General features: G+C 40.7%; 41 protein-coding genes and 4 pseudogenes (1 of these 45 running past the window's edge). 20 read left to right on the plus strand and 25 right to left on the minus strand.

Translation table 11 applies throughout. The features are described from left to right. Positions 1-292: 292 nt before the first annotated feature. From A9479_RS10000 to nagP, 5 genes are all read left to right on the plus strand, one after another. A complete protein-coding gene (locus A9479_RS10000) occupies positions 293-2,983 on the plus strand; it encodes a family 20 glycosylhydrolase (protein WP_064663336.1) in 2,691 nt (896 codons plus the stop codon). Positions 2,984-3,146: 163 nt separating this feature from the next. After that, the gene (nagK, locus tag A9479_RS10005; protein WP_064663337.1) at positions 3,147-4,058 is read left to right on the plus strand and encodes an N-acetylglucosamine kinase; all 912 of its coding nucleotides are present in this window, start codon (positions 3,147-3,149) and stop codon (positions 4,056-4,058) included. After that, on the plus strand, positions 4,058-5,056 hold the full coding sequence (gene nagB-II, locus A9479_RS10010) for a glucosamine-6-phosphate deaminase NagB-II (protein ID WP_064663338.1): 999 nt from the start codon (positions 4,058-4,060) through the stop codon (positions 5,054-5,056). The genes nagK and nagB-II overlap by 1 nt, the downstream gene beginning before the upstream one ends. Continuing rightward, positions 5,057-6,184 carry an N-acetylglucosamine-6-phosphate deacetylase gene (gene nagA, locus A9479_RS10015; RefSeq protein WP_028834293.1) on the plus strand — a complete coding sequence of 376 codons (1,128 nt, stop codon included), beginning with the start codon at positions 5,057-5,059 and terminating at the stop codon, positions 6,182-6,184. 32 nt (positions 6,185-6,216) lie between these two features. Then, the gene (gene nagP / locus A9479_RS10020; protein ID WP_016899128.1) at positions 6,217-7,512 is read left to right on the plus strand and encodes an N-acetylglucosamine MFS transporter NagP; all 1,296 of its coding nucleotides are present in this window, start codon (positions 6,217-6,219) and stop codon (positions 7,510-7,512) included. A 55-nt stretch (positions 7,513-7,567) separates the two neighbouring features. On the opposite strand, the gene A9479_RS10025 is transcribed toward nagP, so the two are convergent. After that, positions 7,568-9,067, minus strand: a complete 1,500-nt coding sequence (locus tag A9479_RS10025) for a DUF2235 domain-containing protein (RefSeq protein ID WP_064663339.1) — start codon at positions 9,065-9,067, stop codon at positions 7,568-7,570. Between the two features lie 94 nt (positions 9,068-9,161). Next, positions 9,162-10,466: an NAD(P)/FAD-dependent oxidoreductase gene (locus A9479_RS10030; protein WP_016899130.1), complete on the minus strand. Its 1,305-nt coding sequence runs from the start codon at positions 10,464-10,466 to the stop codon at positions 9,162-9,164. 234 nt (positions 10,467-10,700) lie between these two features. Here A9479_RS10030 and A9479_RS10035 point away from each other — a divergent pair, with 234 nt between their 5' ends. From A9479_RS10035 to A9479_RS10050, 4 genes are all read left to right on the plus strand, one after another. After that, on the plus strand, positions 10,701-12,641 hold the full coding sequence (locus tag A9479_RS10035) for an ATP-dependent DNA helicase RecQ (RefSeq protein ID WP_064663340.1): 1,941 nt from the start codon (positions 10,701-10,703) through the stop codon (positions 12,639-12,641). Positions 12,642-12,748: 107 nt separating this feature from the next. Continuing rightward, positions 12,749-13,822, plus strand: coding sequence for a porin (locus tag A9479_RS10040; RefSeq protein ID WP_013462897.1), 1,074 nt, complete (start codon positions 12,749-12,751; stop codon positions 13,820-13,822). A gap of 11 nt (positions 13,823-13,833) precedes the next feature. After that, on the plus strand, positions 13,834-14,241 hold the full coding sequence (locus A9479_RS10045; protein ID WP_013462898.1) for a substrate-binding domain-containing protein: 408 nt from the start codon (positions 13,834-13,836) through the stop codon (positions 14,239-14,241). A gap of 149 nt (positions 14,242-14,390) precedes the next feature. After that, positions 14,391-14,693, plus strand: coding sequence for a YkgJ family cysteine cluster protein (locus A9479_RS10050; RefSeq protein WP_013462899.1), 303 nt, complete (start codon positions 14,391-14,393; stop codon positions 14,691-14,693). A gap of 32 nt (positions 14,694-14,725) precedes the next feature. Here A9479_RS10050 and A9479_RS10055 read toward each other — a convergent pair whose 3' ends face one another. The 3 genes from A9479_RS10055 to A9479_RS10065 are packed head-to-tail and all read right to left on the minus strand — an operon-like array spanning position 14,726 to position 18,212. Beyond that, positions 14,726-16,090 (minus strand): TrkH family potassium uptake protein, encoded by a 1,365-nt coding sequence (locus A9479_RS10055; RefSeq protein ID WP_016899131.1) that lies wholly within the window; start codon positions 16,088-16,090, stop codon positions 14,726-14,728. 2 nt (positions 16,091-16,092) lie between these two features. Continuing rightward, complete coding sequence (locus A9479_RS10060; RefSeq protein ID WP_016899132.1) at positions 16,093-16,746, minus strand: TrkA family potassium uptake protein; 654 nt, start codon at positions 16,744-16,746, stop codon at positions 16,093-16,095. 11 nt (positions 16,747-16,757) lie between these two features. Next, positions 16,758-18,212: a TrkH family potassium uptake protein gene (locus A9479_RS10065; RefSeq protein ID WP_064663341.1), complete on the minus strand. Its 1,455-nt coding sequence runs from the start codon at positions 18,210-18,212 to the stop codon at positions 16,758-16,760. Positions 18,213-18,417: 205 nt separating this feature from the next. Here A9479_RS10065 and A9479_RS10070 point away from each other — a divergent pair, with 205 nt between their 5' ends. From A9479_RS10070 to A9479_RS10085, 4 genes are all read left to right on the plus strand, one after another. Beyond that, positions 18,418-19,743, plus strand: coding sequence for a DUF4118 domain-containing protein (locus A9479_RS10070; protein ID WP_064663342.1), 1,326 nt, complete (start codon positions 18,418-18,420; stop codon positions 19,741-19,743). Then, positions 19,736-20,404 carry a response regulator gene (locus tag A9479_RS10075; protein ID WP_024602614.1) on the plus strand — a complete coding sequence of 223 codons (669 nt, stop codon included), beginning with the start codon at positions 19,736-19,738 and terminating at the stop codon, positions 20,402-20,404. The genes A9479_RS10070 and A9479_RS10075 overlap by 8 nt, the downstream gene beginning before the upstream one ends. 244 nt (positions 20,405-20,648) lie before the next feature. Continuing rightward, complete coding sequence (locus tag A9479_RS10080; protein ID WP_231893559.1) at positions 20,649-22,763, plus strand: ATP-binding protein; 2,115 nt, start codon at positions 20,649-20,651, stop codon at positions 22,761-22,763. Positions 22,764-22,782: 19 nt separating this feature from the next. After that, on the plus strand, positions 22,783-24,318 hold the full coding sequence (locus A9479_RS10085) for an HD domain-containing phosphohydrolase (protein WP_033103016.1): 1,536 nt from the start codon (positions 22,783-22,785) through the stop codon (positions 24,316-24,318). Positions 24,319-24,369: 51 nt separating this feature from the next. On the opposite strand, the gene A9479_RS10090 is transcribed toward A9479_RS10085, so the two are convergent. The 4 genes and pseudogenes from A9479_RS10090 to A9479_RS10105 all read right to left on the minus strand — a co-directional run. Then, positions 24,370-24,987 (minus strand): glutathione S-transferase family protein, encoded by a 618-nt coding sequence (locus tag A9479_RS10090; RefSeq protein WP_033103015.1) that lies wholly within the window; start codon positions 24,985-24,987, stop codon positions 24,370-24,372. A 48-nt stretch (positions 24,988-25,035) separates the two neighbouring features. Beyond that, the gene (locus tag A9479_RS10095; RefSeq protein WP_013462909.1) at positions 25,036-26,064 is read right to left on the minus strand and encodes an NADP-dependent oxidoreductase; all 1,029 of its coding nucleotides are present in this window, start codon (positions 26,062-26,064) and stop codon (positions 25,036-25,038) included. A gap of 172 nt (positions 26,065-26,236) precedes the next feature. Continuing rightward, positions 26,237-26,410, minus strand: a pseudogene (locus A9479_RS10100) (GNAT family N-acetyltransferase); the annotation flags it as partial. A gap of 278 nt (positions 26,411-26,688) precedes the next feature. After that, positions 26,689-26,997 (minus strand): annotated as a pseudogene (locus A9479_RS10105) (GNAT family N-acetyltransferase); the annotation flags it as partial. 153 nt (positions 26,998-27,150) lie between these two features. Here A9479_RS10105 and A9479_RS10110 point away from each other — a divergent pair. Then, positions 27,151-28,356, plus strand: coding sequence for an anhydro-N-acetylmuramic acid kinase (locus A9479_RS10110; RefSeq protein WP_064663343.1), 1,206 nt, complete (start codon positions 27,151-27,153; stop codon positions 28,354-28,356). Positions 28,357-28,391: 35 nt separating this feature from the next. Here A9479_RS10110 and A9479_RS10115 read toward each other — a convergent pair whose 3' ends face one another. Continuing rightward, positions 28,392-28,877, minus strand: coding sequence for a hypothetical protein (locus tag A9479_RS10115; protein ID WP_064663344.1), 486 nt, complete (start codon positions 28,875-28,877; stop codon positions 28,392-28,394). 429 nt (positions 28,878-29,306) lie between these two features. Here A9479_RS10115 and A9479_RS10120 point away from each other — a divergent pair, with 429 nt between their 5' ends. Further along, positions 29,307-31,562 carry an EAL domain-containing protein gene (locus A9479_RS10120; RefSeq protein ID WP_064663345.1) on the plus strand — a complete coding sequence of 752 codons (2,256 nt, stop codon included), beginning with the start codon at positions 29,307-29,309 and terminating at the stop codon, positions 31,560-31,562. Between the two features lies 1 nt (position 31,563). Here A9479_RS10120 and A9479_RS10125 read toward each other — a convergent pair whose 3' ends face one another. The 4 genes from A9479_RS10125 to A9479_RS10140 are packed head-to-tail and all read right to left on the minus strand — an operon-like array spanning position 31,564 to position 37,372. Then, positions 31,564-32,571: an L-threonylcarbamoyladenylate synthase gene (locus tag A9479_RS10125; RefSeq protein ID WP_033103010.1), complete on the minus strand. Its 1,008-nt coding sequence runs from the start codon at positions 32,569-32,571 to the stop codon at positions 31,564-31,566. A gap of 8 nt (positions 32,572-32,579) precedes the next feature. After that, positions 32,580-33,377, minus strand: a complete 798-nt coding sequence (locus tag A9479_RS10130; RefSeq protein WP_064663346.1) for a DUF6671 family protein — start codon at positions 33,375-33,377, stop codon at positions 32,580-32,582. A gap of 3 nt (positions 33,378-33,380) precedes the next feature. Further along, complete coding sequence (locus A9479_RS10135; protein WP_064663347.1) at positions 33,381-35,807, minus strand: DUF2309 domain-containing protein; 2,427 nt, start codon at positions 35,805-35,807, stop codon at positions 33,381-33,383. Further along, entirely contained in the window at positions 35,804-37,372 is a 1,569-nt protein-coding gene (locus A9479_RS10140; RefSeq protein WP_013462918.1) for an NADH-quinone oxidoreductase subunit L, read from the minus strand. The genes A9479_RS10135 and A9479_RS10140 overlap by 4 nt, the downstream gene beginning before the upstream one ends. Before the next feature lie 96 nt (positions 37,373-37,468). On the opposite strand from A9479_RS10140, the gene A9479_RS10145 reads away from it, so the two are divergent. The 3 genes from A9479_RS10145 to A9479_RS10155 all read left to right on the plus strand — a co-directional run bounded on the left by A9479_RS10145 (position 37,469) and on the right by A9479_RS10155 (position 40,941). Beyond that, positions 37,469-38,347 (plus strand): LysR family transcriptional regulator, encoded by an 879-nt coding sequence (locus tag A9479_RS10145; protein WP_013462919.1) that lies wholly within the window; start codon positions 37,469-37,471, stop codon positions 38,345-38,347. A 119-nt stretch (positions 38,348-38,466) separates the two neighbouring features. Beyond that, a complete protein-coding gene (locus tag A9479_RS10150) occupies positions 38,467-40,422 on the plus strand; it encodes a hypothetical protein (RefSeq protein WP_064663348.1) in 1,956 nt (651 codons plus the stop codon). Between the two features lie 60 nt (positions 40,423-40,482). Next, positions 40,483-40,941, plus strand: a complete 459-nt coding sequence (locus tag A9479_RS10155; RefSeq protein ID WP_064663349.1) for a thioredoxin family protein — start codon at positions 40,483-40,485, stop codon at positions 40,939-40,941. A gap of 40 nt (positions 40,942-40,981) precedes the next feature. Here the strand turns inward: A9479_RS10155 and A9479_RS10160 are convergent, their stop codons facing one another. After that, positions 40,982-42,292 carry a DASH family cryptochrome gene (locus tag A9479_RS10160; RefSeq protein WP_064663350.1) on the minus strand — a complete coding sequence of 437 codons (1,311 nt, stop codon included), beginning with the start codon at positions 42,290-42,292 and terminating at the stop codon, positions 40,982-40,984. A 131-nt stretch (positions 42,293-42,423) separates the two neighbouring features. Beyond that, positions 42,424-44,151, minus strand: a complete 1,728-nt coding sequence (locus tag A9479_RS10165) for a DUF885 family protein (protein WP_064663351.1) — start codon at positions 44,149-44,151, stop codon at positions 42,424-42,426. 519 nt (positions 44,152-44,670) lie between these two features. On the opposite strand from A9479_RS10165, the gene A9479_RS10170 reads away from it, so the two are divergent. Continuing rightward, positions 44,671-46,311 carry a hypothetical protein gene (locus A9479_RS10170; RefSeq protein ID WP_051686688.1) on the plus strand — a complete coding sequence of 547 codons (1,641 nt, stop codon included), beginning with the start codon at positions 44,671-44,673 and terminating at the stop codon, positions 46,309-46,311. Positions 46,312-46,435: 124 nt separating this feature from the next. Here A9479_RS10170 and der read toward each other — a convergent pair whose 3' ends face one another. The 9 genes and pseudogenes from der to ndk all read right to left on the minus strand — a co-directional run bounded on the left by der (position 46,436) and on the right by ndk (position 56,462). Next, complete coding sequence (der, locus tag A9479_RS10175) at positions 46,436-47,905, minus strand: ribosome biogenesis GTPase Der (protein WP_010389444.1); 1,470 nt, start codon at positions 47,903-47,905, stop codon at positions 46,436-46,438. A gap of 93 nt (positions 47,906-47,998) precedes the next feature. Continuing rightward, positions 47,999-49,177: an outer membrane protein assembly factor BamB gene (bamB, locus tag A9479_RS10180; RefSeq protein WP_064663352.1), complete on the minus strand. Its 1,179-nt coding sequence runs from the start codon at positions 49,175-49,177 to the stop codon at positions 47,999-48,001. 10 nt (positions 49,178-49,187) lie between these two features. After that, positions 49,188-49,808 carry a tetratricopeptide repeat protein gene (locus A9479_RS10185; RefSeq protein ID WP_064663353.1) on the minus strand — a complete coding sequence of 207 codons (621 nt, stop codon included), beginning with the start codon at positions 49,806-49,808 and terminating at the stop codon, positions 49,188-49,190. Positions 49,809-49,853: 45 nt separating this feature from the next. Further along, positions 49,854-51,134, minus strand: coding sequence for a histidine--tRNA ligase (gene hisS / locus A9479_RS10190; RefSeq protein ID WP_064663354.1), 1,281 nt, complete (start codon positions 51,132-51,134; stop codon positions 49,854-49,856). A 186-nt stretch (positions 51,135-51,320) separates the two neighbouring features. Beyond that, positions 51,321-52,439, minus strand: a complete 1,119-nt coding sequence (gene ispG / locus A9479_RS10195; RefSeq protein ID WP_013462930.1) for a flavodoxin-dependent (E)-4-hydroxy-3-methylbut-2-enyl-diphosphate synthase — start codon at positions 52,437-52,439, stop codon at positions 51,321-51,323. 5 nt (positions 52,440-52,444) lie between these two features. Beyond that, positions 52,445-53,314, minus strand: coding sequence for a RodZ domain-containing protein (locus A9479_RS10200; RefSeq protein WP_013462931.1), 870 nt, complete (start codon positions 53,312-53,314; stop codon positions 52,445-52,447). A gap of 392 nt (positions 53,315-53,706) precedes the next feature. Next, positions 53,707-54,606 (minus strand): annotated as a pseudogene (gene pilW / locus A9479_RS10205) (type IV pilus biogenesis/stability protein PilW); the annotation flags it as partial. A gap of 110 nt (positions 54,607-54,716) precedes the next feature. Further along, on the minus strand, positions 54,717-55,847 hold the full coding sequence (locus A9479_RS10210) for a bifunctional tRNA (adenosine(37)-C2)-methyltransferase TrmG/ribosomal RNA large subunit methyltransferase RlmN (RefSeq protein WP_010389431.1): 1,131 nt from the start codon (positions 55,845-55,847) through the stop codon (positions 54,717-54,719). Positions 55,848-56,030: 183 nt separating this feature from the next. Continuing rightward, positions 56,031-56,462: a nucleoside-diphosphate kinase gene (gene ndk / locus A9479_RS10215; protein ID WP_008111339.1), complete on the minus strand. Its 432-nt coding sequence runs from the start codon at positions 56,460-56,462 to the stop codon at positions 56,031-56,033. 270 nt (positions 56,463-56,732) lie between these two features. Between ndk and A9479_RS10220 the strand changes: the two are divergent. After that, positions 56,733-57,671, plus strand: a pseudogene (locus A9479_RS10220) (methyl-accepting chemotaxis protein) (it continues 386 nt past the right edge of the window).

Raw genomic sequence — 57,671 nt, forward strand, 5'->3', positions numbered from 1 at the left:
TACAATAGTTTAAAAGAATGTTAAGCACATATATGTAAATTTTTTGTATCTTTTTTGCACTTCTGTGTAGCTATAAAAGAAAAAAAAGGATACATTAACAATTTGATGACAGCGTTGTCATAAGTTGGTGCGCGCTGTTAATTATTATTTAAACCCTAAGGTAGCGGATTGTGCGCGCTAAGGTAGCAATTGCTAGATGTGAATAGTGATTGATTTAAAAGTGGGATTAATTTAAGTATCTGAAAGAGATACTTGAGTGACTAAGTTAATAACAATAGAGGGAAAGTAGCGAATGAAGATTAAATCATTACTGACAGCATGCTGCTTAGCACTGGGTTTGAGTGCGTGTCAGGGCAATGTTGATGAACAAAATACGGTATCGGTTCAGCTAAGCCCTGCAAACGATAGCGCCGTAGAGTTACTTGCTAAAACCTTACAAATAAAATATCAGCAGGTTGATAACCGTCCATCAGCACAGTGCGATCCAGATATTGAAAACGGTCACTGTTTTAAAGCGTATTTACATTTAACCGCCAACTCGGCGATTAACGTTGACCAATGGAAAATTTACTTTAGTCAAATTACACCTATTCAAACGGCGATTAGCGATGAATTTACTATTAAACGCGTTAATGGCGACATTCATGTCATTGAGCTTAAAGACGGGTTTACTGGCTTTAAAGCGGGTGAGACTAAAACGATTACTTTTTATGCGCATTTTTGGTCATTATCGCAAAGCGACGCAATTCCTAATTATATAGTTGTTAATAATAATGACACCGCTAAAGTGATTGAAAGCACAAAACCTAAAATTGACCCAGAGACAGGGTTAGAGGTGTTGCCACATGTTATGCCTTACACCGATTATGAACGTCAGTTTAAGCGTACCGCGAATGATAAAACGCAGTGGCTTAGCGCTGAGCGCTTGTTTGAGCGCAATGAAAAATATGACTTTTCTGCTTATTTAACGTCGCAAAATCAAGTGAGCAATGTGATTGCTCAACAAATTATTCCGACCCCACGTTTTAGCGAATTTAGCCAAACTCAAACGCTAGATATAAGCCAAGGGCTTAATATTAACTACTCAGGAATAGATAAAACACACTTATCTGCCGCAACACAAAGGTTAGCACTACTAGGTATTAATATAAGCGATGATGCAGCGGCCATTAAGGTCACACTTAATACAGTAACTAAAAATGATGAATTTGAAGGCAGCTATAAGTTAGCGATTAAAGCTGATGAAATTGTGATTAATGCCGCTGATGAAACGGGCATTTTTTATGCTTTGCAAAGCTTAGCGAGTTTGTATCAGGTTAACAGTAATATGTTACCTGTGGGAGAGGTAATTGATGCACCGCATTATCAGTTTAGAGGGGTGTTGGTGGATGTTGCGCGTAACTTTCGCGACAAAGACTTTATTTTAAAGCTGCTTGATCAAATGGCGGCTTATAAACTTAATAAGCTGCATTTACATTTAGGTGATGATGAAGGTTGGCGTATAGAAATCCCATCACTTCCTGAACTTACGGATATAGGGGCGAAGCGTTGTTTTGATCAAAGCGAGCAACAATGTTTAATGCCACAGTTGGGCGCAGGGCTTGATACTTCAAGTGCAGCAAATGGCTATTATTCGGTGGCTGATTATCAAGAAATACTCAAAGCGGCGAGTGCGCGTCATATTCAAGTGATCCCATCACTTGATATGCCAGGGCATTCTCGCGCTGCAATTAAAGCCATGCAAGCGCGTTATAATAAATACATAAAACAAGGCGATAAACAAAAAGCCGAGCAGTTTTTACTTTATGATCCGCTTGATACAACCGTGTATTCGTCGGTACAGCACTATAACGACAATACAATTAATGTGTGTTTAGACTCATCGTATGCGTTTATTCGTGAAGTAATGGAACAGGTAAAAGGCATACACAGTGATGCACAGCATCCGTTAACCCGTTATCACATAGGCGCCGATGAAACCGCCGGAGCGTGGGTTGACTCACCAGCTTGTGCTGATTTTATTAAACAAAATAAGTTAGAAATTACTGAAGCGAGTCAGCTGGGCAGCTATTTTATTGAACGTATTGCGAATATGTTGGCTGATATGAATATTGAAACCGCTGCATGGAGCGATGGTTTATCGCATACTAATCCAGAGAATATGCCAGAGGTTGTACAAGGTAATAGCTGGGATTTATTAATGTGGAACGGCCATCAACGTGCCCATGAATTTGCTAATAGAAATTGGCAAGTGGTGCTCTCGTCGCCAGATGTGCTGTATTTTGACTTTCCGTATGAAGCAGACCCACAAGAGCACGGCTATTACTGGGCTTCAAGGCATATAAATACCGAAAAAATATTTCAGTTTATGCCAGATAATTTACCTATTCATGCTGAATTTTGGCTCGATAGAGAAGATAATCCTTATGTAGCTGATGACACGTTAAAGCATGATGAGCAAGGCAAGGTAGTATCAGCGCCTTTGGCAAAAGATAAACGCTTTATTGGTATTCAAGGGCAGTTATGGAGTGAAAATACGCGCACCAATAATATGGCCGAATATAAGCTCTTCCCACGGTTATTATCGTTGGCACAAAGAGCATGGCATAAGGCAGATTGGGCGGTTCCGTATGATCACAATGGCTTTGTTTATAGCCAACAAACAAATCGCTTTAGCTCAGCATTAAAACAGCAGCGCGATCAGCAATGGCAGACTTTTGCAGCCACAATGGGATTAAAAGAATTTCCTAAGCTAGAAATGGCTGATGTGCATTATCGTCTTGCAAATGCGGGCGCAAAAATTGAGAACGGCATGTTGTACGCCAATATTGCCTACCCTGGTTTGGTAATTGAATACAAACAAGGAAGCGGCCAATGGCAAACCTATAAACAACCCGTCAAAGTAACACAAGATGTATGGATTCGCTCTAAGACTCCATCAGCAAGTCGTGTAAGCAGAAAGCTCAAAGTAACGCACCGCTAAGGTGCGTTTTCCTTTAAATTATTGAAGATGAAAGAAGTTATTTATTTGTAAATAAAAGTAATGACAACGCTGTCATTTGTGCTAGTATAAGATTCATACAGTATGACAGTCCGGTTTTATTTTCAGTGTTTTGCAAAACGGTCGAACAAATTAAGAGGCAATAATGATCACCAACAATATTAATAACAATGAACTCTTTGTGGGGATCGATGGCGGTGGCACTAAATGTAAAGCAATTATCGTCAATAGCTGTAATGAAATAGTAGGCACCGGTGTGGCAGGCCCTGGTAACCCGTTACATGGATTTAGCCAAGCAACGCATTCCATTGAGCAATCAGCGCGTTTAGCCTTGCAAGATGCAGGACTCAAAGAGACGTCTTTATCTGCATTAATCGCAGGGGTTGGCCTGGCGGGAGTTAACTTACCAAGTTTGCATAATCAAATGACCCAGTGGCAACACCCATTTAAAACTATGCATTTAACGACTGATTTACTCATTGCTTGTATGGGCGCTCATCAAGGTAGTGATGGCGCAGTGATGATTGCAGGTACTGGCTCGTGTGGATTTTCATACGTTAATGGTCAATCGTTTATGATTGGTGGTCATGGTTTCCCACACGGTGATAAAGGCAGCGGTGCATGGATAGGCTTTACTGCTTGTCAGCAGGTGTTGTTAAGCCTAGACAAGTTAATCCCAAGTGGTGCGCTTACTAATTTGATTATGAAGTATTTAGAAGTGCGTGATGCAATGCAACTAGTTGAAGTGATTGCGAATAAACCAGCCGCCTTTTTTGCGCAACTTGCAGGTTGTGTTTTTCAATCAGCACAAGCAAACGATGCCATTGCGATTGCCATTTTAAAAGAAGGTGGCGCGTACTTAAGCGATATTGCACGTCAACTATTAGATAAAAACCCACCAAGGCTTTCGTTTATTGGTGGCTTATCAGCCGTGATGACAACATGGTTAGATCCAGACATTCAAGCTATTTTATCAGCCCCATTATCGTCACCAGAAATGGGGTCTGTACTTTACGCTAAACAACAGCACGTTAATTACAGCAGCCAGGAGTTATGATGTTTAACACCCTAATGGAAAAAGAAGCGGCGCAAACGCCAAATGTTATTGAAAAGCAAATTATTGCCAACCAACCTTTAGTGGAAAAAATTGGTCATAAGCTTCGCGATATGGCCCCTAAGGTGGTGATGATGATTGGTCGCGGTTCATCAGATCATGCTGGCGTTTTTGGTAAGTACTTAATTGAAATTGAAGCAGGTGTACCGGTCAGTTCAGCAGCGCCATCAGTGGCGAGTGTATATAGTAAAACATTAAAGCTTGAAGGCGCTGTGGTGATTGTAATTTCTCAATCAGGACGCAGCCCAGATATTCTCGCTCAAGCAAAAATGGCGAAAGAGGCGGGCGCTTATTGTATTGCACTGGTTAACGATGAAGCGTCACCATTGCAAGACATAGTAGATGATTTTGTACCCCTTAAAGCCGGTGATGAAATTTCGGTGGCGGCAACAAAAAGTTACCTAGCAACGTTATCAGCCCTGGTGCATATTGTTGCTAATTGGACGCAAAATGAGTCATTATTACAAGGGCTTAAAGAGCTGCCTAGCGCGCTTGATGCAATGATAGACTCGCCAACTCAGTTACAACCTACTGAGTTTGCAAACATTAAGAATATGGTGGTATTAGCCCGTGGTTTAGGGTTTTCTATCTCAAAAGAAATGGCACTTAAGCTTAAAGAAGTGTGTGCTATTCATGCTGAGTCATTCAGTAGTGCAGAATTTTTACATGGTCCGGTAACCTTAGTTGAGCAAGGGTTAGTGATTTTAGATTGCTCGGTTGATGATGAAACTAAAGAGTCACATCAGCAGCAAATTGCTGAGGTTAAAAAACGCGGTGCACACGTGATTAGCCTTAATCAAAACGGTATTAACGTACACCCTCGATTAGCGCCATTTTTAGTATTGCAGCGTTTTTATCTTGATGTGGCAAAAGTAGCGTTAAGCCGTGGTTTTAATCCTGATGAGCCTAAGGGGCTTAAAAAAGTAACAAGGACATTATAAATGTCAGTAAAACGTATTCATGTAGCAGAACTATTTGATGGCGAGCAATTTGTTAACGACAAAGTGTTGAGCATTGATGCGGGTATTATTACGGCAATAGATGATAACGTGCAACAGGCAGATGAGCACCTAACGGGGTTAGTTGCGCCAGGCTTTATTGACGTGCAAGTAAATGGTGGCGGTGGTGTATTGTTTAATCGTACTAGCAGTGTTGCTGGGGTTAAACAAATGCTGCTGGCACATGCCAAGTATGGCACAACTGCCATGTTGCCGACTTTAATTACTGACACGGTTGAAGTGATGCACCAAGCAGCCGATGTCATTGCTGATGCTATTGCTTTGCAGACTCCCGGTATTATTGGTATTCACTTTGAAGGCCCGCACTTATCTGTTGCAAAAAAAGGCGCTCATAGCGCTGATTATATTCGCCCTATTTCTGAACAAGAATGGCAGGTATTATCTCGCCAAGATTTAGGTAAAGTGGTGGTAACAGTTGCACCTGAAAATGTTCTGCCAAGTGATATCGCTAAAATGCGTGAGGTAGGCATACACGTTTGTTTAGGTCATACCAATGCAAGCTTTGCTCAAGCTCAGCGCGCGGTTGATGCTGGCGCAACCGGATTTACGCATTTATATAATGCTATGTCGCCATTACAGGGGCGTGAGCCAGGTGTTGTAGGCTGTGCATTATTAAACGATGACACCTATTGCGGCCTAATTGTTGATGGGCATCATGTTGATTACGCTGCATGTCAGCTTGCGTTAAAAGCAAAGCCAATGGGTCGTGTTTTTTTAGTCACTGATGCGATGCCACCAGTGGGTACGAATGACACCGAATTTGCTTTTTTTGACCGTACCGTCACCTTAGATAATGGTAAGCTCACCTCTACTACGGGTGAACTGGCAGGATCTGCGCTTGATATGGCAACCGCAGTAAGAAATACAGTAACCCATTTAAAGCAGCCATTAGCGCAAGCGCTTAATATGGCAAGTTTATATCCTGCTCAGTATTTACAGTTGCCCGCCACACACGGGCGATTAATACCGGGCAGTCCAGCAGATTTTGTACAATTAAACACACAACAACAAGTCATTAGCACGTGGATTGGCGGCGCTCAGGTTTGTTAACAACATAATAAATATAAATAAAGGAAAATAACATGACAACCAATGTTATGGATACGTCCAAAAATAGTAGCGTGGTCCCTATGGCCATTGTTGCGGTATTATTTTTTATACTGGGCTTTGCTACTTGGCTAAATGGCTCATTAATGCCGTATTTAAGTCAAATTTTACAGTTAACTCCGTTTCAAGGGTCGTTAATTTTATTTTCCTTTTATATTGCCGTCACCTTTACTGCGCTTCCCTCGGCCGTGTTAATTAAAAAAGTTGGCTATAAGAACGGGATGGCGCTTGGCATGGGGTGTATGATGTTAGCGGGTTTACTGTTCATTCCTGCTGCTATGTCACAGTTTTTTCCTCTGTTTTTATTAGCCCAGTTGGTGATGGGGGCAGGTCAAACTCTATTACAAACTGCGGTTAACCCGTACGTAGTGCGTTTAGGGCCAGAAGAGTCGGCTGCTGTGCGTATTAGTATTATGGGTATTTTAAATAAAGGCGCAGGGGTTATTTCTCCGATGGTATTTACGGCCTTAATTTTAAGCAACTTTACCGGTACGGTAGGCACAGAGCTTAGCCAAGAGCAAGTTGATGATATGGCCAACGGCCTTATTTTACCTTACTTAGGCATGGCCATATTTATTGGTTTATTAGCTTTTGCGGTTAAAAAGTCGCCGCTACCTGAACTTATTAATGATGAAGTTGACGCAATAAACGATAAGGGTGAAATTCGTGAAACACTATCTCATCCAAACTTAGTGTTAGGCGCTATTGCGATATTCTTGTACGTGGCGGTTGAGGTTATTGCAGGCGATACCATAGGTACTTTTGCACTATCGCTGGGAGTCGAAAAATATGGGGTAATGACTTCATACACTATGATGTTTATGGTGTTTGGTTATATTTTAGGTATTTTACTTATCCCTAAATTTATTTCTCAGCAGAGCGCTTTAACCGCATCGGCTGTATTAGGGATTGTTATTACATTATGTATTTTACTGCTTGATGCACAGTCGTTTGTTATTGCCAATGCGCTATTGGTGCCTTTAGGCGGCGCTAATTTGCCTGATGTTTTACTGCTGATTGCCTTTTTAGGCTTAGCAAACGCGATTGTTTGGCCTGCGGTGTTCCCACTAGCATTATCAGGATTGGGTAAACTTACTAGTACTGGTTCTGCGCTTTTAATCATGGGGATTGCCGGAGGTGCATTTGGTCCCGTTTTATGGGGGCTACTGAGTGGCTTTACCTCGTTACAAACAGGCTACTCGGTGTTGTTACCTTGTTATCTATTCATATTATTTTATGCCGTGAAAGGCCATAAAATGAAAAAGCAATAACCTCCACCAGCTATCCCTAGCTCAGTGCACTTTGCAGTATAAAGTGCACTGATTATCAGCTTAATCGCGTTACTTTAAGTTTTATCCTACCGGCATTCGCACCATAAAAACGACTTAAATCATTAGCGAATGGGCAAAATTCTCCTGATTTTTTAATGGTTATTTCAACGCCTTCGGCAATTTCAAAGGCATGTTCATCGCTTTGACCAATCGTGCCGATTAAACTAAACCACTGCGCTGTAGCTAAACGTCTAAATGGCTCAAGTAATGCCATGGGGATTTCTTTAACGCCGAGTTGCACGTTATCGCGATGCCACCCAGAAGGAGAGCACTTTATACCATCGTCATACCAATATTGATTAGGATAAGGTGTAAAACGGTAGGTCGCACCTTGGGCAAGCATTAAGCCGGTGGCGTTGTAGGCTTCACTGGCATATACCATCACATCTTGGCTTTGGTTTATGCTAAGTAAACTCATATTTTGGTTGGCTAGCATTATATGGGCACTGAGTCCCATAAAGTTTAACGTGCTGTCGTCGCTGTAAATCATTTTATAATGTAAGTTTTTTAACGATTCGGGGCGATAGCTGGTTAGTTTATTAATTCGCTGTGCAACACTGTGATGTATTAATGGGGCGACGTGGCTGATTTCATCGTCAATTAATACACAGCACTGCCTATCAACAAGTTTAAAAAATGGGTTTAGCCAAAAGTAATTTTGCTGATGACTTAACGCCAGTGGATCGGGAATAACAGTCACATCGTCTTGGGCAACTAAGTTACTCTCAGGTAAAAGGTTTTCGTAATCGATGTCATGACTGGTTAGCAATGAAACTGACAGTGGCTGAGCAATAAGCCACTCAAGTGCATAACGCAAGCAAATATCGGCAAGTCCATCGCGATAGTAGCCGCCTCCCACATCGGAATGGGCTCCTGCAAACCACAGCTCGGTAATGTTAGCTTGCTGGTTCATTAACGTCGGTTCAAAGGCGCGACGTTTTTCATCAAGCGCTACACAGTGCAGCGCCTCAGAGACATTACTGGCAATGGTGTGATTTTCAAAAATAACATGCTCTGCACCCCAAGTGGCTTTACTCACCTTTGACATGCCAATCGAGGCCACTGTATCAAACACACATAAATACACCTTTTCATGTATGAGTGGCTCTAAGTACTTTGCAAATCGCCGCGCTAATGCAGCGCCTCTGCTAAAGCCGGTAAGTAGGAGGGTATCGCCGCTTTGGTAATGCTGTTTAAAATCATTAATAGCTTGATTTAAAATGCTGGCTACATCGTCTGAACGTGGGGCGAGTGCTTGATTTAAAATTCGTTTTAAACGACTACCTTTAGTGCCTATGCCTTGGTAATAAAAACTTAACTGTTTGGAAAATGGGGTGGTGGGAGAATCATCAAGTTTACCACCGAGCAATAAGTGTAGTTTTAAAATATTAGAAATACTGGCGTCTTCTTTAAAATGCTCTGTACTAAACTGATCTGCGTCTCGGGGTTCACTGCCGGTACCATCAAAATTAAAAATAAGCGTTTTATCCGACATAGCCTGTTTCCTTAAAATTTTTGTGTACTTTATATAGCTAATATTAAAAATTAAAGACAGTGGTAACTTAAATTACCACTGTCTTTAATTTTGGCTAGTGCAGCTTCATTTTAGGACGCACAACACGCAGCACTTTTTCGCTGATCCACAAAGCAAAGGTTTTGGCACTGCCATGAATAGCGCGCTGATGCATTCTATATAATGAAATATACATAAAGCGGGCAATTTTACCTTCAATAAAAAAGCTATTACTGGTTAGGTTACCCATTAAGCTGCCTACTGTGCTGTAGCGCGATAAATTAACCAGTGAGCCATGGTCATTATACTCGAATTTTTTAAGGGGCTGCTCACGTAATGTGGCGATTAAGTTTTTTTCAACGCATTGTGCCATTTGATGTGCCGATTGTGCGCGTGGCGGCACTTGCGTACCATCATCTTGCGTAAACGCGCAGCAATCACCGAGCACATATATTTGTGGGTCAAGGTTGCTTTGTAAGTACTCGTTTACTTTTATTTGGTTATTACGAGTCAGCTCAAAAATACCCAGCTCTTTAATAAAGTCAGGTGCTTTTACGCCCGCCGCCCACACCATAATATCCGCATTTATTTGCTCATCATCATTGGTGATAAAGCCATGTTCGGTTGCTTGTTTAACTTGGGTATTTTCCCGAACGGTGACGCCTAATCTTAATAACTCACGCTTGGCCGAACTGGCAATTCGCTCAGACAGCGCCGGAAGAATCCTGGGGCCCGCTTCAATCAGATGAATATGTAAACGCTTAGCCGACATATTGGTTAAACCGTATATTTTTAGTAAATCAGAAACATGATACAGCTCAGCCGAGAGCTCAACCCCAGTTGCTCCACCGCCAACAATGGCGATGTTTAATGAGTGTAATGGGTCATCGTCTTGATGAAGGCGAGTAAAGTTATCCAGCAGCGCGTGTTGAAAGCGCTCTGCTTGTTGATTTGAATCTAGGTAAAAACAATGCTCTTTAATGCCTGGCGTATTAAAGTCGTTACTCACACTGCCAATAGCAATAACTAAATGATCATAGTGAACGGTGCGTTTAGGTAAAATTTGATGCCCTAACTCGTCATATAGAGGGCTTAAGGTGATGGTTTTATTGTTGTTATCGAGGTTGCAAAAGGTACCAAGTTGAAAGTTATAGTGGTGTTTGGCAGCATGCGCGGAGTAAACAACCCCATCTAAATCGGCATCAATAGAGCCAGTTGCAACCTCGTGCAATAACGGTTTCCATATATGAGTGCGATTTTTATCGATGAGTAATATATTTGCGTGTTTTTTCTTTCCTAATTTGTGCCCTAATTGAGTTGCTAGCTCCAGCCCACCAGCGCCACCGCCGATGATGACGATTTTTGGTATGGTTATATCCATGACTATGCCCTTAAAAATAATATACCGAAGCAATTTCTGTACGTTGATTTTTAAAATGACTTGGGTATCAAAAAATTATTTTGGCAAAGCACGTTTTTATGGGGCTATAGTGTGCGCCTAATTAAAGGATATGTCAGCAATAAATCACGTCATTTGATGTATACTGATATGCAAATATTTCATCTACTGCGCATTTACAGCATTTATGGGCACCGACATAAAAAGGACGCTTTTATGAGTACCTCGCTAGTTCAGTCTCTTGAGCAACATTTTGGTTTTAATCAGTTTAGAGCAGGGCAACAACAAACCATAGAGCAGCTGCTAAATGGCCAATCATCACTGGCAATATTTCCTACAGGATCGGGTAAGTCGTTGTGCTATCAACTCACTGCGTTACATTTACCGCATTTAACGCTGGTGGTATCGCCGTTATTGGCCTTGATGAAAGATCAAATTAGCTTTTTAAATAGCAAAGGAATCTATGCCGCCAGCCTCGACTCAAACCAAGACCAAATGCAAAGTAGCACTGTAATGAACGACGTACGAAGTGGTAAAGTTAAAGTGTTAATGGTGTCGGTTGAGCGCTTTAAAAACGAACGCTTTAGGGAGTTTATAAGCCAAGTGGCGCTTTCTATGTTGGTTGTTGACGAAGCGCATTGTATATCTGAATGGGGGCATAACTTTAGACCCGATTACTTAAAATTACCTCGTTACCGTGAAGAGCTAAATATTCCGTTAGTGCTACTATTAACCGCTACCGCCACTAAAAAAGTAAAACGCGATATGGCCGAGCGCTTTGCTATTGAGCCACAATGTATTGTGCAAACGGGGTTTTATCGCGCTAATTTAGATTTAAATGTGCTGAGTGTTAAAACGGCGGATAAAAACAATGAGCTTACTAAAATTGTCCGTGCGCAAACCGGCCCCGGTATTGTGTATGTCACGCTGCAGCAAAGTGCTGAGCAAGTGGCCAATATGTTAAGCGCGCAGGGCCTGCAAGCAGTGGCGTATCATGCAGGGCTTGAAGATACCCTACGCGGGCAAATTCAAGACGATTTTATGGCAGGCAAAATAAATGTAGTGGTTGCTACCATTGCCTTTGGTATGGGGGTTGATAAATCAGACATACGCTTTGTAATTCACTACGATTTACCTAAATCAATAGAAAACTACAGCCAAGAAATTGGCCGCGCAGGGCGTGACGGCAACCCATCAAATTGTTATACCCTGGCTAATTTAGATGGCTTAAATACAGTAGAAAACTTTATTTACGGCGATACTCCAGAGCTCAGCGGTATTGAATATGTTATTAACGATATTCGGCAAGCTCAACAGCAATGGGAAATGCAAGAATATAGCCTTTCAAGCGAGAGTAATATTCGCCAACTTGCCCTTAAAACCTTGCTGGTACAGCTTGAAATGCAAGGCGCAATAACCCCGCAGTATGCTTATTATGCCGATTTTAAGTATAAATTTTTGGTTGATAAAAATGAGTTACTTAGCCAGTTTGATGAGCAGCGCCAAGCTTTTTTAACACAAATATTTAGTCATACCGACTTTAAAAAAATATGGGGCACACTTAATTTTGACTCCCTAACGCAAGCCGCGCAGGTTGACCGTAAACGTGTGGTAGCCGCGCTTGACTATTTGGCTGAAAAAAACCTTATCACCCTTGAAACCAAACGTATTACTCACGTGTACAAAGTGCATAGCGAGGTGATTAATAATCCTGCACTTGCCCAGCAGTTACACGATTATTTTACTGATAAAGAGCAAGCGGAAATAAAACGGATTGCTGCTTTAGTACGCTTTTTTGAGCTGCAATCTTGCTTAAGCTATAACTTAGCCCGTTACTTTGATGATGCGAATGCGCCACAGCAGTGTGGACATTGCTCGGTGTGTCGTGGGCATTCAGTTAAGCTTGAATATTCAATTCCCCCTGCAACGATTGATACAGCGCTTATTTATCAAAAGGTCGATGAGTTTTTAGCGCACATGGCAACTAAAGGTGTACACAATGTAGGTATTGAAACCCAATGCCGGTTTTTAGCGGGAATGAGCGTGCCACTGTTTGCGCGTAATAAAGTACGTCAACTAAGTGGTTTTGCACTGTGCGAGCAACAGCGCTACAGCGAAATTAAAGGGACATTGCTATCAAGGTCGATTGCTAAATAATATTAGAAATCAGTATAAAAATAAAAGAGTGTTAATTTTTTGTTTCTTTTTCTTGCTTTACTATACTCAATTTGGCTATGACAGCCATTATAATAATGAGGTGATCAATGAAACTGCAAAAAATTATACTATTGGGAGCATTTATATCAGCAAGTAGTTATGCTGAAATTAATATTTCGGGTTTTGCAAGTATTAATGCAGGTAAGGTACTGAGCGGTACAGGTGTCCCGCAATATGGCGTTGAACCAACATTTCTTGCGGACTATCCAAATGTTAGTGCATACACTGAAGATTTATCCTTTTCGCCAGAGTCTTTGATTGGATTACAGGTATCAGGCGATTTGGGTGAAGGTCTTTCTGTAACAGGTCAGCTAGTTGCCAGAGGAGTCAACGACTTTGAGGCAAACTTTGAATGGGCTTATATTTCTTACGATATTAATGATAATTGGACTATTCAAGCAGGTAAGAAGCGTTTACCACTATTTTACTACTCAGACTTTTTCGATGTAGGTTATGCATATGTATGGATGCGAGCCCCTGCAGATAACTATACATGGCAAGTATTTAACTACGAGGGAGTTAATTTACTCTACTCAGGTTCTATAGGTGACTGGGGAGTGTCTGCGAATATTTATACCGGTAAAGAGGACGATGACGATAACAAGCTATTATCAGACTTCTTCTTTCAAGAGCCAACAAGAGAAATTTGGGAAGATATGTTAGGCGGCGTACTGTTACTAAATCGTGACTGGCTCGAACTAAGAGTGACCCACATGCAATACACCAACAAGCGTTTTCGTGCGGGTGAACCGGTTTTGTGGGACGGCAAAGATAGCAGAGATGGTAAATTTTATGGTTTAGCTGCAAATCTTGATTTTGGTGATTTTTTCGTTTTAAGTGAGCTTAACCGCTTAGACTTAGATGGTAATCTCGACACTTATATGATCAGTGCGGGCTATCGTTTTGACTCTATTACACCTTATGTCATGTTTTCAGACTTCGAACAAGAAGGTGAAGGTGATACAGAGCAGCATAATACATTTGCTGTTGGTGTGAGGTGGGACTTTCATCCGTCAGCTGCATTTAAAGTGCAATACGATAGAGTCAAAGATGACTCGTTTGATTTAGCTGTGGCCGGTGATAGTAAAGCTATCACGCTTGGTGTCGATGTTGTATTTTAAGGAGAAGTAAAATGAAAAAATTAATATTAAGTGTAATATTCCTGTTTACGAACTTCGCCTATGCAGATTTTGCTATTATCGTGCATCCTTCAAATGAAAGTAGCTTTGATGAGTCTGTTATCAGCCGAATTTATACAGGAAAAGAAAAGTCATTTAGCAATGGCAATAAGATCATTCCAATATCTCAAGAACCAAGTAGTGCTGCAACCGAGCAATTTAATAGTAAATTACTTAATAAAACGTCTTCTCAGTTAAAAGCATATTGGTCAAAACTAATTTTCACAGGAAAGGGCACACCACCTAAAGAGTTAGAAAATGACAGTGAAGTAATCAAAATGGTCGCAGCTAACCCTGACACCATTGGCTTTGTCTCTTCATCAGCTGTATCGGATAACGTTAAAGTGGTTTTCAATTTTTAATCTTAAATAAGCGTGCTGGTTAATCAGCACGCTTTTTTAGTGATTAGTTAATTACAATATAACGATGTTTAATATCTGACGTTATTTTACTGTCACCCTTGCCTCGCTCGTGTATCCTATAGCTTGTATATCATTTATCAAAAGTCTGTATGCCAAACTCAATCATTGCTGTTGAAAATATCAATACCCAACCAGTCACTTGCGCTAACTGCCAAGCGTGTTGCTGCCAATTAGAAGTGCGTATTGTCACTGATACCGGTGTTCCTTTTCGATATATTGATTACGACAAATGGGGCAGTGAGGTCATGAAGCGCGGCGATGATGGCTGGTGCGAAGCACTTGATAGAAATACCCTCATGTGTACTATTTACGAAAATCGCCCATTAACGTGTCGAGAATTTGAAATGGCATCGGGTGAGTGTATTACTGAGCGGGAGCTAGCGGGTATTTAAAACGCGGGCTGATTAACCCGCGTGAATGTTTGTTAGCCAATAGAGAGTTGCGCGCTTGGGTATCTGAGCTTTTTAGTGCGTGGACTTGCTAAAAAATAGGCGATAGTGAGCGGACCTATTCTGCCCATGAACATTAAAAACATAATAATAAACTCTCCCAGTGGTGATAGCGAGGATGTTAAACCACGTGAAAGCCCTACCGTCCCCAGTGCAGATACCGCTTCAAAAGCAACATCTAAAAAAGGCGCATCTTCGACGACCAGTAAGGTAAAAATAGCTAACCAAGTGACTCCTGCTGAAATAATGGTTAAAGCTAATGCTTTATACACAGATTCTTTGTCTATTTCTCGGCGTAACACAGTGACGCCTTTGTCACGTCTTAGGTAGCTATAGGTTGCTAAAATTAAAACGATAAACGTAACGACTTTAATGCCACTTGCGGTACTTAAAGAGCCGCCACCAATAAACATAAGCATCATAGTTAAAGCGGTGCTGGCATTTTTTAATTCTTCAATAGCAATGGTATTGAATCCCGCAGTACGGGGAGTGACAGCTTGAAACCAAGCAGCTAACCATTTACCTACTTCAGACAGTGGTTGCAGTGTTTTTGGATTATCGTATTCAATCGCGTAAATAAGCAATAATGCAATAACGTTAATAATAACTGTGCTGATCAACATTAATTTACTGTAGGGACTGAGCTTTGCCCAACGCTTTGATTTATATAAATCCATTAATACGGTAAAGCCAAGCCCACCAATAATAAACAAACCGGTAATAGTTAAATTCACAACGGGGTCTTCAACATACTGCATTAAGCTGTTAGGACTCAATGCAAACCCTGCATTGTTGAAAGCGCTAATGGTATAAAAAAGAGCATGAAAAAAGCTTTTCTGTAAACCCATTTCAGGTAGCCAATACAGCGTTAAAATAACAACGCCTATAGATTCTACGATTAGTGCAAACAGCAAAACAGACTTAGCGGTATTGACCAACGTAGATGTATCTGTTTGATTAAAAGCAGCTTTGGTGACTGTTTTTTGAATAAAGCCAACTTTATTACCTAGTGCCATTAAAGTTACAATCGCAAAGGTCATTAACCCCAGACCACCCAGTTGAATTAATAACGCAATAACGCCTTGTCCAAAAGGGGTAAACACTGAACCGGTATCCACTACAACCAGTCCAGTTACAGTCACCGCAGAGGTTGCCGTAAACGCACTTTGTATCCATGAAATAGGCTCATAGGTTGCAAAAGGCAGTTTTAATGCCAATGCCCCTAGCGTTATTAATATTAAAAAACTGCAACATAAAATAAGAGGCGGAGCCGCATTGATTTTTTTATGCCCACTGACTTTGCGCTCAATAGGCGTTTTGAGAGGGTGCCATAAAACCATGATTATAAGAGCCTTGGAGCTAGATAGTTTAATTCGACTCGGCTACCTGATAGCAGTAAGGTGTCGTGGGTATGTAACTCAAAGTCGTCATCAAGTTTGACAAACGTTTGCTTGGCGCGCTTTACCAATAGAGGGTCTACAGTGCCTTTTATTTCTCTGAGTAGATGCCCTAGTTTTGTTTTATGTAGGTGAGCTTTTATACTTACTTCAACAACGTATAAGCCATTGCCTAATGAAATATAGTCGTTCACTATCGGGTAATTAAGCGCTTGTGCAACGCGCACCCCCATTTCTTCCTCAGGGTGAATAATGCGTGTTACACCTAATTTAGAGATAATAGTGTGATGGGCTTTAGTACTCGCTTTTACCCATATTTGCTCAACAGCTAAGTTTTTTAATGCAAGCGTGCACAGAATGCTCGATTGCATATCTTCCCCTATCGCCACTAAAACAGCCTGACTACTCGCTAAATCAAGCTCTTTAAGTGCGGCTTCATCGGTGGAGTCGCAAACGACGGTTTCAGATAAATGCTCAACATACTTTTCGGCGAGTTTTGGGTTACTATCTACGCCAGTCACTGTGTGTCCTAAATGAATTAACTCAAGACTTGCTGCAATGCCGAAGCGACCTAAACCAATCACTGTAAAATGTGCCATATTATTCCTCGTTATTTTTTCCAAAAGCTATGAGTAAAAAGTGCAAAAACAGTAAAATATTCTAACCGGCCCACGATCATAGCGACCGAGAGTATCCAAATACCGGTATCTGAAACGGGTTGAAAGTTAGCGCCAACTTCACCAAACCCAGGGCCAAGTACATTGACGCAAGCAGCTACCGCAGTAAATGCACTCCAAAAATCAAGACCCGTTGCCATAAGTAACATTGTAAACAGTAAGCTTGTACCAACAGCAAAGGTCATAAATGCCATAATTGCATGGCGTACATCTTCTTTAACGGGCGAACCTTGATATTTAAGTGTAAATATCGCTCTTGGATGAAGTAGCTGTTTAATATTGTTATTAATCATTCTGCCAATAATAATGTTACGAATTATTTTATTTCCGCCAGCGGTTGAACCTGCGCAACCACCAAGATAGCCAGTAATAACCAGCAAAAACCCAGCCTCAGCTGGCCAGTCAGTAAAGCCTGCTGCGCCATAACCGGTGCTGGTAATAAAAGAAATAATATGAAATGTGGAGAAACTAAATGCTTCAAGTACATTTGAGTAGCTGTCTTTAAGCAGCAACATGGTGGTTAAAAGAACTGATAAAAACACGACGATATAAATAAAATAACGTGTTTCTTCATCGTGATAATAACTAGTAATGGCTCTTTTGTGCGCCACTTTGAAGTGCAAGGCAAAGTTAATCGCACCTGCAAGCATAAAGACATTAGCTATCCACAGCAGTAAATGGCTGCGGTAATACCACATACTGGCATCATGCGTTGAAAACCCCCCAGTTGAAACTGTGGTAAAGGCATGTGCAATCGCATCGTATAAACTCATTCCGCCAGCGTAATAGGCTAAAATACAAAGTAGCGTGATTGCAAAGTAAACACCCCATAAATAATGCGCGGTACTGGCAACGCGCGGAGTTAATTTTTCGTCTTTAATGGGGCCTGGGGTTTCTGCTTTTAATAATTTCATGCCACCAATATTCAGCATAGGTAAAATAGCCACTACAAAAATTACTATGCCTAAACCGCCCATCCATTGTAAAAATTGTCGATACAATAAAAAGCTAGCAGGCATGTTATCGAGCCCTGATAGCACGGTTGCACCAGTGGTAGTTAAGGCGCTAATTGACTCAAATACTGCATCGCTAAAGTTAACGCCAGTGACAACCAAAATGGGAATAGCGCCTAACACACCGGCTATAATCCACGTTACTGTGGCGTAAATGAGTGCATCTCTGAATGTTGCGCCGGTATAATCTGTTTTACGTAAATTGATAAGTAGCACTAAAGCGACTGAGATCATCGTTGCGCCAGAAATAAGAAACGCACTAATAACGCGATCTTTAAAAATAAATAATGAAAGCGCTGCGAATACTAGTTGCACCACTCCCATCCAAATAATAGGAAAGGCGAGTAGTCTTAAGGTGATTTTCCAATTTATCATCAATACGCCTTATCAAATACCTATTGCAGGTAACACGCAATCACTAAAGTTGAGTTGAATATACGGGATCAAATACTAAAGTCAGCGCTGCACTACAAAGCTTTATAAAGATTTAACGAACGAGATAAAAAACTTTATAAAAACTTTATAGAGGCAATATCGAAAAGGCAGTAACCTAAGTGCTCAAATGTTAGAGGAATAATTAATGAATCAGGTCGAGGCCAAACCAAGGTGGTATAAAGCATTTTTTTTGGCGGTAATAATGCCATTAATTGTGGTTATGGCCATTTTCCCTGTTCGTAACTGGTTTACTACTACCGATATTGTAATGCTTCAGTTATTGTGGGTGACTTGGGTTGCTGTACGTAGTAACCGTCGCCTTGCGATACTGACCACCTTAGTAAGTGTCGCATGTACAGATTGGTTTTTTGTTGCCCCTAATTTTACTTTTCATATTGAAAACATAGAATATTTAGTAACTTTTATTGTTATGCTAATTGTTGGTTTTGTGATCAGTCAATTGGCGGGAGAGCTCATTACTAAAGTCAGAGATGTGCAATTACACGCAAGTAATAGCCGCACCTTGTATGAACTGGCAAAAGACCTAAATAGCCTAGATACGCTGGACGAACAAAAAAAGTACTTTGTACAGCGGATCGGTAAGCATTTAAATGCATCTTGCACATTTATGCCTGCAGCACCGCGAGGCAACAGTGAATTTATATTACTTAGTGAGGCTAACCCGAGCTGGGGCGGGTTTAATTTTACTAAACGGTTAACGCAAGGGCAAAAAGCCTTTGCTGATACCGCTATTTCGCTGCTTTATCAAGTACATGAAAAAACGTTATTACGCCAGCAGTCGGCTGCTATTTCGGTGCAAGCGGAATTAGAACGCGCTAAAAATGCACTTTTACGTAGTTTGTCACATGATTTACGCACACCATTGGCAACTATTATGGGCGCATCCAGCATGCTTGCAGATGATGAAATTACCCTCAGCGACAGCGTGATAAAAGAGCAAGCGAGTAATATTTATGAGCAAAGTAAAATACTTAATCAGCACTTTGATAAAGTCATGGAGTTAAGCCGAGTTAATAAAATGGGTGAAAACCTATGTTGGCAAACAATAAACTTACAAGCATTACTCAGTGAAGCCAAAGCTCGCAGACAGCAGCAACTCACTCATTTTGTTATAGATACCAATATAGACGCTCAGTCAAAATGCGCAGGGGATGTGACTTTATTAGAAATTGCGCTAGCTAATATGCTCGAAAATGCATGGCGTTATGGTGATGGGAAGGTGAGCGTTGAATTTACTCAAAGTAGCAATCAGCAAAAGGTATGTTATCAGTTACTTCTCACTAATAACGTGATCACTAAAGCGCAAACAAGTAGCGATGAAGGCGTTGGGCTGGGCAGTATTATTTGTGATGTAGTGGCTAAATTTCACCAAGGTACATTTACATTAACAATTAACAACGAGACACAGATGGCGTACGCAAAATTGATCTGGGAAAAAGACAATGACTAAAATCTTAATATTGGAAGACTCTCCCCCTTTACAAAGCTTTTTAAAAACCTTGTTGCAAGCCAGTGGTTACGAGCTAAGTATTTGTGATAAAGGCTTAGATGGTTTTGCACGTTTAAGTGAGCAAAGTTATGATCTTGTGTTATTAGACTTAGGCTTGTTAGATATGGACGGTCAAGACTGGCTGATTGAGTTTCGACAATGGAGTGCCTTACCTGTTTTGGTGCTGTCAGCGCGAGATGGCGAAGTTGAAAAGGTAACCGCGCTTGATAATGGAGCAAATGACTATATTACCAAACCGTTTAGCGCGAATGAGTTACTCGCCAGAATTCGGGTGTTATTGCGCACCCAAAGTCAGCCGAGTGTGGCGTTTACCTGTGGGAATATAAAAATAGATCCACAAAAGCACATAGTAACCACCTCAGGGAATGAGATAAAACTGACTAAAAAAGAGTACGCAATATTATTATTGCTGTTTCAAAATAAAGATAAAGTACTCACTCATAATGCAATTTTAAGCCATATTTGGGGAGCGCAGTACATAGATCGTCCTGAATATGTGCGGGTACATGTAGCGCAGCTCAGACAAAAACTAGAAGCTAACCCTGCTAGTCCAAAATACATATTAACTGAACCCGCTGTGGGTTATCGGTTGGTCGATTAAACAATAAGAACTTTACAGTCTGCTCTACAACTCAGCGAGTCTGATAAATTATATAAATAACGCTTTTGTTTCCAAGCGATACTCTATTTAACAACCTTGTCCGTTATATAGCGGGTATTTTAATACCCCGCTTCTGCATTAATTTCTACACAATTGATTTGCCTAGAAAGTTTTTATAGTCTAATTTTTAAGCTTAATACTTCAGATCCTCAGGATGTTGGCTTGCTTGTTTAAGCCTAAAATTATGCGACTACCACTCATACACTCTTTGCAAGGAAAGATGCTGCTGTATTTGGCATTGCCCGTCATGCTCATTATTGCCAGTATCTTGAGTTATTGGTATTCAACTAGCCTTAATCAGGCTGTTATACAAGCAAAACTAAATTTAAGCCAGACGGCAGATACGATTGCCGCGAAGGTAAATGAAGAAACGCAATTAGCGGTACGCACTACAGAGATTATGGCCTTAGCACAGCAAAATGGGTTGTTTGGTAATAGAGAGGCAAGTATTAATTTTGTTCGTGCAGTGCTTAAAATGAACCCTTCATTTGTGGGGGCTTCGTTTGGTTATGAGCCTAATGCCGATAATCAAGATCAAGCCTATATTAATGCTCCACCGTTAAAAGAGGGCGTTTATGTAGACCAAACTGGCCGTTTTTTACCTTATTGGCATCGTGATTTTAATGACTCTGAACGTTTGTTACTTGAGCCCTTGGTCGATATGGAATCAAGTCTTTATTATGAGGGAGTACGTCAACAGTTTTTACGTGATGGTAATACCGAGACGATGATCACTGAGCCCTATGTTTACGAGGGAAGAATGCTGGTTGAACAAAGTTCGCCAATTATTATTAATGGCGAATTTGTCGGTATGGCAAGTGTAGATAGAGCACTTGCTGATATAACGGAATTCTTACAAACCATAAAGCAGCAACTAAAAATTGATGTTTTGTTACTCAGCCAACGTGACAACGTGATTGCCACGACATTAAATCATTCAGGACTAAAAACGAAAGCCATTTTAGACACAGATTATGCAAGTATAGCCAAACAGCTAAAATCACAGGGGCAAGCAAGAGAAATATTATCTGCTAACGATCCTTTTGATTCTGGAATATTCTATTTTGATAAAGCCAAGGTTGCCACTGGGCATTGGACAGTGATAGTGCGTCGCTCTGAAACCGATATTATTGGGCCTATTCAAGCGCAATTTAGCCCATTATTGGCAGCGGCTTTTGCAAGTGTATTACTGGTGTTTTTACTCTTTTGGTATTTTATTAACCGAACAACCAAGCGTATTAATATTGCGATTAAATCTGTTGAACAGCTAGCTAATGGAGATTTATCTATTCATGTTCAAAAGTATATGACTCAAAAGGATGAGCTTGGCACCATGTTTAGAAGCTTTGAGCGTTTAATTAAAGCCAGTAAAGATATTGATCAGGTTTGCTCTGCGATTGCAGCTGGGGATTTTTCTCAAACAGTTTCTAAGCGCAGCCCTTATGACAGTTTAAGTGATTCTATTAATTTAATGTCGAGTAAACGCCATGAGGCAGAGCAGGCTCTACTTGAGCAAACCATAGAGCTTCGTCGCACTCAGCAGGAACTTGTTGAAGCAGAGAAAATGTCTTCACTTGGAAGTTTAGTCAGTGGTGTGGCACATGAGGTGAATACACCGTTAGGTGTTTGTGTTACAGCGACATCTCATTTGCGAGAAATGTTAATCGAAACTAAAAACAAAGTGGCTTCTGGCACCTTAAGTAAAACAGAGTTTAGTGAGTTTATTAGTGAAGTTGATTTAAGCTGTGACATTTTGCTAAAAAACATGCAACGTGCCGCTGATTTAATAAGCAGTTTTAAACGTGTAGCGGTTGATCAAACAACCGAAGAATTACGTAATTTGTATGTAAGTAGTTATTTTAATGAGGTGCTAAAAAGCCTCTATCATACCCTTAAAGCAACACCGGTTGATATTACCATTAGTGCAACGGAGCCTGAGCCAGAAGTGTATTCTGATCCTGGTGCCTTAGCGCAAATTTTCACTAATTTAGTAATGAATTCAATTATTCACGGTTTTCAAAATGGTAGAAAAAAAGGGCAGATAAGTGTTCATATTGAGTACTCAGACTCTGTCTGTATTCATTATCAAGACAGTGGTCAAGGCATGACAGATGAAGTTCAGAAAAAAGTGTTTGACCCGTTTTACACTACAAATAGAGCGGGTGGCGGCAGTGGCTTGGGGATGAATATTGTTTATAACCTCGTAGTTCACCGCCTGAAAGGGCAAATTGCAGTAAAGCAAAAAGAATCCACAGGCGTTTATTTTTTCATTCAATTTCCGGTAACGCCACCGAATTAATTAATAGCAGGGTGTGTTTATGGAGTGGTTACAAGATGATGTAGTGTCAGATAAAGCGGTTGCCAACAGCAATGCTAAGCCATGGAAAATCTTAATTGTTGATGACGATGACTCTGTGCATCAGGTAACTCAACTTGCAATGAAGCGCTTTGAATTTGAGCAACGCCCTGTTGAGCTACACAGTGTTTACAGTGCATCTGAGGCGAAAGAGAAACTACAAAGCTCAGAACGTTACGCATTAATTTTACTAGATGTCGTAATGGAAACAGAACATGCAGGATTAGATCTTGCGCGATTTATTCGCCAAGACTTACAAAATGGTTATAGTCGAATTATTTTGCGAACAGGTCAGCCTGGGGTTGCGCCTGAGCGCAGTGTTATTCGCGATTATGATATTGATGGCTATAAAGCGAAGAGCCAACTGCAAAGCCAAGATCTTGAATTGATTTTTTATACCTCTTTACGAGCCTACCGCGATATTTGTATGCTACAAACTCACCGCTATAATTTAAAAAGACTAATAAAAGCTATCTCTACCATTACCCAAATTGGTGACTTGGTAGAGTTTACCTCTGTTGTCATGGAAGAGTTAAAACTTGTACTGAATATGAGCTCGGCCAATTTATATATTGATGCGCCTAAAGTATTTGGTATTTGTCAGTTAGATGAAAAGTTGCAAATGATTGAAGGGGAAGTCTCAGGTATACATCTGTTCACGGGAAGTGGTATTGATAGTATTCCGAAAAAGCATCAAGAGTACTTTTTAAGGGCGAAACAAACCAAGCAGAATTTTATTGCAGAAGATCATTATGTTTATTTTCATCATTCACAAAAAGGTCTAGATTCAATACTCGCATTTCAATCATTGCAACCGGTTAAAAAAGAAGCGCAACAGCTTGTTGACTTGTTTTTGGGCAATGTTGTTCTCACATTTGAAAGTTTATTATTAGCTAATTCAATTGAAGAAACCCAGCAGCTGGCTATTTCACTGATGGGAGGTGCCATGGAGTCGCGCTCCAAGGAAACGGGATCTCACGTAATTAGGGTTGGCTTATATGCAAAATTACTCGCGCAGCTGCATAATCAAAATCAAGCGTACTGCGATAAAATTAGCCTAGCTGCGCAATTACATGATGTAGGAAAGGTAGGGGTACCAGATCTCATTTTAAATAAGCCAGCAAAATTAGATGCTGACGAGTGGGAAATTATGAAACAGCATACCACTAAGGGCTGGGAAATTCTCAAAGGGACAGCTAATCCTGTTATTGATATGGCTGCAAACATTGCGATTGATCATCACGAGCGTTGGGATGGAGCCGGTTATCCGCACGCAAAAAAACAGCAAGAAATCAGTTTAGAGGGACGAATTACTGCGATTGCTGATGTGTTTGATGCGTTATGTTGTCGCCGTTGTTATAAAGAGCCTTGGAGTATGGATGACGCAAAAGCGGAAATAATTAAAGGTGCAGGTAATCATTTTGATCCAAACTTAGTTGCACTTTTTGAAGCACATTTTAATGATTTTAAACAAATCTACCTGGATAGGCCTGAATAGAAAAGCGGGCATCGCTTTGACTGTGAAACCACAATCAAAGCGAAAGGTAGGTTAGTCGTACTTGGCTTCTAACTCGTTAGCGGTATGAAATTTTTCATGAGATTGTAATTGCTCATCGTATTTAACCAGGTTTTTAAAGTGCTCTAACTGGCCTGCATTTTTAACGATTTCAACAATAAACGACATCATAAAATCGGCACCGGTTAGGGTCTCGCCCACTAAATAACGCTTGCCTTCAAGACGGCTGTTAAAATAGCCAATCACTTTAGCGGTTTCTGCATCAGCATAGCCCTCTAAAAACTGGGTTTTAGCACCATCTTTTTGCACAAACATTTTGAGTAAAAGCGGTAAAATTGCTGAGCTTTCTGCAAAATGTAGCCATTGCTGGTAGTCAACGTAATCAGGGGTGCCTGCTTTTGGGGCAAATTTACCTTTGCCATATTTAGTGATCAGGTAATCTGTGATAGCGCCAGACTCGGCAATCACTAAGCCATCATCTTCTATAACTGGCGATTTACCCAGCGGATGCACATTTTTAAGCTCATCAGGGGCTAAAAAAGTCTCAGTGTTACGTTGGTAAGCAACAATTTCGTAATCGACCTCAAGCTCTTCTAGTAACCAAATAATACGTTTAGAGCGAGATTTATTTAAATGGTGTAGTTTAATCATTTTCTTCCTTATTGAGCTGTGTTGAATTACAACACAGCCTGAATGTTATTATAGTGGGCTGTTAATCTTTACTACGGTTTTACCAAAGTTCTTCCCACTGATCATGTCGTTAAATGCACTGATGGTGTTTTCAATGCCTTCTACCAGATGTTCGCGGTATTGAATTTTTCCGTCTTGTAGCCATTTTTGCATGTCTTGTGCAAATTCGTCATAGCGGTGGCCATAATCATCAAAAATAATAAAGCCTTGCATTTTGATGCGCTTAGTTAGTAATTGTCCCATTAACATGCCCATTCGGTCTGGGCCCTCAGGCAAACTGGTCGCATTATATTGCGATACCAAACCACAGATAGGAACGCGCGCTGAGGTATTAAGCAAAGGTAATACGGCGTCAAACACTTTTCCGCCCACATTTTCATAATAAACATCAATGCCTTGGTCACATGCTTTTTCTAATTGCTCGGCAAAGTCATCGGCTTTGTGATCAATACAGGCATCAAAGCCTAGCTTTTCAACGGCATGAGCACATTTTTCGCTGCCACCGGCAACTCCAACCACTTTACAGCCTTTAATTTTAGCAATTTGGCCAACCGTTGCACCAACAGGTCCCGTTGCTGCTGCAACGACCACGGTTTCACCTGCTTTAGGGGCGCCAATGTCGAGTAAACCCATGTAGGCGGTAAAGCCAGGCATACCCATAATACCCAATGCATATGAAGGGTTTGTTGGTTCTTTACCTAATGACATTAAGCCTTCGCCATTTGAGATGGCGTAAGTTTGCCAACCTGTGTACGCTAATACCCATTCGCCTTCGCTAAATTTATCGTTTTTAGATGTTTCTACTTGGCACACCGTTGCACCAACCATTACATCACCAATTTCGACAGGGTCGGCATACGATTTAGCATCGCTCATACGGCCACGCATGTAGGGGTCTAATGATAAGTAAATTGTACGCAACAGTACTTCGCCCTCTTTTAACGATGGAAGCTCTTTGCTTTTAAATTCAAAGTTGTCATTGGTAGGGGCGCCATGTGGGCGCGAGGCTAAAGTAAATTGACGGCTAGTTGTAGACATAAAAATCTCCAAAATAAAGTGAAAAAACCACCTATTACCGAATGTTTAAGCTTTAAAACAATACACGGCTCAACAATAATGCGCGGATAGGCAGATAAAATTTGTACCTTGATACACGAGCTTTGGGCGAGAGGGGGTTAATTCAACCTTTGCAAACATTTAATTAGAATAATTACTCTGTTTTTAGCATGCTAAATATATGGCTATCAAAATAGTGACCATTTTTATAAATTGCTTGTTTTAAAATAGCCTCGGTATTAAAGCCACTTTTAAGCAGCGCCTTTATTGAGCCCGCATTACCAGCAAATACAGCCGCATAAATACGGTTTAAATTAGTACTTTTAAACACTTCTTTAGAGTCTATTGACCTTTGCGGATTACAATTTGTTCAAACTAGGGGCGGTTTAATCGCGGCGCGAGGTTTGTAACCTAGTGGGCTAAGTCAAAACCGAGCAACAAAGAGTAAATAGCCCCTAGGCAGAACCCGAAGGGCAGCGCCTGTTTAGCATTAATGCTGCGTTATCGCCTATTTATGTGGAATAACCACACCTCATAGGCTCTGCCTTGCCTAAATACCAAACAGACTGTTGCAAATTTAACCTTGAAAGGTCAACAGACCCTAATAATCAACCCAATGGCTTGGGTGATAATACCTTGCCCCCAATATTGCTGACTAAGCCAATAGCCTATTTCGCCACTGCGGCTATACTCAAATTCACCAGGAGTAATACCAATACACCCAACGCACAGGCCATCAACTTCGATGGCTTTAATGATGCCACATTTTGCTCCCTCGTTTACCCACCAATTCGCATCTGCCTGCGTATACGGAAATGGAATTTTAGAGGATAAATAGCGTGCTACTTGCTTATCGTTCAAAATGGTTACTATTTGAAAGGTATCGTGTTGCTTGAACTCACGTAAAATCATCATATGGTAAATAAGTTTATTATTATCAACCAATAACCTAGCAAGCTTTAGGCGTTTAAACAATGAAACTATCTTTTTAAAATTAAAGTGTATACAGCTATAACTTTGCTTTAAACTCTTTTAAAATATAATAAAAAGTACCTACACAGAGTCACTATGCACCCACACATTGCCGCCCTTTATAATAGCGCTAAAAAGCCCAGTCGTTTAATTATTGGCCTAATGAGTGGCACCTCTTTAGATGGTTTAGATGTGGCGCTATGTAAAATAACCGGAGCGGGTTTGCATACCCAAATAGAGGTATTAAAATTCACCACGGTTGAGTACAAGGACGAGTATAAAACTAAAATAAAACAGGTGTTTGCTAAGCGCGAATGCGATTTAGAAGTGCTGACTTTGTTACATCCGTGGGTAGGTAAACTCCATGGTGCTATGGTTAATCAGTGTTTAGCACTGTGGCAAGTAAATCCAGCCGATATTGATGTAATAGCCAGTCACGGGCAAACTATTTATCATTGCCCGCAATCCCAACATAACCACCACGATTTTAAAAATGGCACGCTACAAATTGGCGACAGCGATCAAATAGCGGTTACTACAGGCATTACCACGATAGGTGACTTTAGGCAAAAGCATATTGCTGCTGGTGGTGAAGGCGCACCATTAGCTGTGTATGGAGATTATTTGTTTTTTGCCAGCCCAAATGAAAATCGTATTTTACTCAACATGGGGGGCATTGCTAATTTAACATTTTTACCTAAAAACGGCGATACTGGAGCGGTCTTTAGCTCTGACATTGGCCCTGGCAATACTATTATGGATGCTTATGTACAGCATTATTTTAAAGGGCTCCATTATGATGAGGGAGCTAAACTTGCCAAAGCTGGTAAAGTGAATACAAAGCTTCTTGCTGCGCTTACCGATAACGCGTTTTTTAAATTACCTCTGCCTAAAACAACCGGACCTGAGGTGTTTAATTTAGCTTATTTACGGGAGGCACAAATGCATTCAACGACACAAAGACTAAACCACGAAGATGTTTTAGCGACTTTAAATGCCCTTTCTGCCACTACGATTGCTAAGGCATTAAATGACTGTGCTCAACATACTCAAGACTGTGTAGTGTATGCCAGTGGTGGAGGTATTCATAATCCATTATTAATGGAGCAATTATTGATGCACTGCCCAAACATTAAGGCGTTTAAAAACACCGAGAGTTTAGGCGTAAATCCTGATGCCAAAGAGGCCGTGCTGTTTGCTATTTTGGCAAATGAATGTTTGGCTGGGCAACGTCAAAGCTTAAATAATAACAACCAAGGGATTTTAGACATAACTATGGGTAAAGTGAGCTTTGCTGATTGAGTAATAAAAACCAGTGGAAAAGTGTGCGCCAATAACTAAAAAAGCGAAAGTAAAGCTGTTCCCATATTAGCGAAATACTGACGTACCCGATGCGGCCTAGGCGGCGCTATATAAGTTGCAGGTGCAGTATAACCACTACCAAATTGGTTAATATGCATATCAAACTGCAAACTATTTTTTAACGTGCCGTGCTTACCATGCAAAATCATTTGCATCACAAAATCATGACTATGTGCTATTTGACTCAAAGTCAGGTTGACTCGCCCTTGTTCTAAATCAGATAAATTGAGTGTTTTTTCTGTGTAGTATTGAGCCGCTCGTGCATTTGGCTCAGTTGCGCTTAGCGAAATAATATCACTTTCATGAGCAGCCTCAGGTAAAACGCATTGCAGTGTGATTTGATGCTGACAGTTAGCATCCTGCGATAGCGTTTCAAATTCCATGCTGTGGCTCATTGCCGCAGACATAGGATCTTCAAATGACGGAAGTGCAAAGGTAAGTTGCACTATAGATTCGCTCATGAGGGGCTTCAAATGCTATTTTTGATTAATAATGCAGCTATTATTACCGATCATTATTGCAAAATTATGACTAAACAAAACGACTTCATACATGAGCTGGTTTAAATTACATTTTACAACTAAAGCTATTGTTTTAAATCAATATTATATTTAATAAATAAACTACAATAGTCGCTTAATAATATCGTTTATTAAATGCAAGGACACAACGAGGCCTTAGCTTAGCAATAACAATAATGCTTTTATCGAGCTTGCTGGTTGTTAATTAATGTTGCCTTTATTGTTAATTAAAGGTGTTTATTTGTGTGTATTTTCTTAATTTTGCAATAAAATTGCTTGAAAAAAAACCAAGCTAGCCATAAAGTGCTTTTAAGAGCCCAAATACATAACACACTACCAAACAGGTTGTGGCGGGGTTGTGAGAATTAGATGGCACTAATAAAAAATAATTTATGGAAACTCTTCTGTTTTTTGCTGTTGGGTGGCTTAATTTTATTAAGCGTGCTTTTGGTTTACGAGTGGAAAAACATCAAAAAAGATTACCGCACGAGCTCCCAAAATCGTGTGGAATTTTCTGCGCAAGCACTTAAAAGCACCCTTAGAAATAAAGAGCTGATGCTAGATTTAATTGGTAGAGATATTCTCTCTAATAATAATTTACATGAAAAAACGTCGACAATTAAACTTCTTGATAATATTTTGCTCGAAAATCCCGTGTTATTAGGCTTTGGACTGTTTAATCCGCAAGGCGAGATTATTTATTACAGCTCAAACTTAAACGCTTCAACCATGATCAACCTGAAAGAAAATAAAAATACACGCCAAAGCTTTGCGCAAACCCTCGTATCAGACAAAATGGTATTAGGACAGACTTACTTTAATGAATCTTTACAAGAGTGGGTCATCCCAATAAGAAAAGCATTACGCGATAAGAGCGGCACAGTAATCGCGGTTATGACGGCAGGTATGGCGGTGTCGAGAGGGACTAAGTACTTAAATATTTTGCAAAGTAATCGTGATGATTACATCATGCTAGCAAGAGAAATAGATGGCTTTATTCAATACAGCTCGATTAGAGATGCAGATATAGCAAGTTATATAAAAACCCAGACTAAAGAGGTATTGGGGTTATCGGGTAATGCTTTGATAGAGCAAACAGGTAAAACAAAGCAAACACTTAAATCTTCCGAGGAAGTGTTTAGCATAGAAACGACGGTAAAAGGCAAACCGTATATCACCTCAGCAAAATTTGATAACCGTTATCAGTTGTGGACTCTGTCACAAATGGCGATGCAACCAATAAAAAATCTGTATTATTGGAAAGTTGGCTTGTATGTCCTAGTTTATGTGTTTATTTGTATGGTGCTATTTTTTGGTTTTAGGCTTATTGCACGTGCTGAAAAAAAGCGTATTGATGAGCTATTCCATCTTTCAAGACATGATGATTTGACCAAACTCCCAAATCGAAAAGCGTTACGAGATAGCTTTGAAGAGAAAAAAGAAACATCGTTTAGCTTAGCAATCATTAACATTACCAACTTGCGTTCTATGAATAATCGCTTTGGCATGGAGTTTGGCGATAAAGCGATAAAAACCTTTGCTGGCTTTTTAAAAACAACATTTTTATCACCCTATTTAGTATTTAGAAATAGTGGGAATGAATTTTGTATTATTGCACCTCACACTTTTGATGAGCAAAACAGACGTGCATTCGAGCATATTTTAGAGTCAGCAATCCAGCAATATGAAACCAACAATAGTGAACGATTACTTAATATAAGTGTGGGCATAGCCTGTTATCCAGAGCATGGTATAACAAAGAGTAAGCTCGTACGAAGTGCGCATTTAGCTAACCAGTGGGCAAAAGATACCGGCCAATGGCTGTGTCATTATCATGCTGATATTAAACAAGCTTACTTACGTCGTTTAAAAGTAGAAGAGCGTCTTAATATGGCGTTAAACGAGCAGTCATTGTCTATGGCGTATCAGTGCCAAGTAAATGAACAGGGTAAAATCCATGCTATGGAGGCGCTCATTCGTTGGCAAGATGGTGAGCTTGGTATGGTATCACCCGCTGAGTTTATTGCTATTGCAGAGCAAAGTGATTTAATTTTTAAAATTGGTGACTTTGTTTTAGCGCGATCTATTGGTGAGTTTGCAAAAATGCAGCAACACAGCGATACCCCTCTTGAATTGGCAATAAACATTTCAGTAATGCAATTTCAAAGTAGTGTATTTATTCCTACATTATTACACAGTTTAGAGACGCACAATGTTACTGCGCAAAGTATCATTTTAGAAATAACAGAATCCCTCTTTATGGATAATCTTGAACATGTGATTGATACGATTAAGAGCTTAAAGTCACGTGGAATACGCTTTTCAATGGATGATTTTGGCACAGGCTATTCATCACTGAGTCTTTTGAGACGCTTACCGATAGATGAACTGAAAATAGATAAGAGCTTTGTTGATGATATTTTGGTGGACTCTAAATCAAATAGTATGGTGCAAAGTATTATTGCAATTGCCAACAGCCATAACTTAAGTGTTATAGCTGAAGGCGTTGAAGAACAGGCACAGTTTGATATGTTAGTTGATATTGGCTGTAAACGTTTTCAGGGGTATTACTTTTATAAACCAGTGGCAGCAGCAACGGTTATTGAATACCTAACGGTTAATTAACTTATCCTGCAAATACTGTGGTGGCACGGCTAAGGCGGTCATTCACAGCCCCCCACTCACTGCTTACTGGCGGCTTTTCGATATAAATATTCATCGGTGTTGTCTCATCGATATAATGCAGCGTTTTATACATGTTTTTAGCATACTCAACAGGGCAAGCACTTAGCTTAGTAATGTACTGAGGCGAAATGTGATTAGCTAATAACTGTTGCTCTGCCTTGGTTGAATAGATTAAATAATGTGTTTGCAAATGCGGTGTTTTACTCAAAACACTTGGAAAATCTGCGCTATTAATAAGTGTTGCAGGAGCATGTGGCTGGTAATGCGCTTTTACATTGCCAGGCACTGCCTCATTGTGTGAAAGCGGTGTAGTGACATTCAGTCCGGTTTTTTGCAAAATATCTGCAGCGGATATAGGTCCTGGGCGTAAAATGCGAAGCTGCTCAGTGGTGGCATCAACAATCGTTGATTCAATACCCACATCACATTGACCGCCCTCTAATACCGCGCTAATTCGGCCATTTAAATCGCGCATAACATGGGCTGTATTTATTGGGCTTAGTTGTTTGTAGCGATTAGCTGAGGGAGCTGCAAGCCCAGTATTTAATTGTTTTAAAACGGCTAAAAATTGCGGATGTGCTGGTACGCGTAAACCAATGCTATTCAAGCCACCTGTTACAGGGCTATTTAAATTATCTTTTGCATTTAAAATAAGTGTGAGCGGGCCTGGCCAAAAGGCTTCAGCAAGTGTAATCGCTGCCTTATTTACATTTTTTGTCCAGTGGTGCACATGTGATAGTTCAGGAATATGCACAATTAACGGGTGGTTTGTCGGGCGTCCTTTCGCGGCAAATATTTTTGCTACAGCATCACTATTGCTCGCATCGGCAGCAAGGCCATATACAGTTTCTGTGGGTAAGGCAACGCATTCGCCCGCTTTTAATAGTGCCACGGCTTGGTTAATACGCTCTTCAGTATTCAATAATTGAGTAGGTTGTAATGATGTCATAATAACTCTTAAGGATTACAAAACTGGCAATACGTTGCATCAGCAACGCGTTTTTTATTCGTTTCAATGTGGCTAAAGCCGCAATTATCACACACTGAAGTAGTTGATTTCATTTGTTCTGTTGGCATATTACATAGCTCACAGGGCAAGCCTTTTGTAACTTGTTTAGCAACAAAGTTAGGGTTTTGGCACTGTGGGCATGTTGATGATAATCGCCTTGCAAGGTCTTGTGCAGCTCGGCTAATAATTACTTGGCGTTGCGGGCTATACATGGCCCTCAGATCAGGCGTGATTGTGCCTGTACTTGGCATTTTTTCTGTATATAAAGCAATAAGCGCTTTTATACTAAGCCCTTTATGAAGCGTTTGGGTGTCGTCAAGTATCCAATGTTGTTTTTCATAGCGCTGACATGCAGTAGCGATTGATTCAGCACTGGTTTCACTGCTAATGCTTAAGCTGCTGGGCGAAAATGGCCCGCCAGCATATCCATAAATAGCATTGTTATTGTGTTTATCGTAAAAACAAATAACTTCTTCGTCCCAGTTCATTAAACCCGGATACGGCCCACCCCCAAAACTGCCTTCACTGCCAAGCCCAAATTGCTCGCCTGTGAGTTCACATGCGCGCTGAGCTTTTGTCAGTGCCGCTGTGTTGGCACTGCCATGACGTTGTACTTCGTGACTAAACATCCCAAGTGTATCGGTATCAAATAAATCAGTGGTGAATACCTCAAAACCAAGTGGCTCCAGAGCGGGAGTTACTAAAGGCGCCTTTTTATGTTTAGTAGCAATGACTATCTTTGGCATAGCTTATATTGGCTCATTAGAGGCTGAAATAGCTGAGAAATGTCCATTTTCGAACTGCTCTAGGGTATTATCATCGCCCCAGCGAATGAGAGTGAGCCAATGGTTATCAATCAGCTCCTTCACCATGACATGTTTGTTATAAATTGCCGCGATTGCCGATTGCGGCGCAGCAATATATACATTAAGGCGAATCGGTTCGTGCATCCATTTCTCCCCATTGTGCAGCGACTGCATGGTTAAGCCAATACGAAGGTCACCGCCATTACCTTCAAATAATCCAATATTACCGCCTACTGCATTGTGAAGTATTTTATTACCACTGCCGTATTTATGGTTGTCGGTAACCGAGGCATTATATTGACTATTGATCCAATGGGTTACTATCATGGGTGCGGTCATGATCAGTTCTAATACCGCAAATTCGTTATCGTTTTCCCATTCATAATCATGTAAAAAACAGCGTCCTTGTAAGTTAACACTGCGAGTCCATGCTCGTGGTGCAACAATAAAGGCGGCGTTATTAGCAAGCCCCCATTCTGGGCGTACTTGCGACCAATCGCGGGCACGCTGATGATAAGCATGGTTAATTTCATCCGCGGTTTTATTAACTAACTGCGGGTCGATATTTACTAAGCGTTCTTGCTGAGCGGTTTGCGTAGCAACAGTTAGCCATTTTTTTAGATTGTCATTAAGCTCGGTATCATAAGCGGTGATCACATCCGTGGTTGTATTATGAATAGCGGCAATAAATTGCGTGCTCTGTGCCAGTGTTAGCCCTCGCTCTTTAAGCGCTTGGCGTACTTGGGTATCGTTTAGTAAGTTAGCCAGCACGCGTACATTAACTTCGCCACTTTGCCCTCCACAGGCTCCACATTCTAGGCCAGCGCTGTGCAAGTTATTAGTTGTATGGCTGGCGTGGCCCACCAACATAACATGCGGCGCAAACTCTTTTATTCCTAAGGTGTTAAGCACTTTTTGAGCTAAGTCGGTTTTGTCCTTTAGGGTAAGTTGTTGCTGGTTTTGTGTTAATTGCCAGTCGGTGGTTGCGCACTTTTTAGCTTTACCTTTAGATAAAAAGGTATTTTTTATTAATTTAAATGCATACAGCCAGCCTGCTGATTCAACCATAGAAAACGATGAGGGGGCTGATTTTGACCAACTTTGCCATGTAGCACTATTTTGACGAGATGCTTCAAGCGCCGCGTCTTTGTGTGTTTGTGTGGCATGTATGGCTGGTTTGAGTAGCCCTGGTAGTTGAGGACGAGTAATTGCACTGCCATTTTCTTGATATTCCAGCGGTAAGCCAAAAAATCCGGCAAAGCCGAAGGTTTCTATATTTTTACTTTGCGATTCAAGCGCGCGGCGAATAACCTCTGAGCGTACATCAATACAAAACACCGCTTGTAATTGAGCGTTGTTCACTGGCGTTTTAGTGGCGTTTTGTAGCGCATGATTAAGCGGGTATTGATAGCTCAGCTCCAGTGCTTTTGCCCACACCCATAATGGCTTTTGTGCCAATTTGTGTGCATGCAGGCGCTCAATTACGAGTGACTTTTCTTGCTGCCACTGACTTTGTAGTTGTTTAAATGAAGCACTATCATGATCTGCCAGATACTGCCAAATAACCAAGTCCCATGCCATTCGCATGGCCAGTAGCTGTTTCATATCATCTTTGGGTTTAGCGTAAAGTTGGCCTTGGAATCGTAAATACGCCAACCACGATGCCCAACCATTAATATCTAAAAGCAGCGAATGAGCATATAACTCTAACGAGTCGTTATCTATATTAAGGGTTGAGAGTGTTAGTGCAATCAGTTCATCAGCGCAAGTGGGCAGTCGCTTAAAGTAGCCATTTAAATGCTTTTCATCCATTACAATACTAATGCCTTTATCCGCTTGAATAACGGTTAACCAATGGCGATATAAAGGTGATTGTGATGATGTGTCATCACCATGAAGCATAGGGCCAAGCTGCTGATAATGCGCGGCACAAAACTGGCTCAATTGATGGGTGATTTCATCATGCCAAGCCATTTTATGTTTATTGCGCTGCTGGTCGAGTAAATCTGCAATGTTGTGCCAATCCACTAAAGGAACATCAATGTGAAGGGTTTTTATGAGTTGCTCATGCGTAAAGTCACTGTTAAGTAACTTGGCTGCATCGGCTAAGTGGTTATCAGTAATAATGCCGTTGTCGTACTTGTGCTGATAAAAGTCTTTAGGCATTAGCATATTGGCATTACATAAGGTATCAATGCGTGCGCTTACATCTTCAATAGGAAGGTGGCGCATTTCCCAAAATGGGTTAACGGCAATCATCTGATCTAAAGGCCAGTTTGGTGCTATGTAACCGCATACTTTATTAAGTATGTTGTTTTCAGTGTCACTTAACGATAATGCCGTGTGATTTGAATGCGTTTGATTGCTCATTTTGATTCCTCAACGGTGATTCCAGCTGCATGATTTTTTAAATCGGTGTGGCCATTATTAGGTAAATTTATCGGCCATATTTTTAGGGTTAACCGCGTAAACCACTCATCTAAATACAAACCTGCAAATAATAGGGTGGAAAGTGATTTAACCTGTGGTCGCCAAGACTGGTAGCGTAAAAAGTAGCTGGCAATCATTAACGTTAAAATAAGGGCTATTACCCAGCTATCGGCGAGGCTAAATGCAGCTTCGCGCCACTGCTCAAGCTCTAGTGCTAAAGTAAATATATTTTTAGCAACCACATAACTAATAACAACTAATAGTGCGACTAGCAGTTTTTTACTGTGAGTTTGCACGCTAGAAGCGCCATGTTGGTTGGCCAGTAAAATAGTTAAAGCCGATGCTAAAAGTAGCCACACACTGACCGCGCCTTGATAGCCACTAATGGTCCATGCAGCGCTAACTAGGGTAATCGACACCAATGCCCCCGTTAACCAAGCAAAGCACGTGGGTGATTGTTTTGGAATGTGGCGGCGAATCAGATCTTCGTTTACACCGTTGCCTGAGTTTAAAAATGCAAAGGCTTTATAGGTTGAATGAGTAACAAGGTGAAGCAGAGCCAGTTCAAATAATCCCAGCGCACATTCTATGAGCATTAATCCCATTTGCGCACTGGTAGACCAAGCAAGCCTTACTTTAACGCTTATTCGGGTAGTCATTATCAAAGCGCTGATCACCGTAGTTAAACCAGCAATAATTAAAATTAACCACTGTGCAGCCGCAGCTTGAATAAACAAAGGCGCAAATAAAATTAATAAAAAGCCACCTAAATTTATCACCCCAGCATGCAATAAGGCACTGACGGGTGTAGGCACCTCAACCACTTTGATTAGCCAGCCATGCATAGGCAACTGAGCACATTTGATTAAAGCTGCAAAAGCGATTAAAAAGGCCGCGAGTTGTTCAGCCAAAGATAGCGGTAGTGTGGTGGTGTGATAAAAAGTAGTGATATCGCTAATGTATAGGCTATTGTGAGTAACCGATAAAATAATAAATGCGACGAGTAATAAGGATTCGGCTACGCGTGCCACAATAAACTTTTTATGAGCGGCGAGTACCGCACGAGGGCGCTCAGGATAAAACATTAATAGCTTGTGCAGTGCTAAACTAATTGCCACCCAGCCTAGCCAAAATAGCGCTAAGTGATTGCTCATAACTACAATCATCACTGCGGTTACGGTTAATAGCAGCCAGCGCCAAAAGTAGTTTACACGTGGCTCACCTTGCATATAGTGTTTGCAAAACCGAATTAATATTAGCGTTATGAACAGGATTAGTCCTAGCATAATAGCGCGGGTCACTGAGAGCGATAAGAAACTCAGTAAATCAAAGGCATAAATACGATAAAGTGCAACGGCACTGATAAATGCAACACTATTAAATAGCATCACTTTAAACAGTACATTGCCATTTGAGGCACAAGGTTGTCGGCCAATTAGCCACGCCGCTAAAAATGTGCTTAATGGCATCATTAGTAATAACAACGAAATAATATACTCGCTCATTCAGTGCTCCTTATTTAGTTATTGGAGTATGACAAACTAGATAACTAAATAAAAATAGATATAATGCATATAAACGTTCTATAAAAGAGAACTATAATGAGCCGTTTGAACTACCATCACTTGTATTATTTTTGGTCTGTTGCCCGAATTGGTAACTTAACCCAAGCCGCTAAAGAGCTGCATTTATCGCAGTCAGCGCTCTCCACTCAAATTAAACAGCTAGAGCACACCATTAATATTCAGTTATTTGAACGTAAAGGACGTACCTTGGCATTAACCGATATGGGAAAGCGGGTGCAAATGTACGCTAACGATATATTCACTAAGGGCGAAGAACTGTCGTCTTTTATTCATAAAGGGATGATTTCCCAAACTCAGCATTTATCAATCGGGGTGCTTAATACGCTCTCTCGTAACTTTATCGAGGAATTTATTAACCCTTTAATGAGTAACGACGAAGTACGCTTTTCGCTTACTGCAGGGCGTATGGATGGGCTATTAAATGGTTTGGCAGAGCACGAACTGGATTTAGTTTTAACCAATAAACCCATCGGACTTGAGCACTACGATCAACTGTGGCAAAGCCAGTTGGTATCTCGTCAGCCATTAGCCATAGTGGGCCCTGCAGATAAAAAAACACGCGGTCAATTTCCTACCGGTTACACAGATGCACAATGGGTGCTACCCAGTAAAACCTCCGCGATTAGAGACTCATTTAATGCTTTGTGTGCCCGCTGGCAATATCAGCCAAAAATAAAAGCAGAGGCTGATGATATGGCTATGCTGCGATTACTTGCTCGTGATAGTGGTGCACTATCGGTATTGCCATCAGTTGTAGTAAAGGATGAAATAGAACAAGGCCTATTAGTTGAATACCAACGTTTACCTGATGCATTTGAGCACTTTTATGCAATTACCGCACAGCGCAAATTTGTACCTGATATACTCAAATCATTGCTCGCCAAAACGTGTTAATTACTTTTAAACTAACGTTTTTATTAAAATATTTTATGCTTGAATAATAAAAAAAGAATTAAAGGTTTTAATTAGATGGCCGACAAAGTACTTAATTGTACTGAAGATTAAGGATAATCATGGTTAATAAACTACAAGGCAATTATGCTAACCTAAATGCGTTGCTTGCCCAATCAGTCAATAATTCAAACCAAACCAGTATGCCCACAGGTTTGCAATCGCGTGCTCACTTAGCGCCAAGCACGGCAATAATCACCGATGAAATGCTCAGTCAGTTTAGTGACGAACAAGTCGATGAAATACTTAATCAGCAATTATCCTCTTTACTCACGATTTCCAGCGCACCCAGTGGCTCAAATTATAAACTCTCCAGTGAAGAGGTTGCGCTGCGAACGGTTATAAGTTCTCAGCAAGAGGGCCTATTAAAAAATGAACGTAGTGATCAGTTAATTGAGCGTTTAAACAGCTCGGTAAAAAATATTCAGGGCGCTTATGCTAACACTAGCGATATTTTATCAAACTTGGGGCAGCTTGGGTTCAATCAAAAAACGTTTTTAGCGTCTAGTCAGCAGCGTGTTGAACGCTCGCTAGACCCCTTTATGGAAAGTTTTAACCGCGAGCGGTATGAGGATGATGATAACTATGGATTTGAGCTGTCGGTAAAAACCAAAGAAGGTGATGTTATTAAAATCACTTTTCATTCTGCGCAAGGTTACGATGAGGAAACAGGCGAAACCACTGACGAATTTAGCGTAAGTTATGAAGTAGATGGCGACTTATCTGAGGCTGAACACCAAGCATTAACGCAAGTACTTTCTGGTGTTGGTGAAATGGCGGATGAATTTTTTAAAGCTAAACAAAGCGCTTACAGTCGTTATGTACCCGCAAACCAAACTGATTTAGATTTAAGCTTTTTAAGCAATTTTGATAATAAACAGCTTTCGGGTTTTGATTTGTATTTTTCAACGTCAGAGGGAAATACTGCCGATGCTGATGGAGCGCTACTTGGAAAAGACAATGAGCTTAATTTAAGTTATACCCTTGATGAAGATTCAGAGCAGCAAATACTCGAGTTTGAATCGGTAAATGGTCAGAACAACATTGATTTTTCGCTCGATATGTCAACCATTGGCGCGCAAGACAAAAGCCAAATGCAGCAATACATAAAAGCGCTCGATAAAAGTTTAGAAGATAGCCAGCTCAATAGCTCAGAGAAAAGTACGCGTTCGGCGTTTGGTCACAAAAGTGATGAAGTGATGAAACAAGGGCTCGCTGTTTTTAAAAGTGCGTTTAGTAGTATGTCATCAGCCGCTGAGCGCTATAGTCAAATAGAGTCAGTTGCTACAAAGCAGTTTACTAATGGACGCGAGCTTGTCGCTAATTTAGTGGACAATATGATCACCCGTGATCCACGTTATCAAGGACTAGGAAGTAGTGATAAAAATTCCCTAGGCGATGGGATTTCTAAGTTAGCTGATTTTGATGCGAAATTTTCTTTTGCAATGGATCAAGGTGATTACATCGCGACAAGCACCACAAAGCTGAGTCAAAATACAGAATACCAAAAGTCAGCAGGATTAACTGGAGTTACTCAAGATAAAGCGGCGAGCACGCGTTTTAATTATGAAGAAGGTAACCGCTCTGATATCCCCCCTGATTATTATGACAAACAAGAAAATTACACTATTGGTACCGCTGTAAAAAATAACGAATTGGTTGCCCTTGATCAGGCTCATGAGGTGGATGTAGATAAAAAAGTGTATCAGTTTAATCCCGAAATATCTCAATACGAACTAAAAAAGGAATTAAAAGAAACAACCACCAGTGAGAGCAATATTCGTGTTATTAACGATATTTGGCTCGAGAAAAATGAAGATATTTATCGTATGGATGAAAGAAAACGACTCAGTGGTGTGGGGGCGACAAACGAGTTTAGAACAACATCGAGTTATTCACATACGCAATTAGTAACATTAATCGGTGATTTAGATAAATTAGAACAAAACAAAGAAGCCAAACGTGAGTACTTAGCGGTTTTATCGCAAGTGAATAATTTTATGGATAAAAGTAAGTAAGTGTATTCACTTAAGCTCGATTATGGGTATAGTAGCTAAAAGCTAGTTAGGTATAGGTTTATGTTAAAACAATTAATTTTACTCTTTATTTTGACTCTACCACTGGCAGTGAATACAACGCTCAAACCACACTCAGACGCTGTTACTGCTAAGCGTTTATTAAGCGATCACGATAAACTTGCCAAGCAATACCAAGCATTTTCGCCTACACCCCAAGACGTTGCATTGATGCAAAAATTAGCAGGTAAAGAGGTGTTAGTGCTTTTAGGTACCTGGTGTCATGACAGTGCCCGTGAAGTACCTCGATTAATAAAGTTACTTGATGAGTCTAAGGTTGAACTTTCGAAAATAACCTTTGTTACTGTAGGTTATGACAAACGTGATGAGGCAGGTATTGCCCTGGCGCATGACTTACAATATACCCCCACTTTTATTGTGAAGCATAACGGGGTTGAAATTAACCGCGTAGTAGAAAAGCCCAGCGGCACACTTGCCCAAGACTTAACCTTGGGCTTGTAACGAGAGTCAGCTAGCCAGTATTATGTTCGAGGTTTTATTTTTACACAGGCCAGTCGGCGGCGTCTAAGTCATCTAACTGTGCATCGCAGTGCTCATTCCCTTGCCATTTGGCAATATATTCACCGTGTGGGTCGTATTGCTGGGTTTGTTTTGCCAAATTAAAGTGTCGCCCACCGCGCGGATCGACCCCAACCCCAGCAATATATTGCCAGTTGCCCCAATTAGCGGCTACATCGTAATCAATAAGTTGTTGTTCAAAGTAAGCAGCGCCATAGCGCCAGTCTAGTTGTAGTTCGTTGACCAAACAGCTGGCTGCAATTTGTCGTGAACGGTTAGTGATAAAGCCCGTTGCGTTAAGCTCTTTCATAATAGCGTTAACTAGCGGAAATGGGGTACTGCCTTGGCACCATTTTGCAAAACGGTTCGGGCTAAAAGTGGTAAGTGGCGAGCTTTGTTTTTTACCTTTAAAAGTAAATAACTGATGCTTCACATTAATTGCATGCCACTTAAAATACTCACGCCAGAGCAATTCAAACTTGATCCAGTATGTTGATTCATTTTCCCCATGCTGCGCTTCATAAGCATCTACTGCACAAAAAATTTGCTTGGCACTAATACAACCAAAAGCCAGCCAGCTACTAAATTTAGTCGAGTTATCAAAGCCATCCAGCTCATTACGGGTGATTTTATAGCTGCTTGGTAAAGCTGATGAAAAGTACTGTAGACAATGCGCAAGGCCGGCTTTGTGTCCACCTTGGAGTAAAGGGTTTCCTGTTGGCGGCTCTGATATAGGCTGTTTAGCACATAAAATAATAGGCGGTGGAAGTCTTTTTGCTGAGAACGGCACTGCGGATAAACTGATACCAGTGGCTTCGATTTTTTTTCTAAAAGGGGTAAAGCCGGTTGGTAAATCAGCAAGTTCAAAGGGCAGTTGTTGCTGTTGATATAAGGTATCTTGCATCACAGATTTAAATACTACAGTAGCGCATTTCGATTTAAGCGCGGTAATTTGGCGTTGCTCATAAACGCCTATTTGCTCGCTATAAACAACTTCATCAATGCCAAGCTCATTAATACGCTGTGTTAATACCCTTACCGGATCGCCTTCTAAGATATGCAAGGTTTGGCCAAGCCCTAAAACAGACTCCTGTAGCTCGTATAGGCTTTGCATTAGAAAGCGTTGTTTATGTACACCATAGGGTTTTTGTTGATAGTTATTGCTTTTAAACCAAGCAGGATTGATCACAAATACGATATCAAGTTCACATTGTTGTTGTGATAAATCATTGAGTATGGGGTTGTCATCAATGCGCAAATCATTTTGCAGCCAATACAGAATACGTTTTTTCATACTTAAGCTCTGGTTTTTAAAATCATTAACTTTACGAAGCAAAAGCGGGTAGGGATTAGTTTTGAGGTGTTTAATAGGGCTTTAAAAAGAGGCGGTAACAATACCGCCTCTCAATTTGTTCTAGCTTTATTTTAAATAGCTGATTTTTGCTGTGCTATCCAGTCATTAATTACATCTTCAAGTACCGCCATAGGGAGTGAACCTTGACCAATAACGGTATCGTGGAAGCTGCGAATATCAAATTTTGCGCCTAGCTGTTTTTCTGCTTTGGCACGTAGTTCGCGTATTTTAATTTCGCCCATTTTGTATGAAAGCGCTTGGCCTGGCCAAGAAATATAGCGGTCTATTTGATCTTCCACTGCGCTTTGTGGCAAAGCGGTATGATCAGCCAAATAATCAATCGCCTTTTGGCGGCTCCAGCCAAAGGCATGAATACCGGTATCAACCACTAAGCGCACTGCGCGCCACATTTCGTAGCCTAAACGGCCAAAGTCACTGTATGGGCTTTGGTAAAAGCCCGCTTCTTTACCTAAACGCTCTGTATAAAGTGCCCAGCCTTCGCCAAAAGCAGAGTGGCTCAGTGTGCGTCTAAACTCAGGAACGTCTAACTCCATCGCAATGGCGTTTTGTAAATGATGCCCAGGTATGGCTTCGTGTAGGCTAAGTGCTTCTAAATTATATAAAGGCTGCAGTTTTGGAGTTGAGGCTAAAAAGTAAGTCCCCGGTGAACGATTATCTGGCGGTGGCATATAAAATGCGCCACGACTCGCTGAGCCTTTAATAGTAAAAGTATTGCGCGGTAAGTGGCCAAAGTAAGTAGGGAGTTTGCCATACATTTTTTGGGTTATAAAGGCGGTTTTTTCGAGCAAGTCTTGGGGATCGGTTGCGTAAAACTGCTCATCGGTTGCCAAAAATTCTAAAAACTCGCTATAGCTGCCATCAAAGCCAACTTTATCAATAATACTTTGCATTTGCACTTTGATGCGTGCCACTTCTTTAAGGCCAAGCTCATGGATTTGCTTGGGGGTCGCATTTGTTGTGGTGTAATAATTTACTGTATATTTGTAATAATCAAGGCCCCCTTTGATGCTTGCAATACCGGGCTGCGCTCTACAATGTGGCATATATTCGTTTTCAAAAAAGTCATAAAAGTGCTCGTAAGCAGGCACGACTTTTGAGGCAATTAACGCTTTAGCTTTATTTTGGTAAGTTTCTTTTTGCGCTGCGCTAAATGTATTAGGGATACGGGTAAATGGCTCATATAAGGCGCTATTCTCAGGTTGTTTAACTATATGGGCGCTAATACTTTGGCCATAATTTTTAAACGTTTCGCAGTAGTGGGTAAAACCAGTTTGAATGCCTTGCTTCATTAAATTAATGTTTTGCTGATTAAAGCGCGGGTAATCACCAAGGCTCACTAAAAAGGCATCGTAATCCTCGGCGGTTAAAAAGGCCATGTTAGCCGGCGCTTCTGCAAAGTAAGTATGCCAGCCACTTAAAAAATTAACCGGAAAGTATTTATCTTGGTAAAGGTAGCTTTGCTGCTCGGTTTCTCGCTCATATTTAAATAAGCGGTAGTTCATTAACTGTTCGCTATTGAGCGTTTTAGGATCAATGCTGGCTAAGTTTTTTAGTACGCTGTTGTTGTAAGCTTGGCGCTTCTCAATAGCTTGCTCGCTCCAATCGGGTAATGTTCCGTTGGGCTTCCAACCATCTGGATCGGTTCTAAAAAAGATTTTTTGTTGTTGTGCATGTTGCCAATGTGCATCAATAATTTGAGTTAAGTCCGTATTGTCATCCGCAACGCTAGGCAATGAAATAAGGGATAGATAAATAGCTAAAATACTTTTTTTTGACATTCTCTTCTCATCTTTAGCGAGTTAATTTTAACTGCTGATTTGTATGTTTATGTTGATTCAGTTTTTTTCGCCCTATAAGCGTCTGTTTATCTTGCAAAGTTAAATTGGCAGACGCTGACCCGCCAGTTTTGCCTAGGGGCAATTTACACTTTGTTGCTCACACGAATGTAAGTACGGGGCGTGAGCAGGACGCGGAAGCTTTGCTCGATTTATACTTGCCCACTAGATTACAAAACTCATGGCGCGATTAAGTCGCCCTTGTATTGAACACATTTCAATCCTGAGAGGTCAACATACCCTAATCAACAGTGTTAACTTTAGAGTATTATAATTAACCTCACTTTTATAGCTGGATCAAGAGATTATATTTTGAGTTAACGCAGTACAGTAAGTAGTAGGGTTAACTAAGATTTAAATTAATGTTAAGAGTTTCTTAAGTTTTACCTTCTAGGATAAGTGCAAGGATAAAATACGGTGCTCGGCTATCCGGCTTGATCACCTTAAAAAGCACGGGTGTTTATGAAAAGACTAACGTTAGCCAGCTGTCTACTTTTTTGTTTTTGTGCATCTGCACAAAATAATAATGCGCTCGATTTAGGTGTTGTTTGTGAAATAAAAAAAGTGAAACAACCTCTTTCTAGTAATGAGCCTGATGCAGAGCTTAAAAAAATTACTATACAAAATAATTCAATTTTTGATCCTGATAATCCTGAGACGACGGTTTTTCATCGTTTTATAAATTGGTTACATATAGATACGCGAAAAAAAGTTATTGCCGAGCAGCTTACTTTTAAAGAAGGTGATCGCATAAATGAAACTGACATAAAAGAGGCTGAGCGGGTTTTACGCGGTAAAAAGTATATTAGAGATGCAAAAATTTTTACCGATTTAGACTGTGATCCGCAAGATGGTCAAGCGATCACGGTGCAAACTTGGGATACCTGGAGTTTATTACCCACTGTTAATTTTGGTCGTAGTAGCGGGAATAATAAGTTTAGTTTGGGCTTTAAGGAGGAAAACTTTTTAGGCTATGGTGTTCGTGCTTCAGTAAAATATAAAACAGATCATGAACGCACAGGTTATCACAGTGTGATTGAAATGCCTGTGCCTTGGCAACCACATGCTACTTTAACGTTACAGGCGGATGATTATGATGATGGCCAAATTTTTAATTTTGATTATCACCAGCCTTTTTATCAGCGTAATGGTGACTCATTAAGGCGCTATTACGCAAAAACTCAGCAACAAAACACTTCAATTTATCAAAATGGCATTACTCACTCAGTATTTCGGACAGACGAAACGCAAGGCCAGCTCGCCCTCGGCGGTGTATGGAGTCAAAATAAGTATGATACGTTACATTGGTTAGCTGGTATCGACTATCAAGACACTCGTTACGAGCAAGTTGATAACGATACATTACCCAAAAACTTAAATGATTACACTATTGCCACACCGTGGCTAGCTATGCATTGGGTTCAAGATAACTATGCTGTATTGCATGATATTGATTTAATTAATCACAGTGAAGATATTAATTTGGGCTGGGAATTTAATGCTAAATTTGGCCTCGATGCTATACAAGCAGGTGAAGGGTTTATTTTTCAAAGTAGTATAAATAAGGCGTGGTTTACTAAATCTTCAACTTTATTTAGATTTAGTAGTGGGATCAATACAACAATAGGCACTGAACTTGAGGACCGGATCTCAGTGTATTCAAAAGGTCAGCTTAATCATCATTGGTCTAGGTTATTTACATTTTATGGCCATATAAATGCGCAATGGCAAAATACTGAATTTGCAGAGCAACCGTTAGCGGTGGGCGGAGAAGAGGGAATGCGTGGCTTTTCAGAAAGCTACCAGCATGGTACTCAGAGCATCCAAGCCACAGCTGAAATTCGTATGTACCCTGATATAAACTTGTATCAACTTGTTGATTTAGGGTTTGTAGGCTTTGTTGATGTAGGGCGTGCCTATGGTGAGGTGCAAAATCCCAACGTGTCAGACAGTATACTCTCTAGTGTAGGTTTAGGTATTCGTCTTTATGCGTCTCGCTCAAGCAACGATAATGTGATCCACATAGATTTAAGCAAACCTATTGGCAGCTACGAAGCCGTTGATTCATGGCAACTTGGTTTATCGGTGGGTACTACATTTTAAATAGTAACAGCAATTTAAAAAATGACTATTTAGCCATTTAAATAAGTTATTAATTTAATTAAACTTATAAAAAACGGCGTCCTATAAAGTACGCCGTTTTTTTCAATTGACTAAATTAAAGCCATTACGATTTATTGCGGTTTTCTTTACTAAACGCACGAATTTTACGTTTTTGCGACAGGGTTACTTTATTAGTACGCCCTGCAAATGGGTTATCGCCTTCTCTAAATTCAATTTTGATTGGCGTACCCATAATCTTAAGTGCTTTACGGTAGTAGTTCATTAGGTAGCGTTTGTAGCTATCAGGTAAATCATGAACTTGGTTACCATGAATGACGATACGCGGTGGGTTATAACCTCCAGCATGCGCATATTTAAGCTTAACACGACGACCGCGAACAAGCGGTGGCTGGTGATCTGCTTGTGCCATATCCATGATACGACGTAACATAGCGGTGCTTATACGTTTAGTTGCCGACTCATACGCTTCGTCAACTGATTCAAATAAATGACCAACACCCGTACCATGTAGCGCAGAGATAAAGTGCAAGCGGGCAAAATCAATAAAGCCTAAGCGACGATCAAGCTCAGTTTTAATACGATCTTTAACGTAGTTATCTAGGCCATCCCACTTGTTCACGGCAATAACCAATGAGCGCCCTGAGTTAAGGGCAAAGCCTAATAAGCTTAAATCTTGATCTGAAATACCATCGCGGGCATCAACCACTAATAGCACAACGTTACAATCTTCGATTGCTTGTAGTGTTTTAATGACTGAGAACTTCTCAACCACGTCACTTACTTTTTTGCGTTTACGCACACCGGCTGTATCGATAAGAATATATTCTTTATCATTACGGGTCATCGGAATATAGATAGAGTCGCGCGTTGTACCTGGCATATCGTATACAATAACGCGATCTTCACCCAGTATACGGTTAGTAAGGGTTGACTTACCAACGTTAGGACGACCAATAATAGCCAGCTTTACCGGCTTGTCGGCAAACGCTTGGTGATCTGTGTCATCTTCTTCACCTTCTTGATATAAGTCGATAAGTTCTTCATCGTCATCGGCTACATCTTCATCAAGTGCGGCAAGTTCAGCAATAACTGGCTGAAGTGTTTGCTCAAGCAGTAAAGTAATACCACGACCATGAGCGGCAGCGATATGATGAACTTCACCAAGTGAAAGTTGATAAAACTCAGCACAGTTCGAGTCAGCATCAATGCCGTCTGTTTTATTGGCTACCACAAAGCACTTTTTCTCTTGCTTACGTAAGTGGTTAGCAATAGCTTGGTCAGCCACTGTCATACCCACGCGGGCATCAACTAAAAATAAAACAATATCCGCTTCTTCAATGGCTAGTAATGACTGATCAGCCATTTCGGTTTCGATACCTTCTTCTGAGCCATCAATACCACCCGTATCTACCACGATAAATTCAAAGCCGTCGTAATTTGCTTGGCCATATTTTCTATCACGCGTTAAGCCAGGAAAGTCGGCAACGAGTGCATCACGAGTACGTGTTAAACGGTTAAATAATGTGGATTTGCCCACATTGGGTCGCCCTACAAGAGCGATCACGGGAAGCATAAACTACCTCTTTAAAAAACAACAAAAGGCTTCGCAGTGCGAAGCCTTACAAAAAATAATTAACTATTAGTGCCTTACACTAATAGTAGACAGTTAGTTCGGTATTTTTACCGCGCTAACTTCACCATCACGGGTGTATAAAATCAACTTATCGTCAGCAACAACAGGCTCAACAAAAAAACCTGAGCTGTCAAAGTCTTCACGAGATACTAGCTCGCCAGTGTCTTTATTTAACCAATGCAAATTGCCTTCTTGGTCACCTAACGCTAAATAATTACCGGCAACCGCTGGGCCTGTTAAGTACCAGCCACGAAGAGCGGGTTGGCTCCAACGTTCAATGCCTGAATCTTTATCAAGTGCATAAACAACACCGTTACTATCAACAACGTAAATTGTTTGCAAATCCATGCTAATTTCACGGTAGCTGCTGTATTCACGTTTCCATACAACATTACCAGAACGAATATCAACTGCTGATAAGTTACCATTGTATGCAATCGCATAAGCAAACGGGCCACTAATAAGTGGTTGTGTATCAACATCAACTAAACGCTCAAACTCTGATGCGCCTTTTGCTACTGCAATTTCTGCGCTCCACGCTGAGTAGCCGCTCTCAGAAATTAAAACACTGAGCTTACCTGTTTCAAGGCCAACCAACACACCACCATTAGCGACGGTTGGTGAACTTTGACCGCGTAAGGTAAGTGCTGGCACTTCTTGCTCAAAGCTCCAGCGCTCTTCACCCGTATCAGGATGCAGGGCCAGTAACTTACCTGATGCTAAATTAACAAACACTAAACCATCGCCTGCAGCAGGTTTAGACAGTGATTCGCCTGGCACTTTTTTACGCCATACCTCTTTACCTGTCTCACGATCAAGGGCAATGACATAGCCATGTTCTGAACCTAAATAGATTTTACCATAAGCTTGTAATATTCCGCCTGATAATTTTGCACTATCGTTATCGCTCCAAGGCCAAAACGATAAATCATGACGAACATCGGTTTCCCAAAGCGTATCACCATTGGCAAGTGATAACGCTTCTACTTGGCCTTCGCGACTCGCTACATAGACAGTATCTTTATAAACAGCTGGTGATAGGCGTGAGAAGTAATGCTCTACACCGCTACCTATTGATTCTTGCCAAACAACTTCTGTTTCAAACTGATTGGCTATTTCAGGAAGTACCAGTTCTTCTTCATCATCACTTGATGAACAGCCCATAAGTGTTGCCATACAAAGGGCGAGCGTTGCTGTTGTTATTTTTCTCATGCCTAAAACCTTATGCCGCTGGGCTAGTTACTGCTAGGTCATCTAACTTAATTTGTAATAGAGGATTGCTGGTTAATCCACCGGCATCAACCGCAGCTTGGTAGGCTACGCGTGCTTGTTCTTTATTGCCTTGCTGAGTGTAAATATCGCCTTTTAACTCAGCAACATTTGCATTAAATGCCTCTGGCAATGGTGAATTTAAAGTGGTTAATGCATCATCGTATTGTTGTTGAGCAATTTGCACACGCGCTAAACGCGTAGTGGCAATGGCTTTTAGCTGCGCGTTATCGACATTTGATACAATCCAGCTTAGCTTTTTATTCGCTACATCTAATTTTTGTGCATCTACCGCTTCTTTTGCAGCAACAAATGCCGCTAAAGTTGCGTACTGAGTGTCTTTATTTTCACTGATGAAGGTATCAGCAGAGGCTAATACGTCATCACTTTCAACAAGCTTAGTGTAGGCATCAGATGCTTGCTCTGCTGTTGTTATTTGGTTTTGGTTGTAGGCCTTCCAACCGTACAAACCACCTAAGCCAACAATTACACCTAAAGCAAGTGATAGGCCGTTTTCACGAAAAAAGCGTTTAATCGCTTCTGCTTGTTGTTCTTCAGTTGAATAAATTTCCATGCTTACCTCTATTAAAGCGCTTTACTCGCTGCGCTTTATGTAATTTTAGCTATTAATTAGTTCTGCAAGTAGCGCTTTAGCTTGTTCTAGTTCTAATGTGACTTGTTCTTTACGCTCACGTAAATACTTTATGGTCACAACGCCTTGCTCTAATTCATCTTCACCGATAATAACCGCGACTAATGCATCGCTTTTATCAGCACGTTTTAATTGTTTTTTAAAGTTACCACCGCCAGCATGCACCATAACGCGTAATCCAGGTACGTCACGACGTAACGTAGATGCAATAATAGGCGCTTGAATGCTGGCTTTGTCGCCCATGGCTGCTAAATATACATCAGCACTACGGCGTATGTCACCTACACATTCAAGTGCTTGAAGCAATAAAACTAGGCGCTCTAATCCCATCGCAAAACCAACTGCTGGGGTTGATTTACCGCCTAATTGCTCAACTAAGCCATCATAACGACCACCGGCACATACTGTACCCTGTGCACCTAAGCTATCGGTTACCCATTCAAATACAGTACGGTTGTAATAATCTAAGCCACGAACTAGCTTTTCATTAACCGTGTATTTGACGCCTGCGGCATCTAATCGTTCACATAAATTTTCAAAATGTTCTTTTGATTCAGTATCTAAATGTTCAGATAATTTTGGCGCATCCACTAATATTGCCTGTATATCTGGGTTTTTAGTATCCAAAACGCGCAGCGGGTTAGAGTACATACGACGCTTAGAGTCTTCATCTAGTACATCGATATGTTGTTCTAAGAAGGCAATTAAGGCATCACGGTACTGCGCGCGAGCTTCATTTGAGCCTAATGAGTTAAGCTCTAAGCGTACATGATCGCTTATGCCAAATGCTTCCCAAAGTTGCGCCGTGAGTAATATAACTTCAGCGTCTATATCGGCGCTGGCAATACCAAAGGTTTCTAAACCAAATTGGTGAAATTGACGGTAACGACCTTTTTGTGGGCGTTCATGGCGAAACATAGGGCCCATGTACCAAAGGCGTTGTTCTTGATTGTATAACAGGCCATTTTCGTTACCTGCACGTACACACACCGCGGTACCCTCAGGGCGCAGAGTTAAATTATCACCGTTACGATCGGCAAAGGTGTACATTTCTTTTTCTACAATATCGGTTACTTCACCAATAGAGCGTTTAAATAGGTCGGTTGATTCTACAATTGGAAAACGAATTTCTTGATAACCAAACGATGATACGGTCTCGCGTAAAATGTGCTCTACTTTCTGCCAAACTTGCGTATCGCCTGGCAGGCAATCGTTCATACCGCGAACTGCCTGAATTTGTTTTGCCACTGATAAATCCTAAATCTGTTTATGTGCAGTCTTAGACTGCAACCACGTAAAACTAAAAAAATCGACCGCGCATTATAACCCTAACTACAAGGTAATTGCGAGTATAGCGGTGTGTATGTAATTTGTACTGCGCTGTGAATGCCGCTACTAAAAAAGTCAATTGAATGCATATTGCTGGCGTTTAAATCACTCTACGATTTTTATATCGATTGGTGTTTGTTGCTGCTTTTGCTCGATAAAATCGCGCACATATCCTTCGAGCTGATCAACAATATTATTGTTATCAATACGGGCTTTTTGGCGTTCGCCATTTATGTATAAGCCTGAGCGACGGTTTGCACCGGCAAGGCCAATATCACTGACTAGCGCTTCGCCTGGGCCGTTAACAACACAGCCAATTACAGACACTGAAACCGGTTCAATAATGTCTTCTAAACGTTCTTCAAGTTGGTTCATGGTGCTCACCACATCAAACTCTTGGCGTGAACAGCTTGGGCAAGCAATAAAGTTAATCCCGCGCGAGCGAATACGCAGTGATTTTAATATATCAAAGCCAACTTTTATTTCTTGTACTGGGTCTGCAGCGAGAGATACGCGCAGCGTATCACCAATGCCTTCTGCTAATAACATCCCTAAACCAACGGCCGATTTAACAGAGCCAGAGCGCATGCCGCCAGCTTCAGTTATTCCTAAATGCAGTGGTTGGTCGATTTCTTTAGCGAGCAAGCGATACGCGCCTACCGCTAAAAATACGTCTGATGCTTTTACTGAAATTTTAAATTGATCAAAGTCTAAGCGGCGTAATATATCTACGTGGCGCATAGCCGATTCTAATAGGGCTTCTGGAGTGGGTTCGCCGTATTTTTCTTGTAGATCGCGCTCAAGTGAACCGCCATTTACCCCTATTCGAATAGGAATATTATGCTCACGCGCTGAATCAACTACCGCTCTGATACGCTCTTCACTACCAATGTTGCCTGGGTTGATACGCAAACAATCAACACCGTATTTTGCTACTTTTAATGCAATGCGATAGTCAAAGTGGATATCGGCGACAAGGGGTATCGACACTTGCTCTTTAATACTTTTAAATGCCTCAGCGGCATCCATGGTCGGTACTGACACGCGAACAATATCTGCACCGGCATCTTGAATAGCTTGAATTTGGGCTACAGTGGCATCAACGTCCATCGTATCTGTGTTGGTCATCGACTGCACGGCAATAGGTGCACCATCACCAATAGGAACATTACCCACATTTATGCGTGTGGATTTTCTGCGTTTTATAGGAGATTCTGAAAACATAGCGACTACTCTGCTAAGGGTAATTTAAATTTAGCTAAACGGTTTTTAGGAAAGGCCGAAATATCAACTGGCTCACCATTTAGGGTAATACGAACAACATCATGCTTGCCTAATACCACTGAAAAAGGCGCTACTCCGGTTAGGGTCATTTCGTAGCCTGCTTTTTTTACACCAAAAGCAATTTTTTCATCATTGGCATCGTGAATTTCTACCCAGCTCTCATCGTTAAACATCATAAAAATGGTGCTTAAATCACTGTTTTTTGGCTCACTGGTGCTCTGTGCATTATTAACTGGCGCAGCTTGAATTGTTTGTTGTTCATTTTGTAATGCAGAATCTACTTCTTCTGTAGATTCAATGTCATTTAATAGTGCCTCGTCGGCGGCTTCAGCTAACAGCTTGGTGTTTTCTTGTTGTTGAGTTATGAGCGAGTTATTAGCATTAATAGTTTTAGTTTGTTCATCAATAGGCATTGCATTTTGCCACCACCACACTGCAGAAGAACCAATAACGATAGCTAAAATTAAGTAACTTACGGTCATAAGTCGGCTGTCATGGGCTTCTTTTTCTGTGCGCCTTGAAAAGCTTTGCATATCGACCGGTTTATCTGATGTGCTAAAAGCCGGCAGCATCGCTAAAATAGCTGTGCTATCAATGTTTAGTGTGCGGCAGTAGTTTTTTATATAGCCTTTAACGAACGTTTTTGCACCGAGTAAATGATACTCGTCGCTTTCAATATGCTCAACTTGTGATTCTGTTAGCTTTAATAGCGAGGCGATTTCAGCAATGCTGATATTTGCATTTTCTCTATGCGATTTTAGTATTTGTCCTACAGAGGGTTCGTCGCTCTGCGGTTGTGTATTATCTTCATTCATAATATGTATGAGTCTGGATCCACGAGTAAAAGTTAATGTTTTGGCTTAATAACCAGAGTAAGACTTTGTTTTTATTTTTTAGTGTTCGTTTATTCTTGCTACTAGAATGCACGCTTTTAAAGGGTATCATCAGCTGCGGTTTTATAAAAACGTTAGTATCGCCCTTTTAAAATTTTTGCTGTTTTTATTTTTAAAGCCCTTTAATGCACCTAACATATAGCAGTTTAGCATTGAATCACACTGAAATGCTAAATTGGTTTACAGCAAAACGAGCGATATCAATCGATACACTCGTTTTTACTCTTATTTATACTAATTTAAAAAGGTATTTGTGTCTCTGTTGTATTTTATGCAGCTTACTTTACTGAACCATCAGAGTTTACAGCAGATGTTGGGCTTTTTTTACGAATAATTTTTATTTTTGGCTCCACAATAATTTGATTGTTATTACTGCTTTCTTGCAATTCATCAAGTTGTGCTTGACGGTACTTTTCTCGCAGTACTTCAAACTCTGTTTGCCTTAATTGGTTGTCACGAATGGCGTTAGCTTGAACACTATTTGGGTACGTTTGCAAAATGGTAGCTGCAATTTTTTCAGCATCTTCTATTCTACCCATGCGTTGTTTAACCAAGTAGCTGAGTAACAATGCTCGCGAAGAAACCTGTGCAGTATCGTCATAACGTTTTATTAAAGTACTGGCTTTATATAAGTCACTTTTGGCGTAATACAAAGCCGCTAAGCTTATTAATGTAGAGGCGCGTTGCGAGCTGTGGTTTAGCGCTTGTTGAAAGTAGCTTTCTGCATTGGTAAAGTCATTAAATTCAATGGCGCATAAGGCTAAATTTTCATAGCTTTGTGCTACACGAATATAGCTAGGAATTTCAATCGCTTTTAAAAATTGATCGGTCGCGCGATCATACTCATCAATACTACATAAAAACGTACCGTAGTTATTTAGGGTGTTCGGATCGTCAGGCTTAATCGCCAACGCTTTTTGATAGGCTTTGTCGGCTAATGCATTTTCGCCAACTTGTTGGTAGTAATAGGCTAAAGAATAATGAACTTCGGGAAGATTTGGTGCATATTCGCTCGCACGCTCAAGGTTGTATTTTGCTTGGGAATTATTACCGGTGTTTAAATATTGTAATGCCAAAGCAATGCGGGTACGTGCTGCGCCTGCGTTGTTTATTTTATTTTCGACGACGGGTTTGTCACTGCCGTTGTAACTATTTTCAGTCACACAACCGCTTAAAAGTAGTGTTGATAGTGCTAAAGCAAGTAAAGATCGCATTACCTTGTCTCTTTATTTATTTCCATAGCCTCTATCTTACCTCAAAGCCTTTGTGTTGCATCATTTATTTAAAAATAAACAATTTATCACAAAGGCATAGGGTTACTTAGTTAGGCTTGGTGAATATTTACTGCAATTGCATTGTCATCACGCATTTTCTTTTTAGCCATACGTTTTGTTCTATCAACCACATCGCCAGCTAACTGACCACAGGCAGCGTCAATGTCGTCCCCTCGTGTACGACGAACAATACAGGTAATCCCCGCAGCTTGTAATACCTTTGAAAAACGGTCAATTCGGCTGTTGCTTGAACGCGTATACTCATTACCTGGGAACGGGTTAAACGGAATAAGGTTTACCTTAGATGGCGTACCTTTTAGCGTTTTAACCAGTTCATGTGCTTGGTCGGTACTGTCGTTAACGCCATTAAGCATAACGTATTCAATGGTGACATCTTTATTGGCTTTTGAGCCATCAATATAACGACGACAGGCCGCTAAAAATTCTTCAATTGGGTACTTTTTATTGATCGGTACTAAAATATCACGCAGTGCGTTATCAGGAGCGTGAAGTGAAATAGCCAGTGCTACGTCGATTTTTTCTTTCAATAAATCAAGGGCAGGTACTACACCCGAGGTACTTAATGTAACGCGGCGCTTAGATAAACCAAAGCCCCAGTCGTCCATCATCAGCTCCATCGCTGGTACGACGTTTTTAACATTCAGTAGCGGCTCGCCCATTCCCATCATAACGACGTTAGTGACAGGGCGTTTTTCACTGTTTCCATCAAGGCCAATGTCTTTGGCTACACGCCATACTTGGCCGATAATTTCAGATACTTTTAAGTTACGGTTAAAGCCTTGTTGTGCCGTTGAGCAAAAAGTACATTCCAGGGCACAGCCCACTTGAGACGATACACATAATGTGGCGCGATCTTTTTCTGGGATCCAAACAGCTTCAACTTCTTGGCCGCCCTCAAGTACGAGTGCATATTTAATTGTACCGTCGCTGGCTTGCTGGCGAACTGAAATTTCAGGTGCAACGATTTCACACTCATTTTTAAGCTTTTCTTTTAGCTTTTTGTTTACGTTGCTCATTTCGTCGAAATTATCTACGCCAAAATGATAAATCCATTTCATCACCTGATCGCCACGAAATGGCTTTTCACCGAATGATACAAATAACTCTCGCATTGCATCTCGGTTTAAATCTAATAAGTTAATCTTTTTTTGCTCGGTCATGTAACAACCTCAATCGGTGGCGGTGATGGTAAAAATTTACAAGGGCGAATTGTACACAATTCATCCACTATAATCATTAAGTAAAACATCATAAATAAACGGTTAATACTTTACGTAATGACTAAAAAAGGGCTCGAAAGCCCTTTTCATACTTTGCATCACAGGGTTAGCTGTGAACTCGAATTAACGAGTACGTGGGCAAAGTTCTTCGTCAGCGAAGAAGTACGCGATTTCGCGAGCAGCAGATTCAACAGCGTCAGAACCGTGAACCGCATTTTCGTCGATGCTATCAGCGTAGTCTGCACGTAAAGTACCCGCTAGTGCTTCAGCAGGGTTAGTAGCACCCATGATTTCACGGTTTTTAAGAACAGCGTTTTCGCCTTCAAGAACGGTAACCATTACTGGGCCAGAAGTCATGAAAGATACTAAAGCACCAAAGAAAGGACGCTCGCTGTGCTCAGCGTAGAAACCTTCAGCTTTCTCTTGTGAAAGGTGAACCATTTTAGCTGCAACGATTTTAAGACCTGCAGTTTCGAAACGGTTGTAGATTGCGCCGATGTGGTTTTTAGCAACTGCATCAGGTTTTACGATTGAAAAAGTACGCTCTAAAGCCATCTTTGTGCTCCAATAATTTAAATAAAAGGTTGAATATTAACGGGCGCGAATTATACGCGTTTTAGTCAAAAAAACCTAATTTATTCTACCTTGCTTGCTTTTTTTAATTTGCTAACCCCGATTTATGAACTAAAAACAATGTTTTTACGTTTACTATGTGTTTATAAACATGAGCTATACTTTTGTTTAAGTGGTGAGACTTTTTATTCATAGTACACTTTTTATAGACTCAATATGCATGCCGATACATTTAAACACTAAGGTAACAATATGTTTTTTAACCAATCTTTAAAAAATCAAATCGCTGATTTACAAAGTAAGCTCTCTGTAAGGGAGCAGGTTAAGCAAAGCTTAGACAGTGAAATGCTGGTGTTAGAGCTTGATAAGCAAGGTGCTATTTTAAGACAAAATAAAAATTTTGAGCGAGAGTTTAACTACTCAAATAACAAAATAATTAATAAAAACATTTTAGACTTCATACCTGAAAATGCTAGAAATAACGCGGATTTTCATGTCTTTAAAAAAGCGCTAAGTAAAGCAGAACATTTTGCCGGCGCTATCCAAGTATCCCACCCAAACGGACAACGAGATTGGTTACGCTGCATTTTACATCCTATAAAAAACGAGCAAGGTCAGCTTGAGTATTTAACCCTGCATTGCACTGTGCTTACACAAATAATTGAGAGTTCAAGAGAAAACGAAGATTTAATCAAAGCATTGCATCGTTCAACAGCGGTTATTGAGTTTGATACTCAAGGTATGGTGTTACGTGTTAATGACAACTTTTTAAAAAGTATGAGTTATTCAAGACAAGACGTGGTGGGCAAGCATCATGGTATGTTTTGTGACGAACAAGAAGCGAGTAGTAAAGAGTATCAGGCCTTCTGGCAACGTTTGCGTAATGGTGAGTTTATTGCGAGTAGGTTCAAACGTATTGATAAACACGGCCATGTAGTTTGGTTAGAGGCTTCATATAATCCGATTTTTAATGAAGCAAATGAGCTCTATAAAGTAGTTAAATTTGCCACAGTGATCACTGACCAAGTAGAAAGAGAACTGGCTACAGAGCAAGCTGCGAGTATTGCGCATGGCACTTCTATCGAAACTGATAATACGCGGATAAAGGTGCTGAAGTGGTACAAAAAACAGTTCAGGTTATGAACGAACTGTCGGTGCAAATGGAGCAAGCAGGTAAAGAAATTTCAGCAT

It is taken from the genome of Pseudoalteromonas sp. MQS005, assembly GCF_001661605.1.
Classification (GTDB): domain Bacteria; phylum Pseudomonadota; class Gammaproteobacteria; order Enterobacterales; family Alteromonadaceae; genus Pseudoalteromonas; species Pseudoalteromonas tetraodonis.

Bases quoted from the DNA above. Each gene is read 5' to 3' on its own strand.
- A9479_RS10000 (WP_064663336.1), top strand. From the start codon at position 293: ATGAAGATTAAATCATTACTGACAGCATGCTGCTTAGCACTGGGTTTG.
- nagK (WP_064663337.1), top strand. From the start codon at position 3,147: ATGATCACCAACAATATTAATAACAATGAACTCTTTGTGGGGATCGAT.
- nagB-II (WP_064663338.1), top strand. From the start codon at position 4,058: ATGTTTAACACCCTAATGGAAAAAGAAGCGGCGCAAACGCCAAATGTT.
- nagA (WP_028834293.1), top strand. From the start codon at position 5,057: ATGTCAGTAAAACGTATTCATGTAGCAGAACTATTTGATGGCGAGCAA.
- nagP (WP_016899128.1), top strand. From the start codon at position 6,217: ATGACAACCAATGTTATGGATACGTCCAAAAATAGTAGCGTGGTCCCT.
- A9479_RS10025 (WP_064663339.1), bottom strand. From the start codon at position 9,067: ATGTCGGATAAAACGCTTATTTTTAATTTTGATGGTACCGGCAGTGAA.
- A9479_RS10030 (WP_016899130.1), bottom strand. From the start codon at position 10,466: ATGGATATAACCATACCAAAAATCGTCATCATCGGCGGTGGCGCTGGT.
- A9479_RS10035 (WP_064663340.1), top strand. From the start codon at position 10,701: ATGAGTACCTCGCTAGTTCAGTCTCTTGAGCAACATTTTGGTTTTAAT.
- A9479_RS10040 (WP_013462897.1), top strand. From the start codon at position 12,749: ATGAAACTGCAAAAAATTATACTATTGGGAGCATTTATATCAGCAAGT.
- A9479_RS10045 (WP_013462898.1), top strand. From the start codon at position 13,834: ATGAAAAAATTAATATTAAGTGTAATATTCCTGTTTACGAACTTCGCC.
- A9479_RS10050 (WP_013462899.1), top strand. From the start codon at position 14,391: ATGCCAAACTCAATCATTGCTGTTGAAAATATCAATACCCAACCAGTC.
- A9479_RS10055 (WP_016899131.1), bottom strand. From the start codon at position 16,090: ATGGTTTTATGGCACCCTCTCAAAACGCCTATTGAGCGCAAAGTCAGT.
- A9479_RS10060 (WP_016899132.1), bottom strand. From the start codon at position 16,746: ATGGCACATTTTACAGTGATTGGTTTAGGTCGCTTCGGCATTGCAGCA.
- A9479_RS10065 (WP_064663341.1), bottom strand. From the start codon at position 18,212: ATGATAAATTGGAAAATCACCTTAAGACTACTCGCCTTTCCTATTATT.
- A9479_RS10070 (WP_064663342.1), top strand. From the start codon at position 18,418: ATGAATCAGGTCGAGGCCAAACCAAGGTGGTATAAAGCATTTTTTTTG.
- A9479_RS10075 (WP_024602614.1), top strand. From the start codon at position 19,736: ATGACTAAAATCTTAATATTGGAAGACTCTCCCCCTTTACAAAGCTTT.
- A9479_RS10080 (WP_231893559.1), top strand. From the start codon at position 20,649: ATGCGACTACCACTCATACACTCTTTGCAAGGAAAGATGCTGCTGTAT.
- A9479_RS10085 (WP_033103016.1), top strand. From the start codon at position 22,783: ATGGAGTGGTTACAAGATGATGTAGTGTCAGATAAAGCGGTTGCCAAC.
- A9479_RS10090 (WP_033103015.1), bottom strand. From the start codon at position 24,987: ATGATTAAACTACACCATTTAAATAAATCTCGCTCTAAACGTATTATT.
- A9479_RS10095 (WP_013462909.1), bottom strand. From the start codon at position 26,064: ATGTCTACAACTAGCCGTCAATTTACTTTAGCCTCGCGCCCACATGGC.
- A9479_RS10110 (WP_064663343.1), top strand. From the start codon at position 27,151: ATGCACCCACACATTGCCGCCCTTTATAATAGCGCTAAAAAGCCCAGT.
- A9479_RS10115 (WP_064663344.1), bottom strand. From the start codon at position 28,877: ATGAGCGAATCTATAGTGCAACTTACCTTTGCACTTCCGTCATTTGAA.
- A9479_RS10120 (WP_064663345.1), top strand. From the start codon at position 29,307: ATGGCACTAATAAAAAATAATTTATGGAAACTCTTCTGTTTTTTGCTG.
- A9479_RS10125 (WP_033103010.1), bottom strand. From the start codon at position 32,571: ATGACATCATTACAACCTACTCAATTATTGAATACTGAAGAGCGTATT.
- A9479_RS10130 (WP_064663346.1), bottom strand. From the start codon at position 33,377: ATGCCAAAGATAGTCATTGCTACTAAACATAAAAAGGCGCCTTTAGTA.
- A9479_RS10135 (WP_064663347.1), bottom strand. From the start codon at position 35,807: ATGAGCAATCAAACGCATTCAAATCACACGGCATTATCGTTAAGTGAC.
- A9479_RS10140 (WP_013462918.1), bottom strand. From the start codon at position 37,372: ATGAGCGAGTATATTATTTCGTTGTTATTACTAATGATGCCATTAAGC.
- A9479_RS10145 (WP_013462919.1), top strand. From the start codon at position 37,469: ATGAGCCGTTTGAACTACCATCACTTGTATTATTTTTGGTCTGTTGCC.
- A9479_RS10150 (WP_064663348.1), top strand. From the start codon at position 38,467: ATGGTTAATAAACTACAAGGCAATTATGCTAACCTAAATGCGTTGCTT.
- A9479_RS10155 (WP_064663349.1), top strand. From the start codon at position 40,483: ATGTTAAAACAATTAATTTTACTCTTTATTTTGACTCTACCACTGGCA.
- A9479_RS10160 (WP_064663350.1), bottom strand. From the start codon at position 42,292: ATGAAAAAACGTATTCTGTATTGGCTGCAAAATGATTTGCGCATTGAT.
- A9479_RS10165 (WP_064663351.1), bottom strand. From the start codon at position 44,151: ATGTCAAAAAAAAGTATTTTAGCTATTTATCTATCCCTTATTTCATTG.
- A9479_RS10170 (WP_051686688.1), top strand. From the start codon at position 44,671: ATGAAAAGACTAACGTTAGCCAGCTGTCTACTTTTTTGTTTTTGTGCA.
- der (WP_010389444.1), bottom strand. From the start codon at position 47,905: ATGCTTCCCGTGATCGCTCTTGTAGGGCGACCCAATGTGGGCAAATCC.
- bamB (WP_064663352.1), bottom strand. From the start codon at position 49,177: ATGAGAAAAATAACAACAGCAACGCTCGCCCTTTGTATGGCAACACTT.
- A9479_RS10185 (WP_064663353.1), bottom strand. From the start codon at position 49,808: ATGGAAATTTATTCAACTGAAGAACAACAAGCAGAAGCGATTAAACGC.
- ispG (WP_013462930.1), bottom strand. From the start codon at position 52,439: ATGTTTTCAGAATCTCCTATAAAACGCAGAAAATCCACACGCATAAAT.
- A9479_RS10200 (WP_013462931.1), bottom strand. From the start codon at position 53,314: ATGAATGAAGATAATACACAACCGCAGAGCGACGAACCCTCTGTAGGA.
- A9479_RS10210 (WP_010389431.1), bottom strand. From the start codon at position 55,847: ATGACCGAGCAAAAAAAGATTAACTTATTAGATTTAAACCGAGATGCA.
- ndk (WP_008111339.1), bottom strand. From the start codon at position 56,462: ATGGCTTTAGAGCGTACTTTTTCAATCGTAAAACCTGATGCAGTTGCT.